Origin of the sequence: Aromatoleum evansii, assembly GCF_012910805.1 — a bacterium.
Classification (GTDB): Bacteria; Pseudomonadota; Gammaproteobacteria; order Burkholderiales; family Rhodocyclaceae; genus Aromatoleum; species Aromatoleum evansii.
On the sequence record NZ_WTVK01000035.1, the window covers coordinates 1 to 54,376 of the forward strand.

60 protein-coding genes (1 of these 60 cut by a window edge) are annotated in these 54,376 nt (G+C 66.6%); 28 read left to right on the forward strand and 32 right to left on the reverse strand.

The window, feature by feature from the left end:
* Positions 1 to 66: 66 nt before the first annotated feature.
* The 13 genes from GO615_RS17455 to GO615_RS17515 all read left to right on the forward strand — a co-directional run bounded on the left by GO615_RS17455 (position 67) and on the right by GO615_RS17515 (position 10,465).
* A complete protein-coding gene (locus GO615_RS17455) occupies positions 67 to 462 on the forward strand; it encodes a c(7)-type cytochrome triheme domain-containing protein (protein WP_169130404.1) in 396 nt (131 codons plus the stop codon).
* A complete protein-coding gene (locus GO615_RS17460; protein ID WP_246262344.1) occupies positions 434 to 1,417 on the forward strand; it encodes an NHL repeat-containing protein in 984 nt (327 codons plus the stop codon). The genes GO615_RS17455 and GO615_RS17460 overlap by 29 nt, the downstream gene beginning before the upstream one ends.
* Complete coding sequence (locus tag GO615_RS17465) at positions 1,414 to 2,520, forward strand: 6-bladed beta-propeller (protein WP_169130408.1); 1,107 nt, start codon at positions 1,414 to 1,416, stop codon at positions 2,518 to 2,520. Before GO615_RS17460 ends, GO615_RS17465 begins: the two co-directional genes overlap by 4 nt.
* A gap of 18 nt (positions 2,521 to 2,538) precedes the next feature.
* Positions 2,539 to 3,549 carry a cytochrome c biogenesis ResB family protein gene (locus GO615_RS17470; RefSeq protein ID WP_169130410.1) on the forward strand — a complete coding sequence of 337 codons (1,011 nt, stop codon included), beginning with the start codon at positions 2,539 to 2,541 and terminating at the stop codon, positions 3,547 to 3,549.
* A 1-nt stretch (position 3,550) separates the two neighbouring features.
* A complete protein-coding gene (ccsA, locus tag GO615_RS17475) occupies positions 3,551 to 4,363 on the forward strand; it encodes a cytochrome c biogenesis protein CcsA (RefSeq protein ID WP_169130421.1) in 813 nt (270 codons plus the stop codon).
* Positions 4,363 to 5,676 carry a hypothetical protein gene (locus GO615_RS17480; protein ID WP_169130423.1) on the forward strand — a complete coding sequence of 438 codons (1,314 nt, stop codon included), beginning with the start codon at positions 4,363 to 4,365 and terminating at the stop codon, positions 5,674 to 5,676. Before ccsA (GO615_RS17475) ends, GO615_RS17480 begins: the two co-directional genes overlap by 1 nt.
* A gap of 11 nt (positions 5,677 to 5,687) precedes the next feature.
* Positions 5,688 to 6,221, forward strand: coding sequence for a tetratricopeptide repeat protein (locus GO615_RS17485; protein WP_169130425.1), 534 nt, complete (start codon positions 5,688 to 5,690; stop codon positions 6,219 to 6,221).
* A gap of 415 nt (positions 6,222 to 6,636) precedes the next feature.
* Positions 6,637 to 7,068, forward strand: coding sequence for a c(7)-type cytochrome triheme domain-containing protein (locus tag GO615_RS17490; RefSeq protein WP_169130427.1), 432 nt, complete (start codon positions 6,637 to 6,639; stop codon positions 7,066 to 7,068).
* Entirely contained in the window at positions 7,065 to 7,730 is a 666-nt protein-coding gene (locus tag GO615_RS17495) for a c(7)-type cytochrome triheme domain-containing protein (protein ID WP_169130429.1), read from the forward strand. The genes GO615_RS17490 and GO615_RS17495 overlap by 4 nt, the downstream gene beginning before the upstream one ends.
* Positions 7,731 to 7,772: 42 nt before the next feature.
* Positions 7,773 to 8,702, forward strand: a complete 930-nt coding sequence (locus GO615_RS17500; protein WP_246262345.1) for a hypothetical protein — start codon at positions 7,773 to 7,775, stop codon at positions 8,700 to 8,702.
* Between the two features lie 215 nt (positions 8,703 to 8,917).
* Complete coding sequence (ccsA, locus tag GO615_RS17505; RefSeq protein WP_169130439.1) at positions 8,918 to 9,691, forward strand: cytochrome c biogenesis protein CcsA; 774 nt, start codon at positions 8,918 to 8,920, stop codon at positions 9,689 to 9,691.
* Positions 9,688 to 9,894, forward strand: a complete 207-nt coding sequence (ccmD, locus tag GO615_RS17510; RefSeq protein WP_169130441.1) for a heme exporter protein CcmD — start codon at positions 9,688 to 9,690, stop codon at positions 9,892 to 9,894. The genes ccsA (GO615_RS17505) and ccmD (GO615_RS17510) overlap by 4 nt, the downstream gene beginning before the upstream one ends.
* A complete protein-coding gene (locus tag GO615_RS17515) occupies positions 9,878 to 10,465 on the forward strand; it encodes a TlpA family protein disulfide reductase (RefSeq protein WP_246262346.1) in 588 nt (195 codons plus the stop codon). Before ccmD (GO615_RS17510) ends, GO615_RS17515 begins: the two co-directional genes overlap by 17 nt.
* Positions 10,466 to 10,474: 9 nt before the next feature.
* Here GO615_RS17515 and GO615_RS17520 read toward each other — a convergent pair whose 3' ends face one another.
* The 4 genes from GO615_RS17520 to GO615_RS17535 form a co-directional block, all read right to left on the reverse strand.
* Positions 10,475 to 11,950 (reverse strand): multicopper oxidase family protein, encoded by a 1,476-nt coding sequence (locus GO615_RS17520; protein WP_246262347.1) that lies wholly within the window; start codon positions 11,948 to 11,950, stop codon positions 10,475 to 10,477.
* Positions 11,928 to 12,710, reverse strand: a complete 783-nt coding sequence (locus tag GO615_RS17525; protein ID WP_169130443.1) for a type IV pili methyl-accepting chemotaxis transducer N-terminal domain-containing protein — start codon at positions 12,708 to 12,710, stop codon at positions 11,928 to 11,930. Before GO615_RS17525 ends, GO615_RS17520 begins: the two co-directional genes overlap by 23 nt.
* A 14-nt stretch (positions 12,711 to 12,724) precedes the next feature.
* Positions 12,725 to 13,600 carry a hypothetical protein gene (locus GO615_RS17530; RefSeq protein WP_246262348.1) on the reverse strand — a complete coding sequence of 292 codons (876 nt, stop codon included), beginning with the start codon at positions 13,598 to 13,600 and terminating at the stop codon, positions 12,725 to 12,727.
* 92 nt (positions 13,601 to 13,692) lie between these two features.
* On the reverse strand, positions 13,693 to 14,196 hold the full coding sequence (locus GO615_RS17535) for a tetratricopeptide repeat protein (RefSeq protein WP_169130445.1): 504 nt from the start codon (positions 14,194 to 14,196) through the stop codon (positions 13,693 to 13,695).
* Positions 14,197 to 14,472: 276 nt separating this feature from the next.
* Here GO615_RS17535 and GO615_RS17540 point away from each other — a divergent pair, with 276 nt between their 5' ends.
* The 6 genes from GO615_RS17540 to GO615_RS17565 all read left to right on the forward strand — a co-directional run bounded on the left by GO615_RS17540 (position 14,473) and on the right by GO615_RS17565 (position 20,799).
* Positions 14,473 to 16,026 carry a sensor histidine kinase gene (locus GO615_RS17540; RefSeq protein WP_169130447.1) on the forward strand — a complete coding sequence of 518 codons (1,554 nt, stop codon included), beginning with the start codon at positions 14,473 to 14,475 and terminating at the stop codon, positions 16,024 to 16,026.
* Positions 16,027 to 16,058: 32 nt separating this feature from the next.
* Positions 16,059 to 17,474 (forward strand): sigma-54-dependent transcriptional regulator, encoded by a 1,416-nt coding sequence (locus GO615_RS17545; RefSeq protein ID WP_169130449.1) that lies wholly within the window; start codon positions 16,059 to 16,061, stop codon positions 17,472 to 17,474.
* 10 nt (positions 17,475 to 17,484) lie between these two features.
* Positions 17,485 to 18,141 carry a tetratricopeptide repeat protein gene (locus tag GO615_RS17550; protein ID WP_169130451.1) on the forward strand — a complete coding sequence of 219 codons (657 nt, stop codon included), beginning with the start codon at positions 17,485 to 17,487 and terminating at the stop codon, positions 18,139 to 18,141.
* A complete protein-coding gene (locus tag GO615_RS17555; RefSeq protein ID WP_169130453.1) occupies positions 18,138 to 18,446 on the forward strand; it encodes a c-type cytochrome in 309 nt (102 codons plus the stop codon). The genes GO615_RS17550 and GO615_RS17555 overlap by 4 nt, the downstream gene beginning before the upstream one ends.
* Complete coding sequence (locus tag GO615_RS17560) at positions 18,443 to 19,516, forward strand: ligand-binding sensor domain-containing protein (RefSeq protein WP_169130455.1); 1,074 nt, start codon at positions 18,443 to 18,445, stop codon at positions 19,514 to 19,516. Before GO615_RS17555 ends, GO615_RS17560 begins: the two co-directional genes overlap by 4 nt.
* A gap of 80 nt (positions 19,517 to 19,596) precedes the next feature.
* The gene (locus GO615_RS17565) at positions 19,597 to 20,799 is read left to right on the forward strand and encodes a ligand-binding sensor domain-containing protein (protein ID WP_169130457.1); all 1,203 of its coding nucleotides are present in this window, start codon (positions 19,597 to 19,599) and stop codon (positions 20,797 to 20,799) included.
* Positions 20,800 to 21,185: 386 nt separating this feature from the next.
* Here GO615_RS17565 and ccmI read toward each other — a convergent pair whose 3' ends face one another.
* From ccmI to GO615_RS17655, 18 genes are all read right to left on the reverse strand, one after another.
* On the reverse strand, positions 21,186 to 22,457 hold the full coding sequence (gene ccmI, locus GO615_RS17570; protein WP_169130459.1) for a c-type cytochrome biogenesis protein CcmI: 1,272 nt from the start codon (positions 22,455 to 22,457) through the stop codon (positions 21,186 to 21,188).
* The gene (locus GO615_RS17575; RefSeq protein WP_169130546.1) at positions 22,454 to 22,930 is read right to left on the reverse strand and encodes a cytochrome c-type biogenesis protein; all 477 of its coding nucleotides are present in this window, start codon (positions 22,928 to 22,930) and stop codon (positions 22,454 to 22,456) included. Before GO615_RS17575 ends, ccmI begins: the two co-directional genes overlap by 4 nt.
* 4 nt (positions 22,931 to 22,934) lie before the next feature.
* Complete coding sequence (locus GO615_RS17580; RefSeq protein WP_169130461.1) at positions 22,935 to 23,531, reverse strand: DsbE family thiol:disulfide interchange protein; 597 nt, start codon at positions 23,529 to 23,531, stop codon at positions 22,935 to 22,937.
* Between the two features lie 8 nt (positions 23,532 to 23,539).
* A complete protein-coding gene (locus GO615_RS17585; protein ID WP_169130463.1) occupies positions 23,540 to 25,513 on the reverse strand; it encodes a heme lyase CcmF/NrfE family subunit in 1,974 nt (657 codons plus the stop codon).
* The gene (ccmE, locus tag GO615_RS17590) at positions 25,510 to 25,956 is read right to left on the reverse strand and encodes a cytochrome c maturation protein CcmE (RefSeq protein ID WP_169130465.1); all 447 of its coding nucleotides are present in this window, start codon (positions 25,954 to 25,956) and stop codon (positions 25,510 to 25,512) included. Before ccmE ends, GO615_RS17585 begins: the two co-directional genes overlap by 4 nt.
* On the reverse strand, positions 25,953 to 26,165 hold the full coding sequence (ccmD, locus tag GO615_RS17595; protein WP_169130467.1) for a heme exporter protein CcmD: 213 nt from the start codon (positions 26,163 to 26,165) through the stop codon (positions 25,953 to 25,955). Before ccmD (GO615_RS17595) ends, ccmE begins: the two co-directional genes overlap by 4 nt.
* The gene (gene ccmC, locus GO615_RS17600; RefSeq protein WP_169130478.1) at positions 26,165 to 26,929 is read right to left on the reverse strand and encodes a heme ABC transporter permease CcmC; all 765 of its coding nucleotides are present in this window, start codon (positions 26,927 to 26,929) and stop codon (positions 26,165 to 26,167) included. Before ccmC ends, ccmD (GO615_RS17595) begins: the two co-directional genes overlap by 1 nt.
* Before the next feature lie 8 nt (positions 26,930 to 26,937).
* Positions 26,938 to 27,615, reverse strand: coding sequence for a heme exporter protein CcmB (gene ccmB / locus GO615_RS17605; protein ID WP_169130480.1), 678 nt, complete (start codon positions 27,613 to 27,615; stop codon positions 26,938 to 26,940).
* A complete protein-coding gene (gene ccmA, locus GO615_RS17610; protein WP_169130482.1) occupies positions 27,612 to 28,238 on the reverse strand; it encodes a cytochrome c biogenesis heme-transporting ATPase CcmA in 627 nt (208 codons plus the stop codon). Before ccmA ends, ccmB begins: the two co-directional genes overlap by 4 nt.
* 114 nt (positions 28,239 to 28,352) lie before the next feature.
* Complete coding sequence (locus tag GO615_RS17615) at positions 28,353 to 28,991, reverse strand: NapC/NirT family cytochrome c (protein ID WP_169130484.1); 639 nt, start codon at positions 28,989 to 28,991, stop codon at positions 28,353 to 28,355.
* A gap of 30 nt (positions 28,992 to 29,021) precedes the next feature.
* Positions 29,022 to 29,474, reverse strand: coding sequence for a nitrate reductase cytochrome c-type subunit (locus GO615_RS17620; protein ID WP_169130486.1), 453 nt, complete (start codon positions 29,472 to 29,474; stop codon positions 29,022 to 29,024).
* On the reverse strand, positions 29,471 to 30,349 hold the full coding sequence (gene napH / locus GO615_RS17625) for a quinol dehydrogenase ferredoxin subunit NapH (RefSeq protein ID WP_169130488.1): 879 nt from the start codon (positions 30,347 to 30,349) through the stop codon (positions 29,471 to 29,473). The genes GO615_RS17620 and napH overlap by 4 nt, the downstream gene beginning before the upstream one ends.
* Complete coding sequence (gene napG, locus GO615_RS17630; protein WP_169130490.1) at positions 30,346 to 31,215, reverse strand: ferredoxin-type protein NapG; 870 nt, start codon at positions 31,213 to 31,215, stop codon at positions 30,346 to 30,348. Before napG ends, napH begins: the two co-directional genes overlap by 4 nt.
* A gap of 26 nt (positions 31,216 to 31,241) precedes the next feature.
* The gene (gene napA, locus GO615_RS17635; RefSeq protein WP_169130492.1) at positions 31,242 to 33,794 is read right to left on the reverse strand and encodes a nitrate reductase catalytic subunit NapA; all 2,553 of its coding nucleotides are present in this window, start codon (positions 33,792 to 33,794) and stop codon (positions 31,242 to 31,244) included.
* A 1-nt stretch (position 33,795) separates the two neighbouring features.
* Positions 33,796 to 34,119 (reverse strand): chaperone NapD, encoded by a 324-nt coding sequence (locus GO615_RS17640; RefSeq protein ID WP_169130494.1) that lies wholly within the window; start codon positions 34,117 to 34,119, stop codon positions 33,796 to 33,798.
* The gene (gene napF, locus GO615_RS17645; RefSeq protein WP_169130496.1) at positions 34,116 to 34,616 is read right to left on the reverse strand and encodes a ferredoxin-type protein NapF; all 501 of its coding nucleotides are present in this window, start codon (positions 34,614 to 34,616) and stop codon (positions 34,116 to 34,118) included. The genes GO615_RS17640 and napF overlap by 4 nt, the downstream gene beginning before the upstream one ends.
* A 120-nt stretch (positions 34,617 to 34,736) precedes the next feature.
* A complete protein-coding gene (gene narL, locus GO615_RS17650; protein WP_169130498.1) occupies positions 34,737 to 35,390 on the reverse strand; it encodes a two-component system response regulator NarL in 654 nt (217 codons plus the stop codon).
* A complete protein-coding gene (locus GO615_RS17655; RefSeq protein ID WP_169130500.1) occupies positions 35,387 to 37,336 on the reverse strand; it encodes an ATP-binding protein in 1,950 nt (649 codons plus the stop codon). Before GO615_RS17655 ends, narL begins: the two co-directional genes overlap by 4 nt.
* A gap of 219 nt (positions 37,337 to 37,555) precedes the next feature.
* On the opposite strand from GO615_RS17655, the gene GO615_RS17660 reads away from it, so the two are divergent.
* Positions 37,556 to 38,236, forward strand: coding sequence for a Crp/Fnr family transcriptional regulator (locus tag GO615_RS17660; protein WP_169130502.1), 681 nt, complete (start codon positions 37,556 to 37,558; stop codon positions 38,234 to 38,236).
* A 16-nt stretch (positions 38,237 to 38,252) separates the two neighbouring features.
* Here the strand turns inward: GO615_RS17660 and GO615_RS17665 are convergent, their stop codons facing one another.
* The 4 genes from GO615_RS17665 to GO615_RS28965 form a co-directional block, all read right to left on the reverse strand.
* Complete coding sequence (locus GO615_RS17665; protein ID WP_169130504.1) at positions 38,253 to 39,656, reverse strand: exonuclease domain-containing protein; 1,404 nt, start codon at positions 39,654 to 39,656, stop codon at positions 38,253 to 38,255.
* Between the two features lie 89 nt (positions 39,657 to 39,745).
* On the reverse strand, positions 39,746 to 39,934 hold the full coding sequence (locus GO615_RS17670) for a DUF3460 family protein (RefSeq protein WP_169130506.1): 189 nt from the start codon (positions 39,932 to 39,934) through the stop codon (positions 39,746 to 39,748).
* Between the two features lie 85 nt (positions 39,935 to 40,019).
* Positions 40,020 to 40,265 carry a hypothetical protein gene (locus GO615_RS28960; RefSeq protein ID WP_246262349.1) on the reverse strand — a complete coding sequence of 82 codons (246 nt, stop codon included), beginning with the start codon at positions 40,263 to 40,265 and terminating at the stop codon, positions 40,020 to 40,022.
* Positions 40,266 to 40,358: 93 nt separating this feature from the next.
* Positions 40,359 to 40,619: a LysE family translocator gene (locus tag GO615_RS28965; RefSeq protein WP_246262350.1), complete on the reverse strand. Its 261-nt coding sequence runs from the start codon at positions 40,617 to 40,619 to the stop codon at positions 40,359 to 40,361.
* A gap of 164 nt (positions 40,620 to 40,783) precedes the next feature.
* Here GO615_RS28965 and GO615_RS17680 point away from each other — a divergent pair, with 164 nt between their 5' ends.
* Entirely contained in the window at positions 40,784 to 42,217 is a 1,434-nt protein-coding gene (locus tag GO615_RS17680; protein WP_169130508.1) for an aminotransferase-like domain-containing protein, read from the forward strand.
* A 163-nt stretch (positions 42,218 to 42,380) separates the two neighbouring features.
* Here the strand turns inward: GO615_RS17680 and GO615_RS17685 are convergent, their stop codons facing one another.
* The 4 genes from GO615_RS17685 to gmk are packed head-to-tail and all read right to left on the reverse strand — an operon-like array spanning position 42,381 to position 46,567.
* Positions 42,381 to 43,487: a CobW family GTP-binding protein gene (locus GO615_RS17685; protein WP_169130510.1), complete on the reverse strand. Its 1,107-nt coding sequence runs from the start codon at positions 43,485 to 43,487 to the stop codon at positions 42,381 to 42,383.
* A gap of 7 nt (positions 43,488 to 43,494) precedes the next feature.
* A complete protein-coding gene (locus GO615_RS17690) occupies positions 43,495 to 45,699 on the reverse strand; it encodes a RelA/SpoT family protein (RefSeq protein WP_169130512.1) in 2,205 nt (734 codons plus the stop codon).
* Positions 45,700 to 45,733: 34 nt separating this feature from the next.
* Positions 45,734 to 45,949, reverse strand: a complete 216-nt coding sequence (rpoZ, locus tag GO615_RS17695) for a DNA-directed RNA polymerase subunit omega (RefSeq protein WP_018989425.1) — start codon at positions 45,947 to 45,949, stop codon at positions 45,734 to 45,736.
* A gap of 3 nt (positions 45,950 to 45,952) precedes the next feature.
* Complete coding sequence (gmk, locus tag GO615_RS17700; RefSeq protein WP_169130514.1) at positions 45,953 to 46,567, reverse strand: guanylate kinase; 615 nt, start codon at positions 46,565 to 46,567, stop codon at positions 45,953 to 45,955.
* 244 nt (positions 46,568 to 46,811) lie between these two features.
* On the opposite strand from gmk, the gene GO615_RS17705 reads away from it, so the two are divergent.
* From GO615_RS17705 to GO615_RS17730, 6 genes are all read left to right on the forward strand, one after another.
* Positions 46,812 to 47,789, forward strand: coding sequence for a DUF2157 domain-containing protein (locus GO615_RS17705; protein WP_169130516.1), 978 nt, complete (start codon positions 46,812 to 46,814; stop codon positions 47,787 to 47,789).
* On the forward strand, positions 47,786 to 48,847 hold the full coding sequence (locus GO615_RS17710) for a DUF4401 domain-containing protein (RefSeq protein WP_169130518.1): 1,062 nt from the start codon (positions 47,786 to 47,788) through the stop codon (positions 48,845 to 48,847). The genes GO615_RS17705 and GO615_RS17710 overlap by 4 nt, the downstream gene beginning before the upstream one ends.
* Positions 48,844 to 49,338, forward strand: coding sequence for a GDYXXLXY domain-containing protein (locus GO615_RS17715; RefSeq protein ID WP_169130520.1), 495 nt, complete (start codon positions 48,844 to 48,846; stop codon positions 49,336 to 49,338). The genes GO615_RS17710 and GO615_RS17715 overlap by 4 nt, the downstream gene beginning before the upstream one ends.
* 27 nt (positions 49,339 to 49,365) lie before the next feature.
* Positions 49,366 to 50,445, forward strand: coding sequence for an extracellular catalytic domain type 2 short-chain-length polyhydroxyalkanoate depolymerase (locus GO615_RS17720; protein WP_211167207.1), 1,080 nt, complete (start codon positions 49,366 to 49,368; stop codon positions 50,443 to 50,445).
* 5 nt (positions 50,446 to 50,450) lie between these two features.
* Positions 50,451 to 51,464, forward strand: coding sequence for a DnaJ C-terminal domain-containing protein (locus GO615_RS17725; protein ID WP_169130524.1), 1,014 nt, complete (start codon positions 50,451 to 50,453; stop codon positions 51,462 to 51,464).
* Positions 51,465 to 51,536: 72 nt separating this feature from the next.
* Positions 51,537 to 52,199: a DsbA family oxidoreductase gene (locus GO615_RS17730; RefSeq protein WP_169130526.1), complete on the forward strand. Its 663-nt coding sequence runs from the start codon at positions 51,537 to 51,539 to the stop codon at positions 52,197 to 52,199.
* A gap of 24 nt (positions 52,200 to 52,223) precedes the next feature.
* Here GO615_RS17730 and GO615_RS17735 read toward each other — a convergent pair whose 3' ends face one another.
* Positions 52,224 to 52,892 carry a c(7)-type cytochrome triheme domain-containing protein gene (locus GO615_RS17735; protein ID WP_246262351.1) on the reverse strand — a complete coding sequence of 223 codons (669 nt, stop codon included), beginning with the start codon at positions 52,890 to 52,892 and terminating at the stop codon, positions 52,224 to 52,226.
* A gap of 297 nt (positions 52,893 to 53,189) precedes the next feature.
* On the opposite strand from GO615_RS17735, the gene GO615_RS17740 reads away from it, so the two are divergent.
* Positions 53,190 to 53,678: a CreA family protein gene (locus GO615_RS17740; RefSeq protein ID WP_169130528.1), complete on the forward strand. Its 489-nt coding sequence runs from the start codon at positions 53,190 to 53,192 to the stop codon at positions 53,676 to 53,678.
* Positions 53,679 to 53,752: 74 nt separating this feature from the next.
* On the opposite strand, the gene GO615_RS17745 is transcribed toward GO615_RS17740, so the two are convergent.
* On the reverse strand, positions 53,753 to 54,376 hold the 3' portion of the coding sequence (locus GO615_RS17745; RefSeq protein WP_339380068.1) for a hypothetical protein. The gene runs 87 nt beyond the window's last position; the window shows 624 of its 711 coding nt (coding positions 88-711); the start codon falls outside the window, past its right edge; its stop codon occupies positions 53,753 to 53,755.

Sequence of the window (54,376 nt, forward strand, 5' to 3'; positions counted from 1 at the left end):
AGATGTGTATAAGAGACAGCCGTCACCTCCATCCGCCACGCCGCGGACCTCGCCTCCCACAAAGCGATGATCTCTCGTCTCGCCCTCCATCACCTCGCTGTCGGCCTGGCAATCATCGCAGGACTGTTTCTTGCTGGCACTCCGGCACGCGCGGAGTATGCCGACGTCGTGCTGAACAGATATGCGGAAAAGGAAGGGATGCGACCGGTGATCTTCCCTCACTGGTTCCATCGCATACGTTTCCGCTGCAAGGTCTGTCATGCGGAACTGAACTTCAAGATGCGCGCAGGCTCGAACGCCGTCAAGATGTCGGACATCATTGACGGCCGGTTCTGCGGCGCCTGCCACAATGGGGAAATTGCATGGTCGGTGGAAAATTGCGACTTGTGTCATTCGGGCAAGGCAGGACTGCCGCCCGGGATTTTCGGCGGCCATGAGACCCTCGGCCCCGGGCGCTGGTAGCGCAACAACAGGGTTTTGCCGGCGAATAGTCAACCGGTTCTTCGCGCTGGCGGTGGTGGTAGCGACATCGGGCGCCGCAGCGGCAGATTCGCCCCCGTTCGATCCCCGACCGTTCCTGACGCCGCAGGAGTCGATCCTGGGCGGGTTCGGATCCCCGCCGTCTCCGCTGCCGATCCGCACGCCCACCGGTTCTTACCTCAAGCTTCTTCATCCGTCGGCAGTGGCCGCGAACGGCCCTGACTTGTACGTTGCGGACAGCGGACGACGCTTGCTGCTTCGTATCGACACGGTGACGAAAGCGATCACGCCTCTCCGCGAAATCACTGCCGCACCGGGTATTCGTCTGGAGACCGACCGCGATGGGAGCGTCTACCTCCTTCAGCCGAACCAGGCGAGCGTCGAGCGTATAAGTCGCGACGGACGACGAATCAGCCTGTTCTCGTCCGAATTCGAAATCCTTCAGCCTGCCGACATCGCCGTCGAACGCTCGCAGGGACGCCTGTGGATGTCCGACAGGGCAGGTGGTGTCTTCGCGTTCCATCCGTCGGGAAGGATGGAGCAGTCGCTGCTCGAGCGGAACGACGGGTTTCCCGACGAGCTTGCCGGCGCAACCCTTCTTGCCGCCGACCGACTCGGCATTGTCGGGATTGACCCTCGCTGCCGCTGCCTCATCGCCTTCGGACCGGATGGCGCGTATTCGGGACACTTCGGCGACGGCGAACTGATCGATCCGGTCGACCTGGCGATCGACACGCATGGACGTGTGTGGGTGATCGATCGCGGAGACCGTCTGCTGAAGATCTTTGTGGGACGGCAGCGCGTGGGCGCAATTCAGGCGGCCAGTCTCGGGCTGGTGGAAATGACCGCCCTGACGATCGACGGATTCCAGGCGTACATCTCCGATGCGCAAGGTGGCAAGATAGCGGTCTTTGCAGTCGTACCCCCCAGACCATGAGACTTCGGCAAATTCCGTCGACTGCGATCATCGCGGCGACACTCGCTGTCGTCGCCCTGCTGAGTAGCGGGTGCGCAACCCAGTCCGTCCCCGCGCGACTGCACTATGGCCTCACCGACGCCCCCGAGGGCAAACGCCTCATGTGGCCAGCCGAGCCGGAAGTGCCACGCTACCAGTTCGCCGGACAGCTGACCGGCGAAGCGAATTTCGTTCGGGACGAGGAGACGACGAGTGGCGTGGTCAGGTTTCTCGCCTGGGTCGTAGGCCTGTTCGAAGAGGAAAAGCCGAACGTGCTGGAGCGCCCCCAGGCCGTGGTGGCCGACAGTCAGGAACGGATATTCGTCACCGACGTCAGCCGCGCAGCCGTCTTCGTGTTCGACAAACCTGCGGGAGAGTTGAAGATCTGGGAATACGCGGTGGGGCTGCGGCGGTTCCTCGCCCCCATCGGCGTCACCCTCGCGGAGGGGGGCGGCATCTGGGTTTCCGATGCGGAATTGCAGCTCGTCGCACATCTGGACGCACAAGGTAATCCGCTGCCACCCATCGGCACGGGAGTCTTGCAGCGACCGACCGGGATCACACGCGATCCGGCCACCGGCCTGATTTACGTCGCGGACACCTACGCCCACGACATCAAGGTTTTCAGTCCCGACGGGCGTCTCGAGCGGATCATCGGCGAGCGCGGCGAGGCGCCCGGTGAATTCAACTTCCCGACTCATTTAGCGCTCGGACAGGGCAAGCTCTACGTCACCGACACGATGAACAGCCGTGTGCAGGTGATCCCGCTCGAGGGTGACGAAAAACCGCAGGTCATCGGCAAGCGCGGACTCTACTACGGCAATCTCGTTCGGCCGAAAGGCGTCGGTGTCGATAGCGAGAACAATATCTACGTCGTCGAGTCTTATTACGACAACTTGCTGATTTTCAACGAGGCCGGGGATTTTCTGATGCCGATCGGCGGCGTCGGCCAGGGATCCGGCAATTTCTATCTTCCGGGTGGAGTGTGGGTCGATTCCTTCAATCGCGTGTTCGTGGCGGATACGTTCAATGGACGAGTGACGATCTTCCAGTATCTCGGCGGAGCGAAGTCCGACGCGGAATGACGGGGCCCAAGCCGCAGGATGCTTAGCGTCGTCAAGGAGGAAAGGGCTGCGCGACGCGCGGCGGGCGCGAGGCTATTGCGCCTCGCTGCTTCGCTTCGCCTGACCCTCGCCCTGATCGCGCTGCTCGGTTTCGGGGTCGCGTTTGCCTATCTGCGTGAAGACGCCCGCACGTGGCCACTGGTCGTCCCGCTCATCCTGTTGGCATTCAACCTGCTAGCCGCGGTACTCACCAACGGGGTCTTTCGACGCCAGACCGCGCTGCTGGTCTTCCATCTCGCGCTCATCGTGCTGCTGCTTCTCGTTGCCGCCGGCCGGCTTAGCTACCTCACCGGCTACGTCGGCGTCACCGAAGGCGTGCCTTTCGACGGCACGCTCGCCGAGTCGCAGCGGGGGCCTCTGCATGCAGGCGACATTGCGCAGGTGCGTTTCGTGAACAAGGGCTTCAGCATCGACTACGCGCCCGGGCTCCAGCGTGGCGCCACTCGCAACGCGGTCGCCTGGAGCGAGGGGAACGGGCGCTGGCATGAGGAAATGATCGGTGACCAGACGCCTCTGGTGCTGTCCGGCTACCGCTTCTACACCACGTTCAACAAGGGATTCGCCCTGACCTTCCTCTGGCGCGACGCTCACGGCAACGATTTCCTCGGATCGGTTCAGCTCCCTCCCTACCCCCTCAAGGAGTACAGCCAGGCCGCAGCATGGAGCCCGCCGGGGAGCACTCTGTCGATCTGGGTGATGCTGGATATCGACGAAGTCTTGCTCGACCCCGCCGAACATACTTCTTTCCGCCTGCCGGAGCGCTACAAGTTGATCGTTCGCATCGGCGATGACCGCCATGAACTGCGCCCCGGAGACTCGCTCCAAACAGCCGAGGGCACCCTGGAATTCGAGGGGCTGCGCAACTGGATGGGATATCGCGTGTTCTACGACTGGACCCTGCCGTGGCTTCTTGCCGCCTGCGCCGTCGCGGTTGCCAGCCTGGGCGCGCATTTCTGGCTGAAATTCTCGGCCAGGCCGTGGGATGCTTGAAATGGAACTTGAACTGCAGATCCTCTGGGCCGCGGTGACGGCCTACGTGCTTGCCGGCATCGTTGCCGTCGTGGGTGTCGTTCTGGGAAAGAAGCCGGAACGTTCGGTACTCGCGCTGATGCTTGCCGGGCTCTCGCTGCAGACCATCTCGATCGGGCTGCGCTGGGACCGCCTGGGGCACGGCCCTTTCATCACGATGTTCGAGATCCTGTGCTCGAACGTCTGGAGCCTGATGACGGCCTACATCCTCGCCTACTGGCGCATCCGCCGGATCCGCGCCACCGCCGCCGTCGTGATGCCCATCATGTTCATCATGCTGGGCTGGCTGATGGTCGCGCACCCTGGCGAAGGGCATTACCCCCCGACCTACAACACCCCCTGGCTGTACATCCATATCGGACTGGGCAAGGTTTTCCTCGGCGCCGTGCTCGTGGCCGTCGGACTGTCATGCATCATTCTCATGCGCCACGCGGGTCTCGGCCGCCAACGTCTCGCACAGCTGCCGGCCAGCCCCCAACTCGACGAGCTCGCGTTCCGCTGCATGGCAATCGGGCTGATCTTCCATACCTTGATGCTCATCGCGGGTGCGATCTGGGCCCAGGATGCCTGGGGCCGTTACTGGGCCTGGGATCCGCTGGAAACCTGGGCCTTCATCACCTGGCTGACGGTCGCATTCACGATACACGCCCGGCTCGCCTACCGTCTTTCTCCACCGGTGCATGCCGGCCTGATCCTGGCCGTGTTCGTGACCGCCTTCCTCACCTTCTTCGGCGTGCCCTTCGTTTCCGTCGCCCCGCACCAGGGAGCCGTATGATGATGCGCACGTCAGACCGGCCGTCGGACGTTTCCCATCGCTGGCTCCTTGTTGCCGCCACCTCGCTCGGCTTGTCGTCGCTCGCTGCCGCCGCCCTCGTGCTCGCGCGCACGCCGGTACTCACATCGCTCGTCCCGTCCGACAGCTTCCCGCGCGCGCTGGTGGTCCATGTGAACCTCGCTACTCTGCTGTGGTACTTCGCGATGGCGAGCGCGCTGTGGAGCGAGACACTGGACACAGGACGCGAGCGGTTGGCGCGGCCGATTCAACTCGCCGGCACGGCCGGGGCCGCGGGCATCATCCTCGCCGGTCTCTTCGCACCGGGGCCTCCGGTGCTCGCCAATTACGTTCCCTACATCGACCATCCGCTGTTCCTCGGTTCGCTAGCCCTGCTCGCCTTCGCTGCGGTCGCGACCGCTGCACTATCGCTGAGCCGCCCGCGTGACGCCGCCGAATGGGGATTCGCGATTGCCCGTGTGCCCTTCCTCCTGGCGGCCCTCTACCTCATCGCCGCATTGCGCCAGGAGATGGGGCTGATCGACGCCCTGTGGGGAGCGGGCCATATCCTGCAGTTCGGTTTCGTCACCTTGATGATGGCGATCTGGCTACGCCTCGCTCAGCGGGCCGGCACCGACGGTATTCCCGCACGCACGGCGATCCCCCTTTTCGCCGCAGCGTCCCTGCCGGCACTCATCGCGCCTGCGCTGCTCGTCGCCGGCATCGAGCACGGCACCCTGCATGGACTGCACACGCACATCATGCGCTGGGCGAACTGGCCGGCGCCGCTGGTGTTCGGCCTGCTGTTGCTGTTTCGCCCGCGCGCCGCCAGTGCGGTCGCGTTTCCTGCATCACTGGGGCTATATTGCATCGGCATTGTCGCCGGAACCGCCATCGACGACCAGACGACCCTTATCCCGGCCCATTATCACGGTACAATCGGCGCCTTCACGCTCGCCCAGATGGCAGCAGTCCTGGCCCGACTCACGCCCTCGGCGGATGCGCACGGAGCCCGGGGGCCGACCCGCCGACCGCTGACGCTCTATGCATTAGGAACAGCGATGCTCATCTGCGGCCTGGCATGGAGCGGCATCCTCGGCGCACCACGCAAGACGGGCTTCAGTGCTGCAGACGCGGACCCGACCGCGATCCTCGCAGCGGCGCTCACGGGCTTGGGAGGTGCGGTCACCATCGCCGGCGTCGCCTTTTTCGCACTCGTTGCCGCACCCCGGATAGTCAGATTATGCAGATCACGCACAGCCCCGATGCCGCAGAACAACCAAGGCACCGCCACGATGTTCGCAGCCGCGCGCTAGTCATCACGCTATTGACCACCATTGCGCTGGGCGGGCTGTTGGCGCTGCCCGCCCAGCGCGAAGACAGGCAGTCCGCGAAGCCTCTCGCCTTCGCGGACATACTGCCGCTCAAGGCCCGCAGCCCCGCCAGCGATGCAGCCACCCTCCAGGAGGTCCGGGCGCGTTTCGAGCAGGGCGTGGCAATGCTCCACATGCGCCAGTACGAATACGCCCTCACCGCATTCCATCAGGTGCTGGCGCTGGCCCCCGAACTTCCCGAAGCGCACGTCAATATGGGTTTCGCACTCGTCGGACTCGAGCAGTGGAAACACGCGCGCGATTTCTTCGAATCGGCGATCAACCTGCGGCGCGATCAGGTGAACGCCTATTACGGCCTCGCCATCAGCCTCGAAGCACTCGGCGACCGTCCCGGTGCCATGGGTGCGATGCAGACTTACCTGCACCGTGCCGCACCGGACGATGCCTTCCGCGAACGTGCGGAATCGGCCCTGTGGGAGTGGCGTGCCGGTCCACGCGACGCCGCAGGCACTGCCGACGGACACTGACGCGCAGCAAAGACCGAACCTGCGCCACCGCACCGAACGCGTCCGCGGTCGGGGGTACTCGCCGCGGGACCGCGCCACAAATTCCCGCTTTCGGGAATCCATTCCCGCAACCGACACAATCGGTTACATTCTGCGTCCGCATGCCCCCTGCGGATTCTCCGCACCCCACTAATTCGATAGTGATAGAGCGAAGGCAAGGTTCTTGCTTATTGCACCGGTCCGACGCGCAACAGACCCCTTCCGACACACGTTCACCGGATGATCACGGGTCCGCTGCGGCAGTATGAGCCCCTGCATCGACCGCAAACAGTCTGGTCAGGCATCGGGGACGAATACATTCGTTTGGTTGCCAGCCGACGGAAACTCGGGCATTTTGGCTGGCAGGAACGGTTCTCGTTTTCAAGAGGGTTGAACTATGAAGCAGGTCCCGTGGGTAACAAGAGTCCGCCGTGGGCTCACCGCACTGCTGTTTGCAGTCGTGGCGATCACGCTGTGGACTCCGTCCGACAGCCGCGCAGAGTACGGCGATATCGTGATCAACAACTACGCCGACGCAGCCGGCATGCGCCCTGCGATCTTCCCCCACTGGTTCCACCGGATCCGCTTCCGCTGCAAGGTCTGCCACGCGGACCTGGGCTTCCAGTTCAAGGCTGGCGGCAACGAGATCACGATGCTGAAGATCATCGACGGCCAGTTCTGCGGCGCATGCCACAACGGCGAGATCGCCTGGTCGGTCGAGAACTGTGACCTTTGCCACTCCGGCAAGCCCAACACCCCCACGCAAGTGCACGAAAGCACCATCCAGAAACTGGCAGTTCCCGTCGGGCAAGGAGGTAGCAAGAAATGACCCGCCGTATCTCTACCCTCTTCCTGACCGTCTTCGCGACCGGCCTGCTCGGGTCGGCAGCAGCCATCGCCCAGGACGCCAAGGGCAAACCCGCAGCGGCTGCGGCACCGGCCGCTGCCCCGGCAGCCGCCGCTCCGGCAACCGCCCCCGCCACCGACGTAAACCGCTTCAATCGCCTGCTGAAGCCCGCCAACCAGCGTAACCTGCCGCCGACGCAGGACGGCATCCATGACCCGGCCAGCGAAGGCACCACGGCCCTCATGCCGCCGCTGTCGGCGTTCGAGACGCTGCCACGCAGCAACGCGGGGAACCGCGTGAACTGGGTCAAGGCCCTCGAAGATCGTGCGATCAACCCGCGCTGGGACCGCCTCGACCCCAATGCGGTGCCCGTCGTGATGGACCTCAACATCGTGCGCGAAGTCAAGGGCTCGATGCCGGACGTGGTCTACCCGCACAAGCAGCACACCGAGTGGCTTGACTGCTCCAACTGCCACCCGGCAATCTTCATCCCGCAGAAAGGCGCCAACCAGATCAGCATGGCGGCGATCCTGCTCGGACAGAAGTGCGGGGTTTGCCACGGCAAGGTTGCCTTCCCCGTGTCCGAGTGCCGTCTGTGCCACTCGAAGAAGAAGGACGGTCCGATCGCCCGTACGGGCCAGTAAGTCGTCTGGATAGTCGGAAACATGCATGCCCGGGAGTCCGAAATGATCAAGTCCAACCGCCACACAAGGATTCTTGGGCATGCAGCCCTTGCGCTGCTGCTCGCAACCGTCGGCACGGCGGGAGCCCAGTCCGATACCGGCACGCCGGCCGGCAGCGCCTCCAGCCGCCTGCAGGCCAACGAGCCCGACCGGACCCAGCTCGAACGCCGCTTCGAGTCGGTCGGAACGCTGATCGAGAAATCCACCGCCGCACGCCAGATCGAATCCAGCGGCGAGGCGGCAGCCATCGAGAAACGCAAGGCCGCCAAGGATCAATACAACCAGGCGAAATCCGCCTTCGATGCGGGCGACCTCGCCAAGGCGTCCAGCCTCCTTTCCGCCGCAAGCAAGACGATGTTCGAGGCAGCGCGGCTCGCGGCACCCGAAAGCGTCACGGCCCAGAAAGTCGAAACCGACTACAAGAACAAGCTCGAGAGCGTCCGTGCCCTGCTCTCGGCACAACAGCGCATCGCGTCCGAAAAGGGCAACAAGGAATCGCAGGAAAGCAGCCGCCAGGTCGAGGCGCTCATCGCCGACGCCGAGCGCAAGGCGTCCGCCGGACAATACGCGAGCGGTCGCACGATTCTCGAACAGGCATACCTCCTGGCCAAGGCGTCGGTAAGCTCGATGCGTTCGGGCGATACACTGGTCCGCTCGCTCAACTTCGCGTCGAAGGAAGAGGAATATCACTACGAGATCGACCGCAACGAAACGCACAAGATGCTCGTGAAGGTCCTGCTCGAAGAAAAACTCGCCGGCGCGCCGATGAGCCCGCGCGTCACCGAATTCCTCACCAACGCGGGCGCGCTGCGCGGCGAAGCCGAAGCGGCCGCATCACGCAAGGATTTCGAAGCTGGAATCAAGCTGCTGGAACAGTCGACCAGTGAACTGGTCAAGGCAATCCGCAGCGCAGGCATATACATCCCGGGCTGACCCCGTCCTGCAAGGGCCTCCCGTACCTGGTGCGGGAGCCCTGCAAGTAGAGCCCCCGCTTCCCGAAATCAGGAAGCCCCAGCATCAGCCGCCGCAACCATCCCCATCGAAGGCCTCACGGCACCTGCAACGGCACCGGATCCTCCCTGTCCGCATGTCGGCATGCCGATTGCTAGACCAGCAGTACTGCCCCACCATCGCACACGCACTACACGATGCCCGCACTCAGCAGCACCCTCAGCCCGGACGAATCACCGCCCCTGCCGGCCTGGTCGCGCGCGACCCCGCAGCGCGGCTACGTTCATGCTGGCCGGTTCTTGCCGTGGTTTGCATTTGCGGCGGCCGTACTCTGTGCGGGAGGGCTGTTCGTCGGACTGGCCGTCGCACAGACGGATCCGCACCAGCACGAGCACTACCGTATCGCCTTCATACACACGCCTTCGCTCTGGCTATCCGTCGCGATCTATTTCTTCACCGCTGCGACTGCCGGCTACGGATTGTTCAGGCGGCAGCGTCTCCTCTCGATGATCGCTTCCGCCCTCGCCCCGACCGGCGCACTGTTCGCATTCCTGGCACTGTGGACCGGCTCCCTATGGGGCAAGCCGATTTGGGGTACATGGTGGGTATGGGAAGCGCGCCTGACCGCGGAGCTGCTTGTGCTGTTCCTCTTTCTTGGGTACATCGCATTGCAGGAAGCCATTGACGACACCCGTCGCGCCGACCGGGCCAGCGGCCTGCTGGCCCTCGTCGGTGCGTTCGGATTGCCGCTGCTGTACTTCTCTGTCTTTCGCTGGAGCACCATGCATGGCTCCGCACCGCAGGGGCTGTCCGCCCCTGACAGTCCGATCATCGCAGCAGGAATAATCCTGATGAGCTTGGGCCTGCTTGCCTACGCGACCGCAGCGACGCTCGCCCGCCTGCGCAATGTGATCCTGAAGCGCGAACGCAACAGCGAGTGGGTGGAGCGGAATTTCGGAGCCCGACCATGAACTGGGAAAGCTGGAGCCAATTCTGGGCGATGGGCGGGGACGGCCTCTATGTCTGGAGCGCGTATCTCGTCGCCATCGTCGTCATCTTCACGGAAATCGCAGTCATCGGATTGACGCGTCGTTCCATCCTCGAGCATCTTGGCCGCTATGCCAAAATTGCCAGAAAGGAAAGGAAGCCGCGAATTGATGACTCGAGATTCTGATCGCCAGCCGGCCGGCACCCCGCGTACGCCAGCCTCGCCCGGTACGCACTCGCACCGCATCCTCGCCCTCCTCACGGCCGCTGCAATTCTGACCACCCCGATCGCCGCGGCGGGAAGCGGGGACAAGCCGACAGCCATGCCTGCGCTCCAGCTCACCAGCCTGGAGGGCGGCGCAGTCCGCAGCCAGGACTGGCTCAATGGCCGACCGGCCGTCGTTAACCTGTGGGCAACGTGGTGCGCCCCCTGCCGCACCGAAATGCCTTCGCTGCAGCGCCTCGCGACCCTCCTCGCACCGGAGGGCATTCGCGTGCTCGCCCTGTCCGTCGATACCGACCACAATCTCGTGCGGGAATTCGTCCTGAAGTACGGGATTAGCATGCCGGTAAGCATTGCGAATTCGCCCAGCCAGGCCATGGCCGCGCTCGGGGTCGTCGCCCTGCCTCACACATTGTATGTCGGCGGAGATGGCCGCATTCTCGGCAGCCACCTCGGACAGCGCGACTGGGCCGATCCGGCGGTGGTCCGCGAAGTGCGCGACCGGTTCGGCACGAAGGTGCCGGCCAGGCACTGAGCGCCCGCTTCAGGTCACGCGGATCGTCCCCATCATGCCACCGGCGGCGTGATCGAGGATGTGACAGTGGTACATCCAGTCTCCCGGATTGTCGGCCACGAAGGCCACATCGATCGTCTGGCGCGGCCCCATGATGACCGTGTCGCGCCAGACGGGACGGGCCTGCTTGCGGCCGTCGACGGCAATGACACGGAAGAAATGGCCATGCAGGTGCATGGGGTGGACGAAGTCCGTCTCGTTGACCATACGTAGAACGACATGTTCGCCCCGCTGCAGATGCAGGAAGGGCTCATGCATCAACGCATGCTCGTGCCGCGCGGTGTAGTTCATCGTCCACGCGAGCCCGTGCCGCTCCATCAGTTCGTGGGTGCGCGCCGGTTTGCCGTCGACGATCCCCAAGGTCGGAGCCCCCCGCATTCCGCCCTGGAACATGATGTAGTGCTCGGAGGCTTTCCCCAGATCAGGCTCCGGCAAGCGGTTGGGCGCCAGCCGCATCGGCGCGCCGAGCGGCTTGCGACGCACCGGCGACGCATCGCCATAGACGAATGACGCGATCGGCCCGACGCTGCGGCGATGGATATCGTTCATGAGGAATCGGCTTCCCGGTGCCTGCATGCAGTCGATCACCAGGTCCGCCCGCATTCCCGGGCCGAGCACGAGCTGCTCGAGGACGTGGGGCTCGACGGCCTGTCCGTCATACGCAATGACGTTCATGGCATGGCCGTGCAACTCGAGCTGGAAGATCCGTGCGGCTGCGGCGTTGATCAGGCGCAGCCTGATGCGCTCGCCACTCCTGACCTCCAGGACGTTCCCCGCGCCTGCCGCGATTCCGTTGAGGAGAACCTCGTTTCCGATCCGCCCGTCGTTCGCGATGTCGAGGATGCGGCCGAAATCCTCGACCTGCAGTCCGTCATCCCCGATCCGCACGTCCGACAACAGCCAGACGAGTTCGCGGTCGACTTCGATCGGACGTTCCTCCTCGACGATCAGTGCTCCGTAGAGCCCGCGCGGCACCTGCTCGAAACTCGACTGGTGCGGGTGATACCAGAAGGTGCCGGAATCCGGGAGCTGAAACTCGTAAACGAACTCATCCCCCGGTTGCACCGGGTTTTGCGTGACGTACGGGACGCCATCCATGGCATTCGGCACGCGGATCCCGTGCCAATGGACCGCAGACTCGACCTCCAGCGCATTGCGGAAGGCGAGGCGCACGGTCTCGCCCTTGCTATACCGCAGCAAGGGCCCAGGCACGCTGCCGTTGAAACCCCAGAAGTTCGTTCGCGGTGCACCGGCGCGGATCGCCTGCTCCATCACCGCGGCTCGCAGCGTTGCCGTGCGCGCGACGGCGGCGCCACCGGCCCGCGGAGCGAGCGCGATGACGCCGAGCGACGCGGCGGACTTGATGAATTGCCGGCGCGAAATACCCATCGTCTCCCCCTCAGGCGAATTGATCAGGCGCAGATCAGCGCGATTGCGGCGGCTCATGCAGCCGCACCAGACGATCGGTGGCCGCCAGTATCGATTCGGCCGCTTCCGCAACAACCAGCCGGTAGGAGCCGGCGCCCTCGACCGACAGTGCCGTGCGCAGCCACTCCCACTGCAACGAGATCTCGGCGATCTCCGCGCGCACGTCGGCCGTTGTCCCAGGCAAGGCCGCCACGGCGGCCAGGCCGCGCCCGAACTCATCGGCCGCCGCCTCCATCTCGCGGTGACTGGCCGCCGTGTCGGCGCCCCACGAATACAGCATGTAGGCCTTCACGACGCGCTGCGAGAGCATGCGCAGCCGCCCGACCTCGCCGATCCTGCGGGCATCGCCGCCCCCGGCGGCGTCCGCCAGCGCGGCGACGAGCCTTTCGGCGCCGTCGAGGACTGCGAGGCTGTGTTGCGATGCGAGCAGCGCACGCGTCCTATCGGCAGGCTCGGCAACGACAGTCCGCAGTGCCGACCAATCATTCCTCAGGCGTCCGACTGCCGGCCCGGCCGACGGAACGGCCACCGTGAGCGCCTGCATGCGCCCTAGGCCAAGCTCGAAGCGCAGGATCGAGTCCTGCAACTGATCGAGCGCCGCAGCCGGGAGGACTTCCAGGCCGAGCTGGACATAGGACTTGGCGAGGCGTTGCGACAACATCCGCAGTTCGCCCGCAGCATTGATGTCGCCCGGCGAAACGGCAGGCGGCTGAGCCTGGGCATGCGCCGCCACGAATGTCGCCAGTGCCCAGAGGAGAACGAACAGTTTCCGCATCATTCACCGCCCCCGCGTCAGAACACCGGTACGCCCATCGACTGCAGAGCCCGGATCAGCTGCGCCGAGGCCTGCTCCATGAGCTTGACCGCCTCCGCATGCCTGCCCGCCTTCGCCTGCTCATCGGCCTGTGCGCCGAGCTTGTGCCCCTCCTCGACGAAACCGTCGACCAGACGGCGCTTGTCCCCCGCCGCACGTCCCTCCGCAAGCATCATGTCCACCATGATCTCGTTGCTCGCGAAGCGCTTCTTCTCGTAGGCGTACTCGTCGGCAGGCGTATCGAACTTCAGCGACAGCAGGACTTCCTGGCCTGCCCGCAGGCGCGACAACTCCTCGACTGCCACCTTGTAGGCTTCGGCCATTTTCTTTCCGGCCTCGCCGATCCGCCCAGCATCTGCGAGTTGCCTCGATTCGGCCGTCAGAGCGTCGATGCGTCCGAGCAATGCCCGAGCGGGCGCTGCACGCTGGGAATCCTTGGCCAATTCCTCGACCGAATTCCTGTACATGCCGACCTGATCGCCAAGATCCTGCAGATTCTTGCGTTGCGCGCTCTCCGGCAATCCACCCTCGCCAGGAGACATCCGGCGCGACGCACTGGAGACGGATCGCAAGGCTTCGTCCGCAAGCTTTGCGGCCTCGTCGAAACGCGCCTCGGCGAGCGCCTTGCGCGCCTCGCCGATCGCCTGCTTCCCCTGCTCGATCAGTGATCTGGGATCCGCGTCGCTCCCCTCCGCCGCGCCTCTGGCCGCCGGCGAGTTGAGCAGCGCCTCGACGAGCCGGATCTTCTGCTCGATCAACCGGCGCTTCTGATCGCCTCCCTCAGCCGGCACCTGAGCCGCCACGGCCACGGCGAAAATCGCGGCAACGACGCCCGTCATCCAGCGCAAGCTCATCCGCCCCTCCGGTCCATGTGCGATGAATTCATGCGGAGCCCCGTATGGTCAGCCAGGGTACGCCCCGGACCGCGGCCGGGTCGGGGTGCCACTCAGTGCCCGCTCCCCTTCGAGCCACCGAGGAAGGATCGCGCGCCCGGATGCCCATGATCCGCAGCGGAGCGAATCCAGCGCATCGCCTCCTCCTGGTCCTGCACTACCCCCTTGCCCGCCAGGAACAGCAGCCCGAGGCCATACTCCGCTTCGGCATGCCCCTTGCGTGCAGCTTCGAAATACCAGCGCGCAGCCTCCTGGTCCGGGTCTTGCACGGACTTCGGCAGCTTCTCCCCGAACACGTACATGTTGCCAATGAAATACATGGCATCGAGATTTCCCTGATCGGCGCTGCGGCGCGCCCACTGCAGTGCCTTGTCCTCGTCCTCCGGAACGCCACGCCCATAGAAATACATGATCGCAAGCCTTTCCTGCGCTACGGGATTCCCCCCCTCGGCAAGCGGCGCGAGTTGCTGGGCGGCGGCCTCGAACTGGCCGCCATCGTAGTGGCGAAGCGCATCCTCGATGGGAGCGGCATGCACGGCTCCGGCCAGCAACATCATGCAAAAGGAAAGACGACGCAACATGAAAGAATTTTCTCCCTATCAATTCAGTTCTGTTTCCGGGAGCTGCGACGCGCTCCCGGTGCAGTTGCCGACGCGCACGCAATAACCGTACCGTTTCACGCCATGGCGAACGTATCATCCATCCCGCGCTCTTATGTTTCACCGCCTCCGTGGCACCACCGTGCGGGCAATCGCGCCATCTGAGAAAATGAGCAGGCGCGTCTAGTGTAGCCCGACAATTCCGACGGAAGTGGTACGCGCCCGAGAAACCAGATGAACACGATCTTCAGCACCGCCGACGGTCTCGACGACATGACCGACGACGATACTCAACCGACGGAACAGCCCGGGCGGCCGTCGCGCTCGCTGTCGCTCCGCGCGAAGGGGATCATCGCCTTCATCCTGATGGTTGCGTACTCGCTGCTGATCGGCGTATCCACCGAAACGCAGCGGCAGGGCCTGCTCAGAGTGGTCGATGAACTCGAGATGGCCCATCGCACCGAAGCCCAGCTCCTCGAGATCAACACCTCGATGGCGCGCACGCTGTTCGCGGTGAACATGAGCTTCTCCGACGACGACCTGGCATCGTCGGCAATCCGCTCCATGATCGAGGTGGAAGCCAGTCTGTCCCTGCTCGAAGCGATACAGAACCGCCATCCGACGGTCCTCATGCTTTCCGGGAAGCTGCATGCCCTGGTGCGCGACCTCGCGCAATCGCCGACCCTCAGCACGCTCGATGTGGCACGCTCGACGCTCAACGAGCTGATCATCGAACTCGATGGCGTGACCAAGAACGCTCACGCGCACCGGCTGAAGCTGCTCGACCAGTACCGCGAAAATTACGATCGCATTACACTCAGCAGTTTGGCCATGCTCGTGATCGGACTGATCCTGGTCGGCGCGGTTACTGCGATATTTTTCAGCCGCCTGACCTGGGACATCCGCAAGCTCGAAGCGCATGCACACGGGATCGTGAACGGAAACCGCGATGCGCCTCTGCCGGTCACGCGCAATGACGAACTGGGAACGCTGATGCACGCCGTCAACCGCATGCAGCAGGATCTGCGCGAGCGCGAGCGGCACATCGAGCGCGCGCGCCTCGAGCAGTTCCATCGCGAAAAGATGGTGGCTGTCGGCTCGCTCGCCGCGCAACTCGCGCATGAGATCAACAATCCAATCGCTGCGATCACCGGAGTGGCCAGCGCGATGAGCCAGGTACAGCAATCACAGCAATGCCCCAACCACGGTGTTTCCTGCCACCCCGGGCTGATACTCGAGCAGGCACGGCGCATCTCGGCCATCACGCGGCAGATCGCCGACTTCACGCGACCACAGGCCCAGCGCCCGGAATTGCTCAACCTCAATGAACTCGTGAGCAACACCTGCGCCTTCGTGAGCTACGACCGGCGCTTCCGGCGCATCGCGATGACCACCGAGCTCGACGGAGAGATGCCGGCCTTGAGGGCGATCGGCGATCACCTGACACAAGTGCTGATGAACCTCCTGTTCAACGCTGCGGATGCCCTCGAGGACATGCCGGCTGATCACCCCGCGAGGATCCTCGTACGCACGCAGGCACTCGAGCACGAGGCGTTGGTGGAGATCACGGACAACGGCGCCGGCGCGGACGCCGATACGCTCGTAAAGGTGTTCGACGAGTACTTCACGACAAAACCGGCCGGAAAGGGCACCGGCCTGGGACTTTCCCTCAGCCGCGAACTGATCGAGGATGCGGGGGGCTCCCTCACGCTCGATTCCGAACCCGGCAAGGGCGCGACTGCACGCATTCGCCTGCCCCTGCGCCCGAACGGGCAAACTGACAACTGAACTGGACAGCATCCACATCACAAGGGAATTCGATGCACATACTGGTCATCGACGACGAGCGCGCCGTCCGGGAGATTCTCGCTGACGCCTGTCGGCAGGCGGGCTACTCCGTCGACGAGGCGCGCAATTGCACTGAAGCCGCATCCAAGCTTGTCCGAGGAGACGTCGACCTGGCACTTTGCGACATCAAGATGCCCGACGGCAACGGTGTCGATCTCATGCGGTCGATCAAGGAGTCGGGGGTCGAGACCAACTTCATCATGGTCACGGCATTCGCCTCGATGGAATCGGCGGTGGAGGCGCTCCGACTGGGGGCGTCCGACTACGTGACGAAGCCGTTCAACGTCGAGGAGCTGTTGCACCGCGTGCAACAGATCGCCGCACTGCGCGGACTGCGCGAGGAAAACCGCGTTCTGCGCAAGTTCGCCAAGGCAGACTCGGACAAGTTCCGCTTCACTTCGCCCTCCATGGCCGCCGTCGAGCGGCTTGCCGGCAAGGTCGCACCGACCGACAGCACGGTTCTGATCACCGGCGAGTCCGGAACCGGCAAGGGAGTTCTCGCCCGCCTGATCCACGAGCAGAGTCGGCGCAGCGAACACCTGTTCCTTCCGGTCAACTGCAGCGCCATTCCCGAAACGCTGATGGAGGCGGAGTTCTTCGGCCACACCAAGGGGGCCTTCACGGGCGCCGACAAGGCACGCAAGGGCCTGTTCCTCCAGGCCGACCTCGGGACTCTCTTCCTCGACGAGGTCGGCGAACTGCCGATGCTCATGCAGACCAAGCTCCTGCACGCCATCGAGGAAAAGGAAATCCGTGCCGTCGGCAGCGAACAGTCGCGTCGCGTCGACTGTCGCATCATTGCGGCGACCAACCGCGACCTGAGCCAGATGGTCAAGGAGGGCACTTTCCGCGAGGACCTCTTCTTCCGCCTGAGCATGTTCCACATCCACATCCCCCCCTTGCGGGAGCGCCAGGAAGATATCCGCGGCCTCATTCGCTTTATCCTCGACCGCGCGCGCGACCAGCGCGACGCGGCGACCTGCCTGACCGTATCCGACGAGGTTGAACGACTGCTGATCGGCTACCCGTGGCCGGGCAACGTTCGCCAGATGGAAAACGTCATCAATCGCGCATGCATTCTTGCCGAGGACAATTGCATCACCCTTGATGACCTTCCGCCCGAGATTGCGCGCACCGTTTCGCTCGCAACGGCCCATGGCACATCCATTGCTACCCAGCGGAGCTTGCGCGACCAGTTGCGCGACTTCGAGGCGAGCGTGATCTACCGCATGCTGGATGAAACTGGCGGAGACAGGCGCACGGCGGCCCAGAAACTCGGGATCGGGCTGTCGAGCCTCTACCGGAAGCTGGAGGAGTTTGAGGCATTTGGCATTCACAGGAGCGGCGCTGGCAATACCGGCTCGGCTCACGACTCCAACTTCGACTAAGGAAGCCTGAATGAAATCTCTCGGAACTGGGAATTTAGTTCTCACTTTCAGACAGCTGTTTGCGACCTGCGCATTGCTCGTTGCGTCGTCGGTTGCCTATGGGAGCAGCGAGGACGACTACAAAAAGGGCTTGGCTGCCTACGATGCCGGCGACCTCGTCGGCGCGATGGTCCCACTGAAGCAGGCCGCGGACGAAGGCCACGCCGGCGCCCAGGCGCTTTACGGGACCATTCTCGACAGCGCGGAACTCGATGACCAGGCGGTGCTTTACTTACGTAAGTCTGCCGATCAGCAGAACTCGGAAGGCCAGTACGGTCTGGCCAAGATGTTCATGACGGGCGAAGGCGTCACCGCCGACTTCGGCGAAGCCAACAAGCTCATGCGCGCCGCGGCGGCGCAAGGACATCGCAGCGCCATCATCACGCTGGGTCTCGCCTATATCGCAGGTGACGCGCGTTTCGAGGCCAGTGACAAGACCAGCCCGGAAGCCCGCGACTTCATCCTCAAGGCAGGCGAGTTCGGGGAGCTTACGGCCGTCGAGGCGGTCGCTCGCGCCTACCGGGAAGGCGCCTTCGGCATCGCGCCCGACTCCGCCAAGGCCAAGGAATGGGACGAAAAGCTCGCCAAGATCCGTGGCGCGCAGCGCAAGAAGGGAGACAGACGATGATCCGCTCAGCAGTCGCGCTCGTCTGCGCCGTGTTTTCCGTGCTCACGAGTCCCGCACAGGCGGCCAACGTGATGGCGGGCCAGCAGATCTACATGCAGTACTGCGTCGGTTGCCACGGCGTCGGAGGCCAGGCCGTGCTACCCAATGCACCGCACTTTTCCCGGGGTGAGCGGCTGATGCAACCCGATACCATGCTCATGATGTCCATCCGGACTGGCAAGCAGTCCATGCCTTCGTTCAACGGCATCCTTCGCGATCAGCAAATTCTTGACGTAATCGCCTATCTACGGACCCTTCAACGATGACCCTAGACCTGCAACACGCTCGGCGCGCTCTGGCCGCCGTCGGTTTGTCCCTCACCTGTTTCAGCAGCACCGCTCTCGCGCAGGCAACGGCCGCGGACTATCGCGTACGCGAGACGTTCAATGTCGGCGACACCGTGTACGTGCGTGCACTTACCGTCGAAAAAAATACGATGTGGGTAGGCACCTCGGCCGGCGTGCATGAGATCGACCTCGCCACGCGAAAGCCGCGCAATACCTTCACCCGTGCCGACGGCCTGGCAAACGAATACGTGTTTGCGGTCGGCATCGACAGCCAGGGCTACAAGTGGTTCGGAACGAACGCCGGTGGGGCCTCGCGCTACAAGGACGGCAAGTGGAAGACCTATTTCCCCATGCACGGCCTGGCCGACTACTGGATCTACTCCTACGCCAATGACAAGGACGGCAACCTCTGGATCGGCACCTGGGCGGGCGTCAATCACTTCAACGTCAAGACCGGGGAGTTCAAGAAGTACGTCAAGGAGCTGATCAACGAGTGGGTGTACGGGCTCGACGTGGATGCCAAGGGGCGCGCGTGGTTCGCGACCGAAGGCGGCGTGTCGATGTTCGACGGCAAGACCTGGAAGTCGTGGACCCACAAGGACGGCCTCGGCGCACCGAACGCAGACCAGCTCCCTGCGTCGAGCAATACCGGCCTCGGTACCCGTTCGCGCCACGACCTCACGACCATGGAACACGGTCAGCCGACCTACAACCCGAACTATTCCTTCGCAATGCATATCGACCCTCAGGGCAACGCATGGGTCGGCACATGGGGCGGCGGGGTCGCGCGCTTCGACGGGAAGACCTGGACGAACTACAACAGCAAGGACGGCCTCGTCGGGAATATCGTGTACTCGATCGCACAGGACAAGCAAGGCGTGTTCTGGTTCGGAACGGACAAGGGCGTATCGCGTTTCGACGGCAAGAAGTGGCAGTCATACACGACCAAGGAAGGCCTGCTTGATTCCCACGTCTATACGATCGCCGCTACCGACAACGGTGACATCTGGGTTGGCACACGTCGCGGCGTGGCAATCATCGGCAAGTAAATGAGCAATCAGACTCGTCCCGGCCCGGCTCGGATATCGCGCTCCGGACGACAATCGGAACTTAAAGTGGAGTCTTTCGCATGAGTTACAAAGTTGCAGCCGTCGCCACCATCGTCGGCGCCGTCGCGATCGTCGGCGCATATACGCTGGGCCAGCAGCAGAGCAAGGCGCCGTCGCCCGCACCCGTCGCCAGCGCACCGGCCGGCACCCACGCCGCGACCGGCGGACAGGAAGTTCGCGAAGGAAAGGTGGGCGTCGATCCGAACGAAAAATTCACCCACTTCCGCGTCGGCAACAAGAACGTAAAGAAGATCTATGCGGATCAGGGCGTAGTCTGGGTCGCCACCTCCGGAGGCGTCATCCGTTACGACACACGCACCGACAAGTTCAAGCTCTACGACAACCAGACCGGACTGCTGTCGAACGGCATGTTCTACGTTGGCCGCGTCCAGGGCAAGATCACCGTGGGTACGTACGGCGGCGGAATGTCCATGCTCGACGAGGCCACGGGCACCTGGGAAACCTACAACATCCCCGAGGGACTCGGAGATGCGTTCGTTTACGACGTGGTTGAAACGCGCACGGGCGACATCTGGATCGCCACCTGGTCCGGCGTGAATCGCGTGCGCGGCGGAAAGCTCAAGGATCCGTCGGCCTGGGAACTCTACACCGTCGAGAACACCGACGGCGGCCTGCCCAACGACTGGGTGTACGGCCTGGCGGAGGGCAAGAACGGCGAGATGTGGCTTGCCACCGAAGGCGGGATGGCACGCTTTGTCGAGGGCAAGTGGGATAACTGGAACCACGCACGCGGGATCGGGGCGGATTACGAGAGGGTGAAGCAGGCGATCACGTTCAAGAGCGACCCCGCGAAGGAATCGCTGCACCACGCGCAACAGAAGCGCGAGATGGGACTCGAAGGGATCGATCAGGCTTACAACCCGAACTACATCATCTCGCTGGTCGTCGACGCCGATGGCACCGTGTGGTCCGGCACCTGGGGTGGCGGCCTGGCCCACTTCGACGGCGAGAAGTGGACGAATTACACGACGACCGAAGGCCTGCCCGGCAACCATGTCTTCATGCTGCACCGCGATCAGCAGAACCGCCTGTGGGTGGGCACGAACAGCGGTCTTGCAGTCAAGGAAGGCAACCAGTTCCGCATCATGAAGTCTTCCGATGGCCTGTTCAACGACACCGTGTTCTCGATGACGACGACCAAGGAAGGCGACCTCTGGATCGGCAGCTACGGCGGGGTGGCGCATATCCGCCCGGCCAGCTGAGCCAGCGGTCAGACCCTTCACCGTATCACCAAGCCGCCCCAACACCCGGGGCGGCTTTTTTTCGCCCCGCGGATTGCTTGAAGCGACGACCGGCTGCCCTCGCTGCTCCGTGTCCGCAGCCTGACCAGCGCCCCCACCTGTCGTCCGGCTTGAGGCCGTTGAGGGCACAGGATCACGGGTTGTTGGCGGCATGGAGGATGCGGGCAGCGGCGACCCTCGACGAGGATTCGCGCGGTGCACCGGCGGGCCGGATCGTCGCATCCGCCTTCGATGGTGTCGCCCCCGCGGGCGACGGCGATCGCTGGTCTCCCCCTGCCGGGCGCATAAACAAAAAGGGCGTGGCGCCAACGGCACCACGCCCTTACCCTTCGACGGTCGCTGGTGGCTTACTTGCGCACGCGGTCGATCACGATGCTGACGCCTTGGGCGTCGGGCGCGACGAGCACGGTCTGGCTCTCGAGATCGCCCGCAGCGGCGGTCGCGCCGCCTCCCTTCGAGACGCGTGCGCCGACGGCGATCTGTTCGGGCAACGGCCCTTGGGACATCCGCTGGGCGTTGGTGAAATCGAACTCGACCGGCAACTCGCCTGCACGCATGCGCAACGCGGCGATCGGCATTCCGCCCTGCAGCGGACGCGCGAACACGAAGACGGTCGCGTCGCTGCCGGCCTGTTGCACGAGCTCGGGTGCGAGACTCAGGCGACCGCGAAGCGTTAGAGGCGCCGAGGCGGCCGAGCCTTCATCGCGCGCAGCAGGCGCCCCGATTCCCGCCATCTGCGCACCCGCGGGCGGGTTCAAAGCGGCCATCCCACCCTTGGCGCGAGCTTCGTTGATACTCGCGAGAATCGAGCTGTACGCACCGTCACCGGGCGACATGGAGGCGAGGATCTTCTCCCATTGAGCGGAGGCGCTCGCGTAGTCGTGCCGGACGAATGCCGAGGTGCCGGAGAGGGCCAGCGCCTTGACGTGATTCGGCGCCAGTTCGAGCGCGCGCGCGATGAGCCGGTCGGGGTCGCCCTCGAACTTGCGCCCGGCGGCGCCGGCCAGCAGGTCCGCCCAATCAGCGAGGATGTCCGGATGATCCGGGATCTTCGCGCCGATCTTGGCCCAGGTCGCCATGGCGCCCTGGAAATTCTGCATCACGGCAAACGAACGCCCGAGCATCATCCAGCCCTGTACGTCGTCAGGCTGACGCTCGAGCCGGTCGGCAAGCTGAACCACCATTGCCTGCATCTGTTCGGGCGTGATCTGGTGACCGGCCTCGGGCGCAGGTCTGGCGCTGGCCGGATCCAGTCCTTCGGGCGTGCCGAGCACCAGGTACACCGCCACCGCAAGAACCGGGACGGCAAACACCACACCAAGCGCCCACCCACGCGCGGGGGCGACGTCGACGCCGGCCTCGGTGGTGCCGGCCTCCGTCAGCGCGCGCTGCTCGAGTTCCTCGCGGGAACGCTTGTAGTCGGCTTCCGCGATGCGGCCTGCGGCATGGTCGGCCTCGAGCTCGGCCAATTGTTCGCGCAGCACGATCAGTACGGTGCGGACCTGTTCCTGACGTGCAGCATGTTCGCGCGCCTTTGCGCCCGCGCCCAACATGGGCGGGATCACGAGCAGCAGGGCGCCGGCCACCAGCAAGGTGGCCAGGATCAGGAAAACGGTCACGAGCGGGACTCCTGGGAAGGTTTGGCAGTGCCATCAAGCAGGGCGGCAGCGCGGGCATGCTCCTCCGCGCTCAGGGGCGGAGGAGCCTCGCGGACGCGCCTGCGCAGGCGCCAGCCGAGCCATCCGGCACCGGCGACGAGCAATAGCGCCGGCCCGAGCCAGAGCAGCATCGTCGTCGCATTGAACGGCGGCAGGTAGAGAACGAAATCGCCATAACGGGCGACGAGATAGTCGACGACCGCCGCTTCGTCCTTGCCCGCGAGGAACTGCTCGCGGACCTGGTTGCGCAGGTCGACTGCCAGCGGAGCATTGGACTCCGCGATCGACTGGTTCTGGCAAACGAGGCAGCGCAGGTCGTGCGACAGGCGCATCACGCGCTCTTCGAGGGCGGGATCGTCGGCGACCGGCGCCGCTTCCCCGGCGTGGCCCGCGAAGGGCAGCGACAGCGCCGCAACAAGCGCCAGGCGGCGCATCAGCTCAGCTCGCACGTTGCAGCTCCGCAATCTTGGGCATCAGCACGTCGCGCAGCGACTCCGGCGTGATCGGTCCGATGTGCTTGTAACGGATCACACCCTGCTGGTCGATCAGGAAGGTTTCCGGAACACCGTAGACCCCATAGTCGATGCCGATGCGTCCATCAAGATCGACGGCCGACACCATGTACGGATCGCCGCCATGTTCGACGAGCCACTGGCGGGCGCGCTGGCGCGCCGTGGCCAGCTCGGTCGCGGGGTCCAGGCCCTTCACATCGAGCGCGCCGTCGCCGCGCACTTCCTTGTAGTTGAGGCCGATGATGGGCACCGGGCTGTTGCGGGCAAAATCGACCAGAACCGGATGCTCGTAGCGGCACGAAATGCACCACGAGGCCCAGACGTTGAGGAGCCACACGCGCCCCTTCAGGTCCTCCGGCGCAATGGTCTTGTCCTCGGCCTGCAGCTGCGGCACACGGAAGGCCGGCGCCGGCTTGCCGATCAGGGGCGAAGGGACCTCGCGCGGATTGAGTTTCAGGCCGTAGCCGAGAAAACCGGCCAGCAGCAGGAAGATGAACAGGGGTACTAGGAACTTCGCTTTCATGGAACCTCTCAGGCAACCTGGCGCGCCGCCCCGGCAGGGGCTTCGCGTTCGGCCAGACGGCGGTAGCGGCGGTCGGCAGCGGCGAAGATGCCGCCCAAGGCCATCAGGGTGCAGCCCAACCAGATCCAGCTGATGAACGGACGGTAGAACAGGCCCACGACCCAGGCGCCGTCCTCGAGCTGGTCGCCGAGGTTCACGTACACGTCGCGCAGCGGTCCGATGTCGATCGAGGCCTCGGTCATCGGCATGCCCTGCGCTTCGTAGAAACGCTTCTCGGGCGTGAGCGTCGCGAACGTGACACCGCCGCGGCTGACCTCGATCGTCGCGCGGGCCGCGGCGTAGTTCGGGCCGGGCGCATTGGCCACGCCGCGGAAAGTAAAGGTGTAGCCCGCCAGCTGCGCCGTGTCACCGGCCAGCATCTTGACCTGGATCTGGCTGTTCAGGCTGCCGACCATGGCGACGCCGATGATGAAGACGCCGATCCCCAGGTGCGCGAACCACATGCCCCACCACGCGGCGGGGATGCTGCGCAGGCGCGCCCCGGTGCCGGCACCGGCGCGATCCGCGAGGCGCTGCCAGAGGATCTGCACGCTACCGATCAGGACCCACGCCGCGAGCGACAGGCCCAGGACGGTGCGCCACGTGACATGGCCGATCGCAAAGGCGATACCGATGCCCAGGACGATGCTCGCGACCAGGCCCGGTCCGACCCTGCGCAGGATGCTGTGGCCGTCGTCGCCTTTCCAGCGCACGAAGGGGCCGATCATCATCAGCACGATCACCGGGGTCATCAGCGGCACGAACACGGTTTCGAAGTACGGAGGTCCGACCGAGATCTTGCCGAGGTTCAGCGCATCGACGAACAGGGGATAGAGCGTGCCGAGCAGCACGGAGCCGCAGGCGACCGACAGCAGGACGTTGTTGCCGAGCAGCGAGGCTTCGCGCGAGACGAGGCTGAAGCTGCCGCCCCCGGCCAGGGTGGGCGCACGCCAGGCGAACAGGGCCAGCGAGATGCCGATCACCAGCACCAGAAGCACCAGCACGAACAATCCGCGCGCGGGGTCGGTGGCAAACGCATGCACCGAGGTGAGCACGCCCGAGCGGACGAGGAAGGTGCCCATCAGCGACAAGGAGAACGCGCCGATGGCGAGGAGGACGGTCCAGCTGCGGAAGGCGCCGCGCTTCTCGGTGACCGCCAACGAGTGCATCAGGGCAGTGCCGAGCAGCCACGGCATGAACGAGGCGTTCTCGACCGGATCCCAGAACCACCAGCCGCCCCAGCCGAGCTCGTAGTAGGCCCAGCCCGAGCCGATGGCGATGCCGGCGGTGAGGAAGACCCACGCAACCGTGGTCCACGGACGCGACCAGCGCGCCCAGGCGGCATCCATGCGGCCGGACAGCAGCGCAGCGATCGCGAACGCAAAGGCGACCGAGAAGCCGACGTAGCCCATGTAGAGCAGCGGCGGATGGATGATCATGCCCGGATCCTGCAGCAGCGGATTGAGGTCGCGGCCTTCGGGTGCGCCGGGCAGGATGCGGTCGAACGGATTGGACGTGATCAGCAGGAACAGCAGGAATCCGGTGCTGACGAGGCCCAGCACGCCGAGCACGCGCGCCATGAAGATCTCGGGCAGGTTGCGGCTGAACACGGTCACGGCAACCGTCCACAGCGCGAGCGACATCGCCCACAGCAACAGCGAGCCTTCGTGGTTGCCCCACACGCCTGTGATCTTGTAGATGACCGGGGTCAGCGAATGCGAGTTGCTGGCGGCGAGTTGCAGCGAGAAGTCGCTGTTGATGAAGGACCAGGTGAGACAGCCGAAGGAGAACGCGATGAACAGGAACTGGCCCTGCGCTGCGGTGCGTCCGACGGACATCAGCGCGAGGCGGTTGCGGCTCGCGCCGACGAGCGGCACGACGCCCTGCACGACCGCGAGGATCAGCGCGAGGATGAGGGAAAAGTGGCCTAGTTCGGGAATCATTGCTTCACCGTCTTGGCGGCCTTCTGCGCCTGGTCGACCGCGTGCTGGGCTTCGGGCGGCATGTAGTTTTCGTCATGCTTGGCGAGCACTTCCGAGGCGGTGAACTGGCCATCCGGGCTCATCTTGCCCTGCACGACCGCCCCCTTGCCCTCGCTGAAGAGATCGGGCAGCGAACCCTTGTAGGTGACGGGGATGGCCTTCGCGGTGTCGGTGATCGCGAATTGCACGGTCACGCCGTCGGCGGCGCGCTTGATCGAGCCGGGTTCGACCAGACCGCCGATGCGGAAGGTGCGACCGGTCGGCGCCTTTCCTTCGGCCACCTCGGTGGGGGTGTGGAAGAACACGAGGTTCTCCTGGAACGCGGTGAGCACGAGAGCCACCGCTCCGATAAGCAGTGCGACGGCGCCGCCGAGCAGCATGAGCCGTTTGCTACGGGGTTTCATTCAACGATCTCCTCAAAAGCACGGCGCCCGCCCGCGCCGGCCGCACTGGCCCGACGCAGGCGCAACAGGCGCCGTACGGTATCCCTACGACGATGCACGACGAGGATCAGTTCCCCGACCACGAGCAACAGCGTCACGCCGTAACTGCCCCACACGAAGGGAGCGAATCCGCCCATGTCCCAGAAGGCGCTCCAGGATTCCCACTGCATCAGATCTTGCCCTCCAGCGCATTCAGTTCCGCAGCAACCCAATCGGTATGGCGCTCGCGTTCGAGGATCAGCGAGCGCACGCGCCACAGCGTGACCGCGATGGTGTAGGCCCACGCGGCGAGCGCCATGACCAGCATCCCGGTCAGCATGGTCGTCGCCATCGAAGGAGCCTTGTTGAGACTGACGGAAGCCCCCTGGTGCAGGGTGTTCCACCACTTCACCGAGAAATAGATGATGGGCACGTTGACCGCGCCGACGAGCGCGATGATCGCCCCGGCCTTGTCGGCGCGACGCGGGTCTTCGATCGCCCGGGTCAGTGCCATGAATCCCAAATACAGGAATAGGAGCAGCAATTGGGAAGTCAGGCGCGCGTCCCACACCCAGTAGGCACCCCAGGTCGGCTTGCCCCACAGCGCACCGGTCCACAGCGCGACGAAGCAGAACATGGCGCCGGTCGGCGCGAGCGCCTGCGACATGATGAAGGACAGGCGCGTGTTCATGACCAGCCCGACAAAGGACCAGAAGGCCATGACGAGATAGACGAACATCGACATCCATGCCGCGGCGACGTGGATGTAGATCACGCGGTAGACCTCGCCCTGCACGGCATCGGTCGGCGCGACGAAGAACCCCAGCCACATGCCGGCTGCGGCGAGGACCGCGGCGATGCCTGCGAACCAGGGGGCGAGCTTGCCGGCCAGCGGGTAGAACATCTGGGGAGCAGCAAAACGGAAGATGCTCTTGCTGCGTTCGGGCTTTTGCATATCTTTCATCATTCAACCGCAATTCGGAGGGCTGCCGCACAGGCCAGCGGAGCAAGGGCCAGGGTAGCCAACAGGCCGCCACCTAGAAGCAAAAGATGTGCCTGCGCACCGACCCCGGATAAGTAGGCATCGACCGCCCCGGCGCCGAAGATCAGCACCGGCACGAAGAGCGGCAACACCAGCAGCGCGAGCAACATGCCGCCGCCACGTAGCCCGAGGGTCAGCGCGGCGCCGACCGCTCCGAGCAGCGCGAGGATCGGGGTTCCGAGCGCCAGGGACAGGACCAGCACCCCCAGCGCCCCCTGCTCCACGTCGAAGAGCAGCGCCAGGCCAGGCGCGACGACGACCAGCGGCAGGCCGGTGGCGATCCAGTGGGCGCTGATCTTGGCGACGACCCACAGGACGGTCGGCTCGGGCGTGAGCAGAAGCTGTTCGAGCGTGCCGTCGGCGTGATCCTGCGCGAACAGGCGGTGCAGGGACAGCAGGGTGGACAGCAGGGCCGCCACCCACAGCACGCCCGGCGCGATGGCTCGCAGCTGGTTGGGCTCGGCGCCGACCCCGAAGGGAAACAGGCACACGACGACGACGAAGAACGCGAGCGTGACGAGGACGTCGGCCCGGCCGCGCCATGCAAGCAGGAGATCGCGGCCGAGGACCGCGGCGAAAGGACCCAGGGCGCGACTCAACAGGCTACCTCGGCAAGATCGAGCACCGTCGGGGCCTTGGCGAAGGGGGCATCCTGGTGGGTGGTGAGCACCACCATGCCGCCGGCGGCGCAATGTTCGGAGAGTGTGGAAGTGAGGTCGGCCACCGCAGCGACGTCGAGCGCCGTGAAGGGCTCGTCGAGAATCCACAGCTTGCGGTCGGCCTCGAGGAACAGGCGGGCCAGACCGACGCGCCGGCGCTGCCCCTGCGAGAGGACGCGCGCGGGCAGGTCGAGCTGCTGGGCGAGGCCGATGCGCACGAGGGCATCGATGCAGGCATCCTCATCGACCTTGTCGCCGCCGGAGGAACAGGCGAAGCGCAGGTTTTCGAGCGGCGAGAGCAGGTCGTTGAGCGCGGGAGCGTGCCCGAGGTACAGCAGGGAACGATGGTAGCTTTCGCGGTCGCGATTGATGGGGACGTCGTTCCAGAGGATTTCGCCGCTTTCGGGCATCGCCAGGCCGCACAGGATGCGCAGCAGGCTGGTCTTGCCGTATCCGTTGGGGCCGGCGACGCGCAGCAGGTCCCCCGGTGCGACCCGCAGGGAAAGGCCACGGAACAGCGGGCGGTCACCCTTCACGCAGGCGAGATCGTTGGCATAAAGCATGGGCGTGGATTTAACCACAGACGGGACCGATTCGGGAGCCCCGGAAATGGGAAAAACCGCGATTTCACCAATGGATAGATGAAATCGCGGCGGGACCGGCAGACCGCGGGAAGCTTACTCCTGCTTGGGCGCAACCGGCGGATGGAAGACCTCCGGCGCGACGCTTTCGCGCGCGGCACCGATGTCCTGCTCGATCGGCGGCAGGGAGTGGGCGATGCCCTTGTGGCAGTCGATGCAGGTCTTGCCTTCGGCCAAGCCGGCCTGGTGCGCCTTGTTCGAGCGGCGACCCTGCACGGAGTAGTCGAAGTACTCGTAGTTGTGGCAGTTGCGGCACTCCTGCGAGTTGTTCTTCTTCATGCGGCGCCATTCGTTCTGGGCGAGCTGGACGCGCTTGGCGTTGAACTTCTCGGGGGTGTCGATCGAGCCGAGCAGGTGGTGGAAGACTTCGTTGGACGCCTGGATCTTGCGGATGATCTTGGGAATCCATTCCTTGGGCACGTGGCAGTCCGGGCAGGTGGCGCGCACGCCGGTGCGGTTTTGGTAGTGAATGGTGTTGCGGTACTCCTTGAAGACGTTTTCCTTCATCTCGTGGCAGCCGATGCAGAAGGCTTCGCGGTTGGTGAGTTCGAGCACCGTGTTGAAGCCGCCCCAGAAGATGATGCCGGCGACGAAGGCAATGCCGACGACGCCGAAGGCGAGGCGACGCAGGCGCTGCCACAGGCTGCCCTTCGCGTTGTTGTTGTCCTGGGTCATGTTGGTTCCCTGTCCTTTATGCGTCGAGGATCAGCGCAGGCCCTCGGCGCGTTTGAAGTTGTTGTCGACCAGCGTCTTGGCGTCGGTCTGGGGAATGTGGCACTGCAGGCAGAAGTAGCGACGCGGCGAGATGTTCGACAGTTCGCCGCCGTCGCGGTCCTTGAAGTGGGTGAGGCTGACCTTGGTCGCGTTGAACTCCTGGTAGCGGCTCCAGGCGTGGCAGTCCATGCACTTGTTGAAATTCTTGGTGACTTCGTAGCCCTCGACCTTGTGCGGGATCAAGGGCGGCTGCTGCACGTAGTCGCGCGCGATGGCCGGCCCGTCGGGCCGGATGTGCGCGGCCGGCGTGACCGGCTCGGCCGCGTCGACGGGTGCGCCGCGCAGACTCTGCACCTGCTGGGCGAAGGCGGCCTGTCCGCCGAGAAAACCGAAACTCACGGCGGCAACGAGCGCCAGCGTCAGGTTACGGGTCTGTTTTTTCATGACTCGCTCCTATCAAATCGGGTCGTGATTCGAAAAACGTTCTTGCCGCATACATCGACGCAGCGGCCACAGTTGGTGCAGTTGCGGTCGAGGATGACGGGATGGTCCTGGCCGGCCGCCTTGAGGGCGGGGCGGATGACCTGGGGTTCGGGACACACGGCGAAGCAGTCCATGCAGTCGTCGCAGGCGCTGCGCCGGGCGGCGCTGACGCGGACCAGCGCGGTGCTGCCGAGCAGGCTGTAGAAGGCGCCCATCGGGCAGAGGTGGCCGCACCAGCCGCGCGTGGCGATGAGCAGGTCGTAGAGGAAGACGCCGCCGACGATGCCCCACGCGAGGCCGAAGCCGAATATGAGGCCGCGATGCAGCATCGACACCGGATTGACCCATTCCCACGCGAGACTGCCGGTAAAGAACGCAGCCACCAGCATGAAGCCGAGCAGCCAATAGCGGGTGTCGCCGGAGGGGATCTTGCCGCCCTTGAGGCCGAGGCGCCGGCGCAGCCAGGCGGCAGCGTCGGTGACGAGGTTCATCGGGCACACCCAGGAGCAGAACACGCGGCCGCCGGCGAGGAGGTAGAAGGCGACGACGATGCCGGCGCCGATCAGTGCCTCCTTGTACGGGAGCGTTCCGGCCGCGAGCGACTGCGCGAGCAGGAAGGGATCGGTGAGCGGCAGCACCTCGAGCGTGAGGCTGGACGAGAGGTTGCCCTTGACGATCCACACCCCGAACCACGGGCCGGCGAGGAACAGCGCGAGGATGCCGAGCTGCGACAGGCGGCGCAGGACGAGCCACTTGTGTGCGCCCAGCCAGCCCTTGCCGGCGATGGCTTCGGCGCCGATGCGCGGACGTGCGGCCTTGGTCGTGGTGGCGCTCATGGCTTCCACCCCGAGTCGAGACCGCTGTCCGGCCGGGCTGGCGTGGCAGGTGCAGGAGCCGGCCCCTGCCCCGGCAGCACGCGCGTGTCGCCGTAGGACTTGCCTTCGAGGCCGCGCACGGGCAGTTCGATCTGCTCGCCGATCAGGGACTGGCCTGCGGCTTCCTTCTCTTCCCAACCCTTGCGGTAGTGCTCGGCCTTCGAACCCTGAGCGAGCCTGACCGGCAGCACCTTGATCGCCGCTTCGCCCGGCAGCACGCAGGATTTCTCGCACTTGCCGCAGCCGGTGCAGTAGTCGGAATGCACGGTGGGCAGCAGCATCGCGTGGCGGTCGGAGCGCGGATTGTGCTGGCGTTCCAGGGTGATCGCCTTGTCGATGACCGGGCACACGCGATAGCAGACGTCGCAGCGCAGACCGAGGAAGTTGAGGCAGGTCTCGTGGTCGATCAGCACCGCGAGACCCATGCGCGCCTTGCCGATGTCGGTGAGGCTGCGGTCGAGCGCTCCGGTCGGGCATGCGACGACACAGGGAATGTCCTCGCACATCTCGCACGGGACCTGCCGTGCGGCGAAGTACGGGGTACCGGTCGCGACGCCGTCGCCCAGTTCGGCAAGCCTCAGCGTGTCATACGGACAGTCGCGCACGCACAGGCCGCAGCGCACGCAGGCGGCGAGGAAGTCACCTTCCGCCAGGGCGCCGGGCGGACGCAGGGCGACCGCGGGCAGGGCGCTCGCCTGCTTCGCGTACAGGCCGACGCCGAGCGACAGCAGGCAGGCGCCGCCCGCCACCCCCGCCACTTCCCGGAGGAAGCGGCGGCGGGGCGAGGTGCCTCCCTGGCCGACCGGCTTGTCCTGCATGTCACCCATGATCCGCGCTCCGCTGCCCTATTCCGTCAGACCTTGAGCACCTTGACGGCGCACTTCTTGAAGTCCGTTTCCTTCGAGATCGGGCAGGTGGCGTCGAGCGTGAGCTTGTTCACCAGGCGCCCTTCGTCGAAGAAGGGGATGAAGATGAGACCGACCGGCGGCTTGTTGCGACCGCGGGTTTCCAGGCGCGCGGTGATCTCGCCGCGGCGCGACACGACCTTGACCATCATGCCGCGCTGCAGGCCGCGCTTGGTGGCGTCGTCCGGGTGCATGAAGATCTGCGCCTCGGGCACCGAGCGGTGCAGCTCGGGCACGCGGCGGGTCATCGTGCCGGTGTGCCAGTGCTCGAGCACGCGGCCGGTGCACAGCCACATGTCGAATTCCTTGTCCGGCATCTCGGGCGGATCCTGGTAGGGCAGCGCGAAGATCACTGCCTTGCCGTCCTTGTGGCCGTAGAACTTCACACCCTCGCCGGTCTTGACGTAGGGGTCGTAGCCTTCGCGGAAACGCCACAGGGTTTCCTTGCCCTCGACGACCGGCCAGCGCAGACCGCGCGCCTTGTGGTACATGGCGAAGTCGGCGAGGTCATGGCCGTGGCCGCGACCGAACTGGGCGTATTCCTCGAACAGGCCCTTCTGCAGATAGAAGCCGAGTTCCTTGGACTCGTCGTTCATGTAGCCGGGGATCGCATGCGCGTTGGCCTTCTCGACGTCGGCGAGGGGGAACTTGTTGACCGAGCCGTTCTTGTACAGCACGTCGAACAGGGTCTTGCCCTTGTACTCGGGCTTCTTCGCGATGAGCTCGGCGGGCCACACGTCCTCGACCTTGAAACGCTTGGAGAACTCGAGGAGTTGCCACAGGTCGGACTTCGCCTGCCCCGGCGCGGACACCTGCTGCCGCCAGAACTGCGTGCGGCGCTCGGCGTTGCCGAAGGCGCCTTCCTTCTCCGCCCACATCGCGGCGGGCAGGATCAGGTCGGCGGACAGCGCGGAGACGGTCGGATAGCAGTCGGAGACGACGACGAAGGCTTCCGGGTTGCGCCAACCGGGGTAGATCTCGCCGTTGACGTTCGGGCCGGCCTGCATGTTGTTGGTGGTGCTGGTCCAGTAGCACTTGATCTTGCCGTCCTTGAGCGCGCGGCTCTGGGCAACGGCGTGGTAGCCGATCTTCTCGGGAATCGTCCCTTCGGGCAGCTGCCAGATCTTCTCGGTGATCGCGCGATGCATCGGGTTGGTGACGACCATGTCGGCCGGCAGGCGGTGCGCGAAGGTGCCGACCTCGCGCGCGGTGCCGCAGGCGGAGGGCTGGCCGGTGAGCGAGAACGGGCTGTTGCCGGGCTCGGAGATCTTGCCCGTCAGCAGGTGCACGTTGTAGATCATGTTGTTCACCCACGTGCCGCGGGTGTGCTGGTTGAAGCCCATGGTCCAGAACGAGACAACCTTCTTGTTCGGATCGGCGTAGAGCTTGGCCATGCGCTCGAGGCGATCGACGGGGACGCCCGAGAGCTTCGACACTTTCTCGGCGGTGTACTCGGACACGAACTTGGCGAATTCCTCGAAGCTGATGTCGGTCGCCGCGCCGGTGTTGCCCTTGGGCTTGCCGTCGGCGCCGGGATAGCCGTTGTTGGTGGCGTTGGCTTCGAGGGCGTGGTTCGGACGCAGGCCGAATCCGATGTCGGTCTCGCCCTTCTTGAAGTTGACCCGCGTCTTGATGAACTCGGTGTTAACTTTCTTGTTCTGGATGATGTAGTTGCAGATGTAGTTGAGGATCGCCAGATCGGTGTTGGGCACGAAGATCATGCCGTTGTCGGCGAGCTCGAAGGAGCGGTGCTCGAAGGTCGACAGCACGTGCACTTCGCTGCCTTCCTTGGACAGGCGGCGGTCGGTGATGCGCGACCACAGGATGGGGTGCATTTCCGCCATGTTCGAGCCCCACAGCACGAAACCGTCGGCGTTCTCGATGTCGTCGTAGCAGCCCATCGGCTCGTCGATGCCGAAGGTGCGCATGAAGCCCGCGACCGCGGAGGCCATGCAGTGGCGCGCGTTGGGGTCGAGGTTGTTGCTGCGCAGCCCGGCCTTGTGCAGCTTGGCCGCGGCATAGCCTTCCCAGATGGTCCACTGGCCGGAGCCGAACATCGCGACGGAATCGTTTCCGTGCTGCTTGATCGCGGCCTTCCATTTCTCGGCCATGATGTCGAAGGCCTGGTCCCACGTGACTGGCGCGAACTCGCCGTTCTTGTCGTACTTGCCGTTCTTCATGCGCAGCAGGGGCTTGGTGAGCCGGTCGTTGCCGTACATGATCTTCGACAGGAAGTACCCCTTGATGCAGTTCAGGCCGCGGTTCACGGGCGAGTCGGGGTCGCCCTGGGTGGCGACGACGCGGCCGTTCTGCACGCCGACGAGCACCGAGCAGCCGGTGCCGCAGAAGCGGCAGGCGGCCTTGTCCCAGCGCACCTTCGTGGAGGCGTTGCCGGCGGGCTGGGCCTGCGCCTGGGCCACCACCGGGATGCCGATGCCGGCGGTCGCCGCGGCGGCCGCGATGGCATTGGTCTTGATGAATTCGCGTCTATCCATGGTCATTTCAAGCCTCCTTGTCCTGAGCGCTGCCGATTCGGTCCGCCGCGAGCGGCAGGCCCGGTATCGGTTCCGGGTGTTCCAATTCGTTGTCCAAACCTTCATCCGTATATTCGTAGGCCAGCGTCACGCCGAGCGCGTGCGGAGCCAGGTTGACCGCCAGCAGCGAATCGGTCATCGCGTAGCCCTCGCCGTCCTCGACGGTGACGATGACGCGTCCGAGCTCGGCGCTTGCGCCGTGCAGCTCGACGCCCGGAATCTTCTGCAGCGCATCCTTGAGCACCTCGATGTGCTCGGGAGCGACCCGAACGACGAGACTTGCGATCTTCATACCGACATCTCCACTTCATCCTTCATTGCAATGGCGCCGGCCGGACAGGGCGCCAGACAGCCGCCACAGCCGGTGCAGCCGGCGGCGTCGAACAGGGGCTGCGCGACACCACCGAGGCTGGGCCGGAAGCGGATCGCCGCCACGCCGCATACTTCGCCGCACACGCGGCATTCCACCCCGCGCCGCGCGAGGCAGGCATCGCCGATCGCCGCCTTGAGCCGCCACGGCGCTGCCGCAACGTCATCCCGCCGCAGCGCGCGCGGCTTGCAGGCCGACACGCAGTCGCCGCAGAAGCTGCATTCACCCCGACTGAAATCGACAGCTGGATAGCCGCCCGCACTGGCCACGAGAATCGCGGGGGGGCAGGCCTTCAGGCAGTCTCCGCAGCGCGTGCAGGCGTCCTCGAACGCGCCGTCCGGAACCGCCCAGGGCGGGCGCTGCATGTCGGCATCGGAACCGAAACGGCCCCTGAGAAAACCACGGCGTGAAGTCGACATGAAACGAACGCAATACCCTGAAACATCCATGGTTTTCATTGGACACGTGCGGGAAGCGCCGAACCTTGACTGCTGTCAAGATGGGAACGACTCTCATCTGGAGTCGTCCGGACAAGCGGATCAGCGTTCGCTGCGCATGTGTTCGACCGCCCACACGGCAGCCTCGACGCGCGAACGGAAATTGAGCTTGCGCAACAGGTGCTTGACGTGGACCTTCACGGTGCCTTCGGCGATGTTCAGTTCGCGGGCGATCTGCTTGTTGGACAGGCCGCCGGCGATGCACTCGAGGATGCCCTGCTCGCGCTCGGTGAGTCCGGCCGCCGATGCGCTCTCGGGGCGCTTGTCGTCGCGCAGGGCGGCGGCCAGCAGGTGCGTGAGGGCGTCGGAGACGACGATGCGCCCGGCTGCGGCGGCGTGCAGCGCCGCCACCATCTCCTCGGGCTCCATGTCCTTGAGCAGATAGCCGTCGGCACCGGCACGCAAGGCGGCGACGAGGTCGTCGGCAGCGTCCGAGACGGTGACCATCACGACGCGGGTGTCGAGATCGGCCTGCTTCACGAAGCGCAGCACCTCCAGCCCGGACATGTCCTTCATGTTGAGGTCGAGCAGCAGCAGGTCGGGGCGCAGGTGCAGGATCTGGCGGATGCCTTCCTTCCCGTCCGCGGCCTCGGCCACGAGCTGGAACCCGGGCACGGTGCGCAGCAGCTGGATCAAGCCTTTGCGGAACAGGGGGTGGTCGTCGATGATGATGACGCGTTGCGGAGTTTCGCTCATTTGCCTTCCACGGCGATGGATATCTGGGGGCGCACCGGGGCCGCTTCGGGCATGAAACGCACGACGATGCGCGTGCCGCCGCCCGGGCGGTTCTGCACTTCGAACGAGCCGCCAAGCCCGCGCGCGCGCTCGGCCATGATCGTAAGGCCGAAATGCTGCGCCGCGACCTGGGCGCCGTCCCCCACGCCGCAGCCGTCGTCCTCGACGACGACCTCGATCTCTCCGCGGGGGGTGCGCGCGAGCGCGACGCGGATATCGGTCGCCTGCGCATGGCGCACCGCGTTGGACAAGGCCTCGCGGACAATGTGCAGGACATGGATCTCCTGGTTCGGATTGAGATGCCCGCCCGCCAGATCGAGCTCGAGCGCGATCGGCAGGCCGCTGCGCGCGGCGAACTCGGACACGGTATTGCCGAGCAGGCGCGCGAAGTCGCCCTCGATGCGCAGGCGGAAGCTGGTCAGCAGTTCGCGCAACTGACGGTAGGCGGCGTTGATGCCTTCGCGCAGATCGCCAAGGATGGGCGCGGCGTCTTCGCGCAGCTGCGACCCGGCCAGCGCCGAGGACAGCAGGCTCACCTGGATCTTCATGAAGGACAGCGACTGCGCGAGTGAATCGTGCAGTTCGCGGGCAATGATCGAACGTTCCTCCTGCAGCGAGAGCAGACGCTCGCGCTCGCTCTGGCGCGAGATGCCGAGCGCTATACCCATGTGGCGCGACACGGCCTCGAGCAGGTCGCGCTCCCATTCCGCCAGCCGCTTCCCGGGCGGCAAGGCGAGGCGCAGCATTCCGTAGTGCCGCTCGGCGTCGCGCAGCGGCACCAACAGCACATCGACATCGCCCTCGCGATGGTAGCTCCACGGCGCCGCACGCCCCGAGCAGCGCGCACAACTCTCGCTGCCCGACACGCGTTCGGCGCATTCACCCATCGTCGAGGCGATCACCGATGCGGGCCCGCCGTGCTTGGGCTCGATGCAGATGAAGCTCCCCGTGAGCCCCAGGGTCTGCTCGAGATCCTGCAGCGTTTCGGAATAGGTCTCGCTGCTCGCGGGTGCGTGGTACAGGCGCGCGATCACGTAGTAGAGGAGTTCGAGCGCACGGTTGCTGCGAGTGAGGTCGGCAGTCTTCTTCTCCACACGCGCCTCGAGTTCGCGGTAGGCCACCGATAGCTCGTCGGCCATCGCATTGAACGCGTCCCCCACCCGCCCCAGTTCGTCCGGCCCGGTGTAGCGGCTGCGCGCGCCGAAGTCGCCCCGGGCGATGCGGGCCGCGCAGGCGCGCAAGTCGGTCAGCGGACCGAGCACCCCCCGGCGCAACACGGCCAGCGCCGCGGCGATGACGAACACCAGCAGCGCGAGCGCGGCGCCCAGCATCGTGCGCAGCTGGCCGATGCGCGACTCGGCCTCGTGCTCGAGCACCGCCACCAGCGTATTGATCTCCTCGGCAAACGCATCGACGTCGGCGAGCAGCGCGCGATAGCGCGCCGTCGCGAGCGGATCGTCCGCTCGCGCCTCGGGGATGTGCAGCAGGCTGGGGCGGATGCGCGTCGTCCAGCCGGCCTCGATGCCACGGAAGATCGATGCGAAGACGCTGCTCGGCTGGCGCTCGAGCACAGTGGCGATGACGGGGCTGTCCAGCGCAGCCTCGAACTGGGCAACCGCGTTGCGAACCGCGTCCTGATCCGCAGCCCCCATGCCGCGCGCCACCGCCAGGCCGCCGGCCCGGTGGGCGAGGCGGCGCAGGCTGCCCGCGACGTTCACGGCGCTGGCGCTCCCCTGTACCGACTCGACGACGACGACCGACACGCCGATGCCGGCGACCCCGATGAGGGCGACCGCAAAGAAGGCCAGCAGGAGAAGCAGCAGCACGGCGCGGCCGGCGATCATGTGCCACATGCGCAGGGCCAGTCCGCGCCATCCACGCCCGGACGCAGCCGCCGCTGGATTCATGGGAGATACCTCCATATACCCCGATCCGTAACCGGATATTTCCCGTTCAAAAAAAAGCCATAAAAATCCGACACTTTCCACTTACCACCAATACCTCTGAAGAGGTAGTAGGCGGCAAAGTGAGACATATGCCACTAGGATCAACATGATTTCTGCATCTACACTTGCGGAAGAATGTCGGCCAGACCCCGCATCATGACGCCCAGGGAGCTTCCTGCCATGAACACGATCCAGGCCCAGACCGTTCAGATTCTCGCCCGCATCGAGCCCTTCGATCGACTCGATGCCGCCGCCCTCGGGCGCCTCGCCCACGGCGTTCGCTCGCTGCGCGCATCGCGGGGCGAGATCCTCATGCATCGCGGCGCCGAACCGGGTGGCATGTACCTCGTGCTCGAAGGCGAGCTCAAGCTGTTCCTGATCTCCAGCGCCGGGGCGGAAAAGGTCGTGCGGCTCGCCGGCCCGGGCGATACATTCTGCGAGGAAAACATCTTCAGCGACAGCTGTACGAGCCTCGCGGCGCAGGCCACGCGCAACAGCACGGTGCTGCACATCCAGCGCGGGGCGCTGCAGGCGGCGATGTCGGCCCAGCCGGCCTTCGCGATGGCGCTGATGGCGCGGCTGTCGGAGCGCATGCGCGAACTGGTCGACGGGATGGAGCAATGCACGCAGCGCAGCAGCACCCAGCGCGTCGCACACTACCTCGTGCAGCACGCCGGCAGCGACGACGGCGAGGTGCATCTTCCATGCGACAAGCAAACGATCGCGTCGCAGCTCAACCTGACGCCGGAAACCTTCTCGCGCGTGCTCAACCGGCTGCGGCGCGACGGCTTCATCATCCCGCGCGGTCGCCGCGCGATCACGCTCACCAACCGCCTGCAGCTCGAGCGCATCGCGGCGTGACGGGCCGTTCGCGACCTCAGGCGGAGAACGGTTCCACGCGCTCGCGGTTGCCGTCCGCGGCAAGCCAGCGCACCAGGATGCGGTAGATGTCCAGATCGAAGCGGCGCGGCGGCAGTTCCGCGCGCAGCGCTTCCAGCGCCGACACACTGTCGGCGGAACCCAGCAGGCACCAGCGATCGAATACGTGCCAGGCCTCGCTACCGCTGTGCGCGCAGCGCTCGGCGACGAGCACCGGCCCCGCCCACGGCCAGGCGCGCAGCTTCACCGCCCCGAGCGCGCCGAGCAGACGCTGGTCGTGCGCCGCGATGCTTTCCTTGCCGGCACACACGCCGGCGCAGCGTTTCGCCGCATGCGCCGAGCACGCCCCCTCCTTGCCACCCTCCAGTCCCAGGCGCTTGAGACACAGCTGGTAGGCCTGCGCGAGTTCGCGCAGCAGGTTGTCGGCTTCCTGCTTCGCGCGGAAGGTGCCATGCACGTCGCCCCATGCCGCCGGATCGCTGCCGGCGAGCGGCACGCGCTGCAGGATGGGCGGGCGGCGCCGTCCCGGCACGTATTGCAGGCCGAACACCTCCGCGCCGCCCGCTGCGCGGTTGTATGGCGGGCAGCGGCCACGCAGAAGCCCGGCTTCACGCAGGGTCGCGCTCAGTTCGCCGGCGCACTCCTCCCAGTCGACACGGCGGACGCGCTGCGCGAGCTCCGCGTCCCTGCCCTTCACGCCCGGCGCGAAGTGCTCCATGACGCGCGCGCGCAGGCAGGCACTGCGACCGAGGTAGAGGAGCTGGTCGTTGTCGCCGTAGAGGTAATACAGGCCGGGCGACTCCGGCAGGCCTTCGAGCACGCCTTCGGGCAGTTCGGCCACGCGCGCGGGGCGCTTCATCGCGCGCTCGACGGCGCGCGCCAGCAGCTCGGGCGCGAACGATGCCGTGATCAGGCGGGCGAACTGCCACAACACCTCAGTGTCGCCCATGGCGCGGTGGCGCGCGCCGCACGTGAAGCCGTGGCGCTCGATCAGCGCGTCGAGGCCGTGGCGGTGATGTTCGGGGTACAGCGCACGCGACAGCTTCACCGTACACAGCACCGGCGCATCGAAGCTCTGGTCGATGCGCGCGAACTCGCTGCGGATGAAGCCGTAATCGAAGCGCGCGTTGTGGGCGACGAACACGGCGGCGCCGAGACGGGCGCGCACTTCGTCGGCGATGGCCGCGAAGGTGGGCGCATCGGCGACCATCGCGTCGGTGATGCCGACCAGCCGCTGGATCAGCGGCGGGATCGGGCATTCGGGATTGACCAGCGTTTCCCAGCGCTCCACCAGCTCGCCACGCTCGATGCGCAGCACGGCGATCTCCGTCACGCGGTCGCGCAGCGGATTCGCGCCGGTGGTTTCGACGTCGATCAGGACCAGTGAGTCAGGCAGCGACACGCGGGCGGTGGAAAGGGCGGATTCCCGCAAGGCTAGCCGAACGCGGCACGGGCGAAGTCCCGCGCGGCGGACGGATCAGCCGTGCCGGATCAGTAGTGCGTGTCGTAGTAGTAGGCCTTCACCGGCACGCTGGACTCGTCGTAGCGCTTCTGGGTCGCGACGTCCTGGGGCTTGTCCCACCACAGCGCACGGCCCTTCTTCTGCTCGTCGAGTTCCTTGGGGTGCTTCTCAAGCCATTCGCGCATGAACTTGGTGTGTTCCGATTCGTAGATCGCCATCTGTTCTCTCCCGGTACAAGGCGACGCATTGTAGACGCCCCGGCGAGCCGGCGCCAATGCGCGCGCAGGAAAGAATCGCTCCACCTCACTTCGACACCAGTTCGTCGATCAGGATCCAGGCCGCGGTCGCGCCGAGCAACGCGGCCATCGTCCAGTTGAAGGCGCGCAGCGCGACGGGGCTTTTCAGGAACACCCCCATGCGGTCCCCCGCGAACGCCCACAGCGCGATGCACGGCAGGTTCACGGCGGCGCACCACCACGCGAGTTCCGCCGCCCCCTGCCAGCCGCTGCCGCGCGGCAGGAACAGGATCGCCACATTGAGCACCATCATCCACGCCTTGGGATTTACCCACTGGAACAGCGCGGCGCCGAAGAAGCCCAGCGGACGAGCCTGGCCGCGCGAGGACGGTTCGCCCGCGTGCGCCTAGCGCCACGCGAGCCACAGCAGGTAGGCGCAACCGGCGATCACGAGCGGCACCCGCAGCGCATCCAGCCACGCCATGATCCACGCCAGCAGGCTCGCGATCAGCACCACCTGCACGCCATGCCCGATGCTGACGCCGAGCATGTGCGGGAGCGTGCGGCGGAAGCCGAAATTGACGCCGCTCGCCGCGAGCATGAGGTTGTTCGGTCCGGGCGTGACGGACATCGTGACCACATAGGTCATCAGGGGCAGGTCGAACATGGCGGCTTCTCCGGGCTGATTCGCACGCCACCTAGGATAGGGATTCGTCCGACAAGGTTACAGCTCCAGTAAATTACTTTTATACTGGATACAGTTTATTCGACATCAAGCTGTATCCATCAATTGCAGCCCGGACTGCATCCATCGCCCCTGGAGGCGCCACCATGCTCGACGACAGCCAACCGCTCTATCAGTCCCTCGCCCTCGAGCTGCGCCACGCGATGACGGACGGACGCCTCGCCAGCGGCGAACGCCTGCCCTCGGTGCGCGAGGCGGCGAAGAGCCGCGGGTTGAGCATCAACACGGTGCTCGCGGCCTACCGCCAGCTCGAGGCGCACGGGCTGATCGAGGCGCGGCCGCAGTCGGGCTATTTCGTGCGTTCGCGCCTACCCACGCCCGCCGCGCCGCGCTTCGCCTCCGCCAGCACGCAGGCGAAATCCGCGGAGGCCGAGGTCCTCGACCAGATCAGCCGCGTCGTCGCCGCCCAGGCGAGTCCGGACACGATCGACCTCTCGCTCGCCTGCCCCAAGGGCAGCACCTTTTATCCCGGCGAGCGCTTGGGCCGGCTGGTGTCGGACCTCGCGCGGCGGCGACCGGAGCTGCTGTCGGACTACAGCCTGCCGCCCGGATCGCTGCTGCTGCGACGCGAGATCTGCCGCCACGCGCAGGATCTGGCGATGTCGCTGGAGCCCGAGAACATCATCCTGACCAACGGCTGCATGGAGGCGCTGCAGTTCGCGCTGCGCACGGTGACGCGTCCGGGCGACACGATCGCGCTGGAGTCGCCCACCTACTTCAATCTCATCCCGCTCGCCGAGCGCCTGGGGCTGAAGACGATCGAGGTGCCGACGCACCCCGATACCGGCATGTCGCTCGACGCGCTGGAACTGCTGCTGTCGGAAAGGCGCGTGCAGGCGGTGGTGACGATGCCCAATGTGCACAACCCGCTCGGCACCAGCATGCCGGTCGAGGGCAAGAAGCGTCTCGCGGAACTCGCCAACGAATTCCGCGTGCCGGTGATCGAGGACGCGCTGTACGCCGAGCTGCAGTACGCCACGCCGCTGCAGCCGGCCGCCAAGGCCTTCGACCGCGACGGCTGGGTGATCGTGTGCGCGTCCTACACGAAGACGCTGGCGCCGGGCTTCCGCGTCGGCTGGATGGAAGGTGGGCGCTTCCGCCGCGAGTTGAACGACCTCAAGTTCTGCTCCTCGGTATCGCAGCCCGCGCTGTTGTGCGAGGCGCTGGGGGTGTTCCTCGAGAACGGCGGCTACGCGCAGCACCTGCGCCGATTGCGGCGCACCTACGCGGGGCAGGTCGAGCGCCTGCGCGGCCTGATCGACAGCGCCTTCCCCGCCGGCACGCAGGCGACGCGGCCGACGGGCGGCTTCCTGCTGTGGGTGCAGCTGCCCGCGGGCTGCGACTCCAACCGCCTGTTCGACACTGCCCTCGCGCGCGGCATCAGCATCACGCCAGGGCAGCTGTTCTCGCCCGGCGGGCGTTACACGCGCCACCTCCGGCTGTCGGGCTGCTACCCGTTCTCGGACCGGCACGTGCATGCGCTGATGACGCTCGGGGAGCTGGCGGCGCGGCAGCTGTGAACTGCCTCCGGGCGTGGATCGCGCCTATGGGAGCGGCGTCAGCCGCGAATGGGCCGAGTCACATGCGGCACCGCCCATTCGCGGCTGAAGCCGCTCCCACAAGACGTGCCGCTCCCACAAGACGTGCTGCTCCCGCAAGGCATGCCGCTCGCGTTCGCCGCCGCTACGCTGGCACCTGCCCGCAGAAGCTCGACAGGATGTTCACGACCTCCTCGCGTGGCAGATCGCGCACGATGAACACGAGACGGCTCCTGCGGTCGTCGTAGGGCGGGCCTTCGGGCCATGCGGACAGGCTGCTGGTCGGATAGGCGACGTGCTGCACGCATTGCACGACACGCGGCAGGGGGTCGCCGGCGATGTTGAGCAGGCCCTTGATGCGCAGGATGCGCGCGCCGTACACCTGCAGGATCAGGCCGAGCCCGTCGGAGAAGCCCAGCCAGTCGAGCGGCTCGTCGAAGCGCAGCACGTAGCTGGTGACGTGCTCGTCGTGGCGCGCCTCGTGCTCCTGCGCGGCGGCGGGTTTCGCCCCCGGTCGGCGCCACGCCGGCGCCGCGGCCGCCTGCGCGCGCACGCGCTCGTCGCCCAGCCAGCGCGCGACGTCGGGGATCTTGCCTGCCGGGTCGTACAGGCCGCAGCCCGACACTGCCGCGGCCGGCACCTCGCCGCGGAACACCTCGATCTGCTGCGCGCCCGGGTTCAGCGTCGCGAGCCGCGCCGCGAGCGCGGCGCGTTCGTCCGCCCCGGCGAGGTCGCATTTGGTCAGCAGCAGGCGGTCGGCCATCGCCACCTGGCGCACGGCCTCGCGGTGGCGGTCGAGCTGGCCCCGCCCGTGGGTCGCATCGACGGCGGTGATCACGCCGTCGCAGCGGTAACGCTCGGCGATGAAGGGCTCCTGCATCAGCGTGTAGATCACCGGCGCGGGGTCGGCGAGGCCGGTGGTTTCCACCAGCACCCGCTCGAGCCCGGGGATCTCGCGCCGCAGTGCGCGCATGAAGAGGTTCTTCAGCGCCTTCACGAGATCGCCCTGCACGCTGCAGCACACGCAGCCGGAGTCGAGCACGACCAGCGTCTCGTCGACCTTGTCGACGAGGTGGTGGTCGACCGCGACCTCGCCGAACTCGTTGATCAGCACCGCGGCGCGCGCCATCGCGGGGTCGCGCAGCAGATGGTTGAGCAGCGTCGTCTTGCCGGCGCCGAGGAAGCCGGTCAGCAGCGTGACGGGGATGCGGCGGTCGCCGTCGTGCACGGCCTCGGACTGTGCTGCGGACATGCCGGCCTCAGGCGCGCACGTCGCTCTTCATGCGCGCAATGCGCACGACTTCCGGCACGCGCCGCACGCCGCGCATCACGTTGGCGAGGTGCATGCGGTCGCGCACCTGCACGGTCAGGTTCATCGCCGTGTACAGGCCGCCCTGCTCGTTGTCCATCGACACGTTCTGGATGTTGCAGTCCGCATCGGCGATCGCGCTGGCGACGCGCGCGAGCACCCCGCGCACGTTCTTGGTCAGCACGCGGATCGTCACGTCGAACAGGCGATCCTCGCCGGCCTCCCACTCGACATCCACCCAGCGCCCGCGGTCGCCGCGCACCTTCGACACCACCTGGCAGTCGTGCAGGTGCACTTCCAGCCCCTGCCCCTTGCGGATCACGCCGATGATCGGGTCGCCCGGGATGGGTTGGCAGCAACGCGCGAGCTGCACCGCGATGCCCTCGCTGCCGCGGATCAGGATCGCGCCGGCGGGCTTGGGCTTGATCACGTCCGGACGGCCGGACTCGAGGTCCTGCGCCTGCGCGAGGCGGCGCGCAACGATGACCGGCAGGCGCCGGCCCAGCCCGATGTCGGCGAAGACGTCCTTCTTGCTGCGCACGCCGCGATCGCGCAGGAAGCGGTCCCACGCGAAGGTACTGATCTGACCCAGAGTGAGGCCGTGCGGGCGCAGGGCCTGGTTGAGCAGGCGCTCGCCCAGCGTCACCGACTCCTCCTGCTGCGCGCCCTTGAGGAAGTGGCGGATCTGCGCGCGCGCCTTACCGGTGCGCACATAGGCGAGCCAGGCCGGGTTGGGGTTGGCGTGCGCGGCGGTGATGATCTCGATCTGGTCGCCGTTGCGCAGTTCGGTGCGCAGCGGCATCAGGTCGCCGTTGATGCGGCAGGCGACGCAGCGGTTGCCGATGTCGGTATGCACGGCGTAGGCGAAATCGACCGGCGTGGAGCCCTTGAGCAGCGACAGGATGCGGCCCTTGGGCGTGAACACGTACACCTCGCCGGGGAAGAGGTCGATCTTCACGTGCTCGAGGAATTCGGTCGCCTCGCCGGAGGTCGATTGCAGCTCCAGCAGCGACTGCAGCCAGGAGTGCGTCTTTTGCTGCAGCTCGGTGAGCGTCTTCTCGTCTTCCTTGTACAGCCAGTGCGAGGCGACGCCGCTCTCGGCGATATGGTGCATCTCGGCGGTGCGGATCTGCACTTCGACGGGCGTGCCGAAGGGGCCGATCAGCGTCGTGTGCAGCGACTGGTAGCCGTTCGCCTTAGGGATCGCGATGTAGTCCTTGAACTTGCCCGGCACGGGCTTGTACATCGAATGCAGCGCCCCCAGCGCGAGGTAGCAGCTGGCGACGTCGCGCACGATCACGCGGAAGCCGTAGATGTCCAGCACCTGCGAGAAGGACAGGTGCTTCTCCGCCATCTTGCGGTAGATCGAGAACAGGTGTTTCTCGCGCCCGCGCACCTCGGCCGCCAGATTCCACTGCGGCAGCCGTTCCTCGATCGCTTGCAGCACCTTGCCAACGACCTCGCGCCGGTTGCCCCGCGCCGCCTTGATCGCGCGCGACAGCACGCGGAAGCGCATCGGGAACTTGTGCTCGAAGGACAGTTCCTGCAGCTCGCGGTAGAGGTTGTTGAGGCCCAGCCGGTTGGCGATCGGGGCGTAGATCTCCAGCGTCTCGCTGGCGATGCGGCGCCGCTTGGCGGGGCGCACGCAGTGCAGCGTGCGCATGTTGTGCAGGCGGTCGGCAAGCTTGACCAGGATCACGCGCAGGTCGCTCGCCATCGCCAGCAGCATCTTGCGGAAGTTCTCGGCCTGCGCCTCTTCGTGCGAGCGGAATTCGATCTTGTCGAGCTTGGATAGCCCGTCGACCAGCTCGGCGGTGGTCTTGCCGAAGCGCTCGGCGATCTCCTGCTTGGAGATGTGGGTGTCCTCCATGACGTCATGGAGGAGCGCGGCCATCAGGGCCTGCGGGTCGAGGTGCCAGTCGGCGACGATGTCGGCGACCGCGACCGGGTGCGAGATATAGGGGTCGCCGCTGATGCGGAACTGCCCTTCGTGGGCGCTCGCCGCGAAATGGTAGGCCGCCTCGACGCGGCCCACGTCCTCCGGCTTCAGGTAGGTCGCGAGCTTCGCCTTGAGCTCGGCGAAGTCGAGCGACAGCACGCTCGACGCGGGGGGACGGAACGGCTCGGGGGCGGGAATCGCAGCGGCGGCTTCCATGACGGCACGACTCCCGGCTCCCCGCGCGCGGGGATCAGGCCTGCCCGCGGTTGAGGACTTCCAGGCCGACCTTGCCGGCGGCGATTTCGCGCAGGGCGATCACGGTCGGCTTGTCCTTGTCGCTCTTGTCGATCTCGACCTGCGGGGTCGAGCCGATGGTGATCTGGCGCGCGCGATAGGTCGCGGCCAGGGTCAGCTGGAAGCGGTTGGGGATTCGTTTGAGGCAATCCTCGATGGTGACACGAGCCATTTTTCAGTCCTGTTCAAGAAAATCGAAATACTGCTGGTGCCGCAGACGCTGCCGGCCGTAGCGCAGCCGCGACGCGCGCACCACTGCCACGAGGTCGTCTATGGCGTTTTGCAGATCGTCATTCAGTATAACGTAGTCGAATTCCGCCACATGCCGCATCTCGCCGCGCGCCCCCAGCAGACGCCGCGCGATCACCTCCTCGCTGTCGGTGCCGCGCCCGCGCAGCCGCGACTCCAGCGCATCCACCGAGGGCGGCAGCACGAAGACGCCGACCGCGTCGTGGAAGCTCTTGCGCACCTGCTGCGCGCCCTGCCAGTCGATCTCGAGCAGGATGTCGCGCCCGGCGGCGATCTGCTCCTTCAGCCAGACCTTCGAAGTGGCGTAGTAGTTTCCGTGCACCTCGGCCCATTCGAGGAACTCGCCGCGGTCGCGCAGCGTGCGGAAGGTCTCGACGTCCACGAAATGGTATTCGCGCCCGTCCTGCTCGCCCGCGCGTGGCGCGCGCGTCGTGTAGGACACCGACAGGTGCATCTGCGGGTCGCGCTCGAGCAGACCGCGCACGAGGGTCGTCTTGCCGGCGCCCGAGGGCGCGGTGATGATGATCAGGGTACCGGGCATAGATAGTTCGCGCCGCATCGCGTGGCGTGCGGCGCCTCCGTGGTTCGCTGGTGGGTCCGTGGCAGGCATGTGCCGCCCCCGCCCGAAGGCGGAACCTCGATTGTGCCAGCCGGCACGCGGCGACGCCAAACCCCGGCAAACGGATACCGTTCGGACCGCGCGCGACGAAGGACTCCGGGCGAACGGCTGTATCTGATCGCCGCCTTGATAATAGAATGCATATTTTTCGCCCCCGGCTACGCCAATGTCCTGGACACTCCCCGATCGCGGCACGCTGCTCGCGCTCGCCGAAGACGGCGCACTGACGTCGCAGCAGCTCGAACGGGCCGCGGACGTCGCGCCCCTCGTGCCGACGCGCGACGAATGGCTGGCCGGCGCCGACCACGTGCTCGCGATCGCCGGCGCCATCCTCCTCGCGGCCGGCCTGATCTTCTTCTTCGCATACAACTGGGACGACCTGCACCGCTTCGCCAAGCTGGGCCTCGCGCTCGCCGCACTCGCGGCGTGCACCGGCACGGCGCTCACTGCCCCGCCCTTCGCGACGGTATGGCGTGCCGCGCTGCTCGCCGCCAGCCTCGCCACCGGCGCACTGCTCGCGCTGATCGGGCAGACCTACCAGACCGGGGCGGACATCTGGGAGCTCTTCGTCGCGTGGGCGGCCCTGATGACGCCCTTCGTGCTGCTCGCACGCTCTTCGGCGAGCTGGCTGCAGTGGCTCGTCGTCGCCAACGCCGGGCTGCTGCGCTACCTGTCGGAATCCTGGTGGGCACGCTTTGTCGGCGCACTCGGCGAGGCGGAGTCCCTGTTCGCGATCGCCGCGTTCAACGGCGCCGTGCTGCTCGCCTTCGAGTTCGCCGGCAGTGTCCTGCTCGCCACGCCGCGGCGCCACATCCACCGCGTTGCAGGCTTCGGCGTGCTCGTGCCGCTAGCGCTGGGCGCCTGCCTGGCCTGGTGGGAGGCCGACTTCCACGCCGTGGGGCTCGCCTTCGCCGCAGTCGCGGCCGCCTTCGCGTATGCCTACCTCACGTACCGGCGTGACGTGCCGATGCTCGCGCAGACCGCATTCGCGACGATCGCCGTCGCCACCGCCGCGCTGATCCGCGTACTGCCGCACAGCGCGGACTTCGTCACGATCAACATCGTCGCGGTGTTCGTGATCGCCAGCACCGGCCTCGCCGGCGTCTGGCTGACCCGTCTCCACCGCGAAGGACACAGGCCATGAGCAATGCCCCGTTCCCGCCGCTTGCCGAGCGCCTGCGCGAGGCCGGCATCATCGACGAGGCCCGTCTCGCCGCGCTGCAGGCGACGACGCGGGCACCGTGGTGGCTCGCACTGCTGCTCGGCTTCGCGGCGTGGATCGCCGCGACGATGATCATGTCATCGTTCTTCGTCCCCCTCCTCGCCTTCGGCAGCGGTCCCGTGGCACGCGGCGTCGGCGGCCTCCTGCTGGCCGCGGCGAGCGCCTTCCTGTTCCGCCTGCGCAAGCCCTTCACCGATCAGATGGCGCTCGCCTTTTCGCTCGCCGGCCAGTCGCTGTTTGTCTCGGCCTTCGCCGAGCGATTCTTCGACCTCGTCGAGGGCGCCGACGTGCTCTCGCTCGCGGCGCTCGCCGCCAGCCTGGCGATGGCCGCGATCCCCGCGACGACCCTGCACCGCAGCGCATGCGCGCTGATCGCCCTGTTCAGCCTCGCATGGCTGATCGGCGCCGGCACGGGGCTCGCGCTCTTCGGCATTGCGCTCGCCGGCGCCGCCGTGGCGCTGTGGCTCGCCCGCCCTGCGTGGGCCGCCCATCCCAAGGCGCCGCTGGTCAAGGCGGTCGCCCATGCGCTGACCCTCGCCGCCTTGGTCCTCGCCCCCTATGGCCATGCGCATTCGGCCCTGACGGCACTCGAAGAGGCGCTCACCGGCTACCAGACCGGCTTCGTGCTGCCGGTGTATCGCATCGGCGCCGCGCTCGTGCTCCTCGCGACGACGGCCTGGCTGTGCCGCGACACGCCGTCCTTGCGCTTGCCGGCCCTCGCCGGCGCGCTGCTGTTCGCCCTCGCCGCCCACCCGGCGCCCGGCCTGCTGGTGGCAGTCGCCGTGCTGCTCGCAGTCTTCCACGCCAGCCACCGCCCGTGGATCGCGATGACGCTGGTGTTCGCGACGCTCTACCTCGGCGAGCTGTATTACAGCCTGCAGGACACGCTGCTGGTGAAATCCATCGCGCTGATCGCCAGCGGCGCGGTGCTGCTCGCGCTGCGCACGCTGCTGCGCGCCCGCGCGCGGAGGATCGCATGAACCCGAGAACCCTGCGCGCCGCGCTGGCCGGGGCCTTCCTGCTGGTGGCGGCTGCGGCGCTGTACGCCGTGCGCGACAACGAGCGCATCCTCGCCGAAGGGCACATCGTGCTGGTGCAGCTTGCGCCGGTCGATCCGCGCTCGCTGATGCAGGGCGACTACATGGCGCTGCGCTACGCGATCGACAACGAAATTCTGCGCAGCGACGGCGAAGGCCGCTACGCCCATCTTGCCGTCGATGAAGAAGGGCGCGCCAGCCTCGTCGGGCTCGGCGACGCACTGCCGACCGATCCGGCGCAGGTCGCAATGAAGCTGCGTTCGCGCGACGGGCGCGAAACGGTCGGGCCGAACGCCTTCTTCTTCCAGGAAGGCCGTGCGGACGACTTCAGCAACGCGCAGTGGGGCGAGTTCCGCGTCGATGCGGGCGGCAAGGCGCTGCTCACCCACCTGCGCGGCGACGACCTCGTGCGGCTCGGCGAAAACCGCCGCTGAGGAGGCGCTTCGGCTATCGTGCACGACATGACACGCCCGCTGCGCACCATCGCCCGCCTGCTCGCCGGCCTCGCCCTCGCCGTGCACGCGGGCGCGGCACCGGCCGCCGACGATCCGCCACTGCCGGCGCTCGGGGCCAGCCTCGCTCAGCTCACCGTCTCCGGCGTCTCCTCCGGCGGCTACATGGCCGTGCAGTTCCAGGTCGCGCATTCCGCGCTGGTCAGGGGCGCGGGCATCCTCGCCGCCGGCCCGTACGAATGCGCCACCGGCAGCATGTGGCGCGCGCTCAACAACTGCATGAATCCGGGCAGCGGCGCGCGCACCCCGGGCGCCGAGCGAACCCTCGCCCGGGTGCGCGAGGATGCCGAGGCGGGCACCATCGACCCGCCCGCGGGCCTGCGCGATGACCGGGTGTGGGTGTTCAGCGGCGGCGCCGACCGCACCGTCGAGCGTCCGGTGGTGGACGCGCTGCTCGATTTCTACCGGCGCGTGCTGCCCGCCGAGGCGATCCGCTTCGTCGAGGTCGGCGAGGCCGGGCACGCGATGATGTCCGTCGCGGATCCGCAGCCCAACGCCTGCGACACCTCCGAGCCCCCCTTCATCAACCGCTGCGGCGACCTCGACGCCGCGGGCGAACTGCTCGCCCACCTCGTCGGGCCGCTGGAAGCCCGCAGCACGCCGCCCGCCGGCGAGATGCTCGCCTTCGACCAGCACCCCTTCACCGGGGTCGCGCCGATCGAGCTGAGCCTTGCCGACCGCGGCTACGTGTATATCCCTCCCGCCTGCCGCGAAGGCGGCTGCCGCGTGCATGTGGCCTTCCACGGCTGCCGCCAGGGCGAGGCCCAGGTCGGACGTCGCTTCGTCGACGGCGCCGGCTACAATGAATGGGCCGACAGCAACCGGCTGATCGTGCTGTATCCGCAGGTGCGGCCGCGCAGCGGCTTCGCCTGGGGATCGCTGCGCTGGGTGTACAACCCGAAGGGCTGCTGGGATTGGTGGGGTTACGCGGACCCGGATTACGCGACTCGCAATGGCGGACAGATCAAGGCCGTGCGCGCGATGCTCGAGCGCCTCGCCGCCCCGCTGCCGCCCCGGCCGGAGCGCTGAACGACATGGATGCCCACGAGCTGCTCGGCCTTGCGCCGGGCGCCAGCGCGCACGACATCAAGCGGTCCTTCCGCCGCATGGCCATGCTCTGGCACCCCGATCGCAACCCCGACCCGCACGCGCTGGAGCACTTCAAGGCCCTGCGCGCCGCCTACGAGAGTCTGCTCGACGGGCTGGCGTCCGCAGGCGCCGACGACGCAGCGCCGGACGCGGACGACGAGCGTGAAGAAGAACCGGCGGCTCCGCGTGGCGCGGATCGCCGCCAGGATCTCACGTTGACCTTGGAAGCCGCCTTCTTCGGCGGCGAACGCACGGTAGAACTCGAAAGTGACGGCGAATGCAGCGCCTGCGCCGGCAGCGGCGAGGAGGCGCTGCGCCACACGCGCCTGTGCGCGAGCTGCCACGGCACCGGCCGCGCGCCCGGCCGCCACGGGCTGGCCCCGTGCCGGCACTGCGCGGGGCGCGGCTACCTGACCAAGCAGGCCTGCCCGAGCTGCCACGGCAGCGGCCGGCGGCGCACGCTGCGACCGGTGATCGTGCGCCTGCCCGCAGGCATGCTGGACGGCGAGGAGCTGCGCGTGGCCGGCGCAGGCGACCCCGCGCCCGAACTGGCGCCGGGTGACCTCGTGCTGCGCATCCGGCTCGCGCCGCACGAACTGTACCGCCTCGACGGCCGCAATCTGGTGCTGGAGCGCCCGGTGAGCGCACTGCGCCTGCTGACCGGCGGCGAGCTCGCGATTCCCCTGCCGGACGGCGCGCGCGCCCTCAGGCTCGAACCCGGCACCGCCACGGCACGGACGCTGCGCGTCGCCGGCGCGGGCTTTCCCGGACGCGACGGGCAAGCGGCAGGAGATCTGATCGTGCATCTTCAGCCACGCCTCCCCGAGGCCCCGGACGAGGCCATGCGAAGCCTGCTCGAAGAGCTGGACTCCCTTGCAGCGGCGAATCATTCCCGCCACCTGCCGGATGTGGCACTCTGGGAAGCACGCTGGCTGCGCGAGGAACCGGAAGAGCCCTGAAGCTCCCGCGCGCTGCCTCTGCATCACTTTCTGCCGGACGACACGCCCGGCCCCTCACCTCCTCCCTGATCCATGATTCTCGATATCGATTTCGTTTCCGACTTCGTCTGCCCGTGGTGCTTCCTCGGCAAGACGCGTCTCGCCCGCGCACTCGAACAGGTCCGCGAAAGCCACCCCGACATCGAGGTGCGCGTGAACTGGCTGCCCTTCTTCCTCAATCCCGACACGCCCGCCGCAGGCGAGCCGTACCGTCCCTTCCTGGAGGCGAAGTTCGGCGGACGCCGCGCTGCGGACGAGGTGCTCGCACGCGTCGCCGACGCGGCCACCCCGGACGGCCTGCAATTCGCGTTCGACCGCATTGCCACGCGGCCCAATACGCTGCCCGCCCACCGCCTGACCTACCGTGCACAGTCCGTCGGCCACACCTCCGCACGGATCAATGCCCTCGGCGAGGCGCTGTTCGCCGCGCACTTCCAGCAGGGGCGCGACATCGGCGACATCGCGACGCTGGTCGACATCGCCGTCGAAACGACGGGCGACAGGCGCGAGGACGTTGAGGCTTACCTGGAAAGCGACGAGGATGCCGCGACGGTCAGACGCATGGCCGTGCAGCTGCAGAAGCAGGGCGTGAACGGCGTGCCCTTCTTCATCTTCAACCGCCGCCTCGCGGTGTCGGGCGCACAGACGTCCGCTGTGCTGGGCGCGGCAGTGCTGCAGTCGCTGCAGAACGCCTGAGCAGCGGCGCGCGACGCGCCCCGCTCAGTGCGCGGGCGTGGGCGGCGCGGCCGCGGGGTGCACCGGCAGCACCTGCGGCGGCAGCGCGGGCGTGCCGTCCGGATTCACGCTGTGGCAGCGATAGCAGTTGCGGTGCGTGATGAAGGCGACGCGGTCGTGGCACTTGCCGCAGAACTGGCCGCGGAAGATGTCCTCCATGCGGATCTGCGTGCTGCCGGCCTTTTCCGCGAACGGGTCGGGGTGGCAGTTCTTGCAGTCCAGCCACTCGGTATGCGCGCGGTGCGGGAAGCGCACGTTGGGCATCTGCTTGGTGTTGCGCAGGATCACGTCGAGATCCAGCGGCGGCTCGCGATCCTTGCCGTCGATGCGCTGGCGCGGCTTGATCAGCCCCTGGCGCAGCGCGTTCATCCAGTCGACCTTGCCGTCGCGGTCGCGCGGCAGGTCGCCGAGCGCCTCGTCGGCGCGCTGCAGGCGCTCGTAGGCCGGACTCGCGGGATCGTAGAACTCGTCGGCGGGACGCTTCTGGCCAACCACGCGCGGAGGCGAGGCGGGCGAAGCCGGCGCGCCAGCCGCCTCGTCCTCTGCGGCCGGCACCTCGACCGTTTTCAGCGCAGCACCCGCATGCGGGGCGCCCGCGTACAGGACGGTTGCGACGAGCAGACCACCGACACAACGCAAGATTCGATTTCCCATCAGTTCACACTTCCCCACCCGAGTGCGGGCGATGCATGCAAATTCGGCACCCGCGGCGCCTGCCCGGCCGCGCGGAGCGCATTCTGCCTCGTCGACCGCCCTGCCGCCAGCGCGGCTGCGCGCGACCGAACACGCGCCGCGACGCGGCATGCGGCAGCGCGTTCCCATAGTCGGCGACACGCGACGGCGTATTCCCGCATTCGGGAATGACGGTCATGCGCAGCCCTCCCGCTCTATACTCGATGCATGTCCGCGGACGCCGCTCCGAACGATGAACAGCATGGAAAGCCGCCACGCATGAAAACCGCCCTGTCCCGTCTCTTCACCACCGCGCTCCTCGCCGCCGGCCTTGTCGCGAGCGGCGGCGCCCGTGCCGAACCGCTGGCCGAGGTGTCGACCGTCTGGAAACTGATCGGCCCGAACCACAAGATCGTCGTCGAGGCCTACGACGATCCGCTCGTCGAAGGTATCACCTGTTATGTGTCGCGCGCCAAGACCGGCGGCCTGTCGGGCGCATTCGGGCTCGCCGAGGACGTCGCCGAGGCCTCGATCGCCTGCCGTCAGGTCGGACCCGTGCGCATCGCGAAACCGCTCCCTGCCAAGCAGGAGGTGTTCTCGGAGCGCCAGTCCATCCTGTTCAAGCGCCTGCAGGTCGTGCGCATGGTCGACGCCAGGCGCAACGTGCTCGTGTATCTCACCTACTCGGACAAGATCATCGAAGGCAGCCCGCAAAACAGCGTCACGGCCGTCGCGGTCGACCGCGGCACGCCGATTCCGGTGCGCTGAAACGACGAGGGCCGCGCTCGCGCGCGGCCCTCGTCGCCCATGCAGCGGCCGGCACAGGCCGGCCACGGCGGGGCTTACTTGTTCACGCGCACGGCGCTCGCAAACACGATCTGGTCGAACTTGCGGTTCAGCGAGGTGCTGGTGAAGTTGGTCATCACCATGCCGTCGCCCCAGCTCACCTTGTCGCCCGCCTGCGCCTGCGTGACCGGCGCGGCAACCCACACGGTGCTGCCGTTCTGCAGCACTTCCAGGTAGGTGTAGCCACCGCCGGTCAGAACGCTCTTCACCTCGCCGCTGCTGCCGGCAGGCGCTTCGGCCTGGACGGCCGGCTGGGCCGCGCCCATCGGCGGATGCGCGCCGCCTGCCGCACCGGCCATCGGCTGCGTGCCGTGCGGCGCGACGCCGGTCGGTGCTGCGCCGGCAGGACCCCAGGCATTCACGAACAGGATGCGATCGAAGGTGCGGCCCAGCGACTTCGACGCGAAGTTGGTCATCACGGCGGAATCGCCCCACTGGACGGTGTCGCCGACCTGCACGGGAATCTGGCCGCCGGCGATCCAGATCTTCTCGCCGCCGCCCTGCTCCACTTCGGCATAGGTGTAGCCACCACCCTGCAGAAGTTGCAGGACCTTGCCGGAATTCGGAGTCGCTGCGGACACGGCCACGGGAGCGGCGGGCGCCGCAGCCTGGGGCGCCGG

Excerpts from the sequence above, each read along its gene's own strand:
- GO615_RS17455 (WP_169130404.1), top strand. The coding sequence starts at position 67 with ATGATCTCTCGTCTCGCCCTCCATCACCTCGCTGTCGGCCTGGCAATC.
- GO615_RS17460 (WP_246262344.1), top strand. The coding sequence starts at position 434 with ATGAGACCCTCGGCCCCGGGCGCTGGTAGCGCAACAACAGGGTTTTGC.
- GO615_RS17465 (WP_169130408.1), top strand. The coding sequence starts at position 1,414 with ATGAGACTTCGGCAAATTCCGTCGACTGCGATCATCGCGGCGACACTC.
- GO615_RS17470 (WP_169130410.1), top strand. The coding sequence starts at position 2,539 with ATGCTTAGCGTCGTCAAGGAGGAAAGGGCTGCGCGACGCGCGGCGGGC.
- ccsA (WP_169130421.1), top strand. The coding sequence starts at position 3,551 with ATGGAACTTGAACTGCAGATCCTCTGGGCCGCGGTGACGGCCTACGTG.
- GO615_RS17480 (WP_169130423.1), top strand. The coding sequence starts at position 4,363 with ATGATGCGCACGTCAGACCGGCCGTCGGACGTTTCCCATCGCTGGCTC.
- GO615_RS17490 (WP_169130427.1), top strand. The coding sequence starts at position 6,637 with ATGAAGCAGGTCCCGTGGGTAACAAGAGTCCGCCGTGGGCTCACCGCA.
- GO615_RS17495 (WP_169130429.1), top strand. The coding sequence starts at position 7,065 with ATGACCCGCCGTATCTCTACCCTCTTCCTGACCGTCTTCGCGACCGGC.
- GO615_RS17500 (WP_246262345.1), top strand. The coding sequence starts at position 7,773 with ATGATCAAGTCCAACCGCCACACAAGGATTCTTGGGCATGCAGCCCTT.
- ccsA (WP_169130439.1), top strand. The coding sequence starts at position 8,918 with ATGCCCGCACTCAGCAGCACCCTCAGCCCGGACGAATCACCGCCCCTG.
- ccmD (WP_169130441.1), top strand. The coding sequence starts at position 9,688 with ATGAACTGGGAAAGCTGGAGCCAATTCTGGGCGATGGGCGGGGACGGC.
- GO615_RS17515 (WP_246262346.1), top strand. The coding sequence starts at position 9,878 with ATGACTCGAGATTCTGATCGCCAGCCGGCCGGCACCCCGCGTACGCCA.
- GO615_RS17520 (WP_246262347.1), bottom strand. The coding sequence starts at position 11,950 with ATGAGCCGCCGCAATCGCGCTGATCTGCGCCTGATCAATTCGCCTGAG.
- GO615_RS17525 (WP_169130443.1), bottom strand. The coding sequence starts at position 12,710 with ATGATGCGGAAACTGTTCGTTCTCCTCTGGGCACTGGCGACATTCGTG.
- GO615_RS17530 (WP_246262348.1), bottom strand. The coding sequence starts at position 13,600 with ATGAGCTTGCGCTGGATGACGGGCGTCGTTGCCGCGATTTTCGCCGTG.
- GO615_RS17535 (WP_169130445.1), bottom strand. The coding sequence starts at position 14,196 with ATGATGTTGCTGGCCGGAGCCGTGCATGCCGCTCCCATCGAGGATGCG.
- GO615_RS17540 (WP_169130447.1), top strand. The coding sequence starts at position 14,473 with ATGAACACGATCTTCAGCACCGCCGACGGTCTCGACGACATGACCGAC.
- GO615_RS17545 (WP_169130449.1), top strand. The coding sequence starts at position 16,059 with ATGCACATACTGGTCATCGACGACGAGCGCGCCGTCCGGGAGATTCTC.
- GO615_RS17550 (WP_169130451.1), top strand. The coding sequence starts at position 17,485 with ATGAAATCTCTCGGAACTGGGAATTTAGTTCTCACTTTCAGACAGCTG.
- GO615_RS17555 (WP_169130453.1), top strand. The coding sequence starts at position 18,138 with ATGATCCGCTCAGCAGTCGCGCTCGTCTGCGCCGTGTTTTCCGTGCTC.
- GO615_RS17560 (WP_169130455.1), top strand. The coding sequence starts at position 18,443 with ATGACCCTAGACCTGCAACACGCTCGGCGCGCTCTGGCCGCCGTCGGT.
- GO615_RS17565 (WP_169130457.1), top strand. The coding sequence starts at position 19,597 with ATGAGTTACAAAGTTGCAGCCGTCGCCACCATCGTCGGCGCCGTCGCG.
- GO615_RS17575 (WP_169130546.1), bottom strand. The coding sequence starts at position 22,930 with ATGCGCCGCCTGGCGCTTGTTGCGGCGCTGTCGCTGCCCTTCGCGGGC.
- GO615_RS17580 (WP_169130461.1), bottom strand. The coding sequence starts at position 23,531 with ATGAAAGCGAAGTTCCTAGTACCCCTGTTCATCTTCCTGCTGCTGGCC.
- GO615_RS17585 (WP_169130463.1), bottom strand. The coding sequence starts at position 25,513 with ATGATTCCCGAACTAGGCCACTTTTCCCTCATCCTCGCGCTGATCCTC.
- ccmE (WP_169130465.1), bottom strand. The coding sequence starts at position 25,956 with ATGAAACCCCGTAGCAAACGGCTCATGCTGCTCGGCGGCGCCGTCGCA.
- ccmD (WP_169130467.1), bottom strand. The coding sequence starts at position 26,165 with ATGCAGTGGGAATCCTGGAGCGCCTTCTGGGACATGGGCGGATTCGCT.
- ccmC (WP_169130478.1), bottom strand. The coding sequence starts at position 26,929 with ATGCAAAAGCCCGAACGCAGCAAGAGCATCTTCCGTTTTGCTGCTCCC.
- ccmA (WP_169130482.1), bottom strand. The coding sequence starts at position 28,238 with ATGCTTTATGCCAACGATCTCGCCTGCGTGAAGGGTGACCGCCCGCTG.
- GO615_RS17615 (WP_169130484.1), bottom strand. The coding sequence starts at position 28,991 with ATGACCCAGGACAACAACAACGCGAAGGGCAGCCTGTGGCAGCGCCTG.
- GO615_RS17620 (WP_169130486.1), bottom strand. The coding sequence starts at position 29,474 with ATGAAAAAACAGACCCGTAACCTGACGCTGGCGCTCGTTGCCGCCGTG.
- napH (WP_169130488.1), bottom strand. The coding sequence starts at position 30,349 with ATGAGCGCCACCACGACCAAGGCCGCACGTCCGCGCATCGGCGCCGAA.
- napG (WP_169130490.1), bottom strand. The coding sequence starts at position 31,215 with ATGGGTGACATGCAGGACAAGCCGGTCGGCCAGGGAGGCACCTCGCCC.
- napA (WP_169130492.1), bottom strand. The coding sequence starts at position 33,794 with ATGACCATGGATAGACGCGAATTCATCAAGACCAATGCCATCGCGGCC.
- GO615_RS17640 (WP_169130494.1), bottom strand. The coding sequence starts at position 34,119 with ATGAAGATCGCAAGTCTCGTCGTTCGGGTCGCTCCCGAGCACATCGAG.
- napF (WP_169130496.1), bottom strand. The coding sequence starts at position 34,616 with ATGTCGACTTCACGCCGTGGTTTTCTCAGGGGCCGTTTCGGTTCCGAT.
- narL (WP_169130498.1), bottom strand. The coding sequence starts at position 35,390 with ATGAGCGAAACTCCGCAACGCGTCATCATCATCGACGACCACCCCCTG.
- GO615_RS17655 (WP_169130500.1), bottom strand. The coding sequence starts at position 37,336 with ATGAATCCAGCGGCGGCTGCGTCCGGGCGTGGATGGCGCGGACTGGCC.
- GO615_RS17660 (WP_169130502.1), top strand. The coding sequence starts at position 37,556 with ATGAACACGATCCAGGCCCAGACCGTTCAGATTCTCGCCCGCATCGAG.
- GO615_RS17670 (WP_169130506.1), bottom strand. The coding sequence starts at position 39,934 with ATGGCGATCTACGAATCGGAACACACCAAGTTCATGCGCGAATGGCTT.
- GO615_RS28960 (WP_246262349.1), bottom strand. The coding sequence starts at position 40,265 with ATGATGGTGCTCAATGTGGCGATCCTGTTCCTGCCGCGCGGCAGCGGC.
- GO615_RS28965 (WP_246262350.1), bottom strand. The coding sequence starts at position 40,619 with ATGTTCGACCTGCCCCTGATGACCTATGTGGTCACGATGTCCGTCACG.
- GO615_RS17680 (WP_169130508.1), top strand. The coding sequence starts at position 40,784 with ATGCTCGACGACAGCCAACCGCTCTATCAGTCCCTCGCCCTCGAGCTG.
- GO615_RS17685 (WP_169130510.1), bottom strand. The coding sequence starts at position 43,487 with ATGTCCGCAGCACAGTCCGAGGCCGTGCACGACGGCGACCGCCGCATC.
- GO615_RS17690 (WP_169130512.1), bottom strand. The coding sequence starts at position 45,699 with ATGGAAGCCGCCGCTGCGATTCCCGCCCCCGAGCCGTTCCGTCCCCCC.
- rpoZ (WP_018989425.1), bottom strand. The coding sequence starts at position 45,949 with ATGGCTCGTGTCACCATCGAGGATTGCCTCAAACGAATCCCCAACCGC.
- gmk (WP_169130514.1), bottom strand. The coding sequence starts at position 46,567 with ATGCCCGGTACCCTGATCATCATCACCGCGCCCTCGGGCGCCGGCAAG.
- GO615_RS17705 (WP_169130516.1), top strand. The coding sequence starts at position 46,812 with ATGTCCTGGACACTCCCCGATCGCGGCACGCTGCTCGCGCTCGCCGAA.
- GO615_RS17710 (WP_169130518.1), top strand. The coding sequence starts at position 47,786 with ATGAGCAATGCCCCGTTCCCGCCGCTTGCCGAGCGCCTGCGCGAGGCC.
- GO615_RS17715 (WP_169130520.1), top strand. The coding sequence starts at position 48,844 with ATGAACCCGAGAACCCTGCGCGCCGCGCTGGCCGGGGCCTTCCTGCTG.
- GO615_RS17720 (WP_211167207.1), top strand. The coding sequence starts at position 49,366 with ATGACACGCCCGCTGCGCACCATCGCCCGCCTGCTCGCCGGCCTCGCC.
- GO615_RS17725 (WP_169130524.1), top strand. The coding sequence starts at position 50,451 with ATGGATGCCCACGAGCTGCTCGGCCTTGCGCCGGGCGCCAGCGCGCAC.
- GO615_RS17730 (WP_169130526.1), top strand. The coding sequence starts at position 51,537 with ATGATTCTCGATATCGATTTCGTTTCCGACTTCGTCTGCCCGTGGTGC.
- GO615_RS17735 (WP_246262351.1), bottom strand. The coding sequence starts at position 52,892 with ATGGGAAATCGAATCTTGCGTTGTGTCGGTGGTCTGCTCGTCGCAACC.
- GO615_RS17740 (WP_169130528.1), top strand. The coding sequence starts at position 53,190 with ATGAAAACCGCCCTGTCCCGTCTCTTCACCACCGCGCTCCTCGCCGCC.